The 55,776-nt window shown below is 62.3% G+C and carries 58 protein-coding genes; 29 read left to right on the top strand and 29 right to left on the bottom strand.

All coding sequences use genetic code 11. The annotated features are described in order from the left end of the window. Positions 1–117 precede the first annotated feature (117 nt). The 4 genes from hemJ (at position 118) to hemL (ending at position 3,630) form a co-directional block, all read left to right on the top strand. Complete coding sequence (gene hemJ / locus DKW65_RS15565; RefSeq protein ID WP_111658349.1) at positions 118–537, top strand: protoporphyrinogen oxidase HemJ; 420 nt, start codon at positions 118–120, stop codon at positions 535–537. 9 nt (positions 538–546) lie between these two features. Then, positions 547–1,344, top strand: a complete 798-nt coding sequence (thiD, locus tag DKW65_RS15560) for a bifunctional hydroxymethylpyrimidine kinase/phosphomethylpyrimidine kinase (protein ID WP_111658348.1) — start codon at positions 547–549, stop codon at positions 1,342–1,344. After that, positions 1,331–1,957: a thiamine phosphate synthase gene (gene thiE / locus DKW65_RS15555; RefSeq protein WP_111658347.1), complete on the top strand. Its 627-nt coding sequence runs from the start codon at positions 1,331–1,333 to the stop codon at positions 1,955–1,957. Before thiD ends, thiE begins: the two co-directional genes overlap by 14 nt. Before the next feature lie 386 nt (positions 1,958–2,343). Then, positions 2,344–3,630, top strand: a complete 1,287-nt coding sequence (gene hemL / locus DKW65_RS15550; RefSeq protein WP_111658346.1) for a glutamate-1-semialdehyde 2,1-aminomutase — start codon at positions 2,344–2,346, stop codon at positions 3,628–3,630. Here hemL and DKW65_RS15545 read toward each other — a convergent pair. The 4 genes from DKW65_RS15545 to DKW65_RS15530 all read right to left on the bottom strand — a co-directional run bounded on the left by DKW65_RS15545 (position 3,627) and on the right by DKW65_RS15530 (position 7,418). Further along, positions 3,627–4,313 (bottom strand): response regulator, encoded by a 687-nt coding sequence (locus tag DKW65_RS15545; protein WP_111658345.1) that lies wholly within the window; start codon positions 4,311–4,313, stop codon positions 3,627–3,629. The genes hemL and DKW65_RS15545 overlap by 4 nt on opposite strands. 15 nt (positions 4,314–4,328) lie before the next feature. Beyond that, positions 4,329–4,886, bottom strand: a complete 558-nt coding sequence (locus tag DKW65_RS15995) for an Lcl C-terminal domain-containing protein (protein ID WP_281271674.1) — start codon at positions 4,884–4,886, stop codon at positions 4,329–4,331. A 49-nt stretch (positions 4,887–4,935) separates the two neighbouring features. Then, positions 4,936–6,492, bottom strand: a complete 1,557-nt coding sequence (locus DKW65_RS15535; protein ID WP_162925915.1) for an Ig-like domain-containing protein — start codon at positions 6,490–6,492, stop codon at positions 4,936–4,938. A gap of 230 nt (positions 6,493–6,722) precedes the next feature. Next, complete coding sequence (locus tag DKW65_RS15530) at positions 6,723–7,418, bottom strand: Lcl C-terminal domain-containing protein (RefSeq protein ID WP_162925914.1); 696 nt, start codon at positions 7,416–7,418, stop codon at positions 6,723–6,725. Between the two features lie 220 nt (positions 7,419–7,638). On the opposite strand from DKW65_RS15530, the gene DKW65_RS15525 reads away from it, so the two are divergent. After that, complete coding sequence (locus tag DKW65_RS15525) at positions 7,639–9,354, top strand: hybrid sensor histidine kinase/response regulator (RefSeq protein ID WP_111658342.1); 1,716 nt, start codon at positions 7,639–7,641, stop codon at positions 9,352–9,354. A gap of 27 nt (positions 9,355–9,381) precedes the next feature. On the opposite strand, the gene DKW65_RS15520 is transcribed toward DKW65_RS15525, so the two are convergent. Genes DKW65_RS15520 through mrcB form a run of 3 tightly spaced genes read right to left on the bottom strand, consistent with a single transcriptional unit; the run spans position 9,382 to position 12,508 of the window. Next, a complete protein-coding gene (locus DKW65_RS15520; protein ID WP_211315821.1) occupies positions 9,382–9,780 on the bottom strand; it encodes a RidA family protein in 399 nt (132 codons plus the stop codon). Beyond that, on the bottom strand, positions 9,780–10,244 hold the full coding sequence (locus DKW65_RS15515) for a hypothetical protein (RefSeq protein ID WP_111658340.1): 465 nt from the start codon (positions 10,242–10,244) through the stop codon (positions 9,780–9,782). Before DKW65_RS15515 ends, DKW65_RS15520 begins: the two co-directional genes overlap by 1 nt. Continuing rightward, positions 10,220–12,508: a penicillin-binding protein 1B gene (mrcB, locus tag DKW65_RS15510; RefSeq protein ID WP_111658339.1), complete on the bottom strand. Its 2,289-nt coding sequence runs from the start codon at positions 12,506–12,508 to the stop codon at positions 10,220–10,222. Before mrcB ends, DKW65_RS15515 begins: the two co-directional genes overlap by 25 nt. 93 nt (positions 12,509–12,601) lie before the next feature. Between mrcB and DKW65_RS15505 the strand changes: the two genes are divergently transcribed. From DKW65_RS15505 to DKW65_RS15490, 4 genes are all read left to right on the top strand, one after another. Beyond that, complete coding sequence (locus DKW65_RS15505) at positions 12,602–13,606, top strand: adenosine kinase (RefSeq protein WP_111658338.1); 1,005 nt, start codon at positions 12,602–12,604, stop codon at positions 13,604–13,606. An 11-nt stretch (positions 13,607–13,617) separates the two neighbouring features. Beyond that, positions 13,618–13,950, top strand: coding sequence for a Rieske (2Fe-2S) protein (locus DKW65_RS15500; RefSeq protein ID WP_111658337.1), 333 nt, complete (start codon positions 13,618–13,620; stop codon positions 13,948–13,950). Positions 13,951–13,960: 10 nt separating this feature from the next. Continuing rightward, positions 13,961–14,941, top strand: a complete 981-nt coding sequence (locus DKW65_RS15495; protein WP_111658336.1) for a serine/threonine protein kinase — start codon at positions 13,961–13,963, stop codon at positions 14,939–14,941. Positions 14,942–15,156: 215 nt separating this feature from the next. Then, the gene (locus tag DKW65_RS15490; protein WP_111658335.1) at positions 15,157–15,684 is read left to right on the top strand and encodes a JAB domain-containing protein; all 528 of its coding nucleotides are present in this window, start codon (positions 15,157–15,159) and stop codon (positions 15,682–15,684) included. A 15-nt stretch (positions 15,685–15,699) separates the two neighbouring features. Here the strand turns inward: DKW65_RS15490 and sfsA are convergent, their stop codons facing one another. Further along, a complete protein-coding gene (sfsA, locus tag DKW65_RS15485) occupies positions 15,700–16,410 on the bottom strand; it encodes a DNA/RNA nuclease SfsA (protein ID WP_111658334.1) in 711 nt (236 codons plus the stop codon). A 1-nt stretch (position 16,411) separates the two neighbouring features. Next, positions 16,412–17,590, bottom strand: coding sequence for an aminotransferase class I/II-fold pyridoxal phosphate-dependent enzyme (locus tag DKW65_RS15480; protein WP_111658333.1), 1,179 nt, complete (start codon positions 17,588–17,590; stop codon positions 16,412–16,414). A 1,023-nt stretch (positions 17,591–18,613) separates the two neighbouring features. Here DKW65_RS15480 and dksA point away from each other — a divergent pair. From dksA to acs, 12 genes are all read left to right on the top strand, one after another. Further along, on the top strand, positions 18,614–19,054 hold the full coding sequence (dksA, locus tag DKW65_RS15470) for an RNA polymerase-binding protein DksA (RefSeq protein ID WP_111658332.1): 441 nt from the start codon (positions 18,614–18,616) through the stop codon (positions 19,052–19,054). Between the two features lie 50 nt (positions 19,055–19,104). Next, a complete protein-coding gene (gene gluQRS, locus DKW65_RS15465) occupies positions 19,105–19,971 on the top strand; it encodes a tRNA glutamyl-Q(34) synthetase GluQRS (protein ID WP_111658331.1) in 867 nt (288 codons plus the stop codon). A 47-nt stretch (positions 19,972–20,018) separates the two neighbouring features. Next, a complete protein-coding gene (locus DKW65_RS15460) occupies positions 20,019–20,207 on the top strand; it encodes a hypothetical protein (protein WP_111658330.1) in 189 nt (62 codons plus the stop codon). A 1-nt stretch (position 20,208) separates the two neighbouring features. Continuing rightward, positions 20,209–23,133 (top strand): sensor histidine kinase, encoded by a 2,925-nt coding sequence (locus tag DKW65_RS15455; protein WP_111658329.1) that lies wholly within the window; start codon positions 20,209–20,211, stop codon positions 23,131–23,133. Between the two features lie 5 nt (positions 23,134–23,138). Next, a complete protein-coding gene (locus DKW65_RS15450; RefSeq protein WP_111658363.1) occupies positions 23,139–24,509 on the top strand; it encodes a sigma-54-dependent transcriptional regulator in 1,371 nt (456 codons plus the stop codon). A 549-nt stretch (positions 24,510–25,058) separates the two neighbouring features. Continuing rightward, positions 25,059–26,384: a polynucleotide adenylyltransferase PcnB gene (pcnB, locus tag DKW65_RS15445; RefSeq protein WP_111658362.1), complete on the top strand. Its 1,326-nt coding sequence runs from the start codon at positions 25,059–25,061 to the stop codon at positions 26,382–26,384. Then, positions 26,381–26,890: a 2-amino-4-hydroxy-6-hydroxymethyldihydropteridine diphosphokinase gene (gene folK, locus DKW65_RS15440; protein WP_111658328.1), complete on the top strand. Its 510-nt coding sequence runs from the start codon at positions 26,381–26,383 to the stop codon at positions 26,888–26,890. The genes pcnB and folK overlap by 4 nt, the downstream gene beginning before the upstream one ends. Positions 26,891–26,893: 3 nt before the next feature. Next, the gene (locus DKW65_RS15435; protein ID WP_111658327.1) at positions 26,894–27,574 is read left to right on the top strand and encodes a deoxynucleoside kinase; all 681 of its coding nucleotides are present in this window, start codon (positions 26,894–26,896) and stop codon (positions 27,572–27,574) included. Between the two features lie 27 nt (positions 27,575–27,601). Continuing rightward, the gene (gene panB / locus DKW65_RS15430) at positions 27,602–28,390 is read left to right on the top strand and encodes a 3-methyl-2-oxobutanoate hydroxymethyltransferase (protein WP_111658326.1); all 789 of its coding nucleotides are present in this window, start codon (positions 27,602–27,604) and stop codon (positions 28,388–28,390) included. Continuing rightward, the gene (gene panC, locus DKW65_RS15425) at positions 28,390–29,241 is read left to right on the top strand and encodes a pantoate--beta-alanine ligase (RefSeq protein WP_111658325.1); all 852 of its coding nucleotides are present in this window, start codon (positions 28,390–28,392) and stop codon (positions 29,239–29,241) included. The genes panB and panC overlap by 1 nt, the downstream gene beginning before the upstream one ends. 182 nt (positions 29,242–29,423) lie before the next feature. Next, positions 29,424–29,804, top strand: coding sequence for an aspartate 1-decarboxylase (gene panD / locus DKW65_RS15420; protein WP_111658324.1), 381 nt, complete (start codon positions 29,424–29,426; stop codon positions 29,802–29,804). 161 nt (positions 29,805–29,965) lie between these two features. Then, positions 29,966–31,903, top strand: coding sequence for an acetate--CoA ligase (acs, locus tag DKW65_RS15415; protein ID WP_111658323.1), 1,938 nt, complete (start codon positions 29,966–29,968; stop codon positions 31,901–31,903). A gap of 54 nt (positions 31,904–31,957) precedes the next feature. On the opposite strand, the gene DKW65_RS15410 is transcribed toward acs, so the two are convergent. Next, positions 31,958–33,160: a trypsin-like serine peptidase gene (locus DKW65_RS15410; protein WP_111658322.1), complete on the bottom strand. Its 1,203-nt coding sequence runs from the start codon at positions 33,158–33,160 to the stop codon at positions 31,958–31,960. Positions 33,161–33,358: 198 nt separating this feature from the next. Here DKW65_RS15410 and DKW65_RS15405 point away from each other — a divergent pair, with 198 nt between their 5' ends. Both DKW65_RS15405 and DKW65_RS15400 read left to right on the top strand, forming a co-directional pair. Continuing rightward, positions 33,359–34,270 (top strand): cation diffusion facilitator family transporter, encoded by a 912-nt coding sequence (locus DKW65_RS15405; RefSeq protein WP_245932538.1) that lies wholly within the window; start codon positions 33,359–33,361, stop codon positions 34,268–34,270. After that, positions 34,270–35,205, top strand: coding sequence for a sodium-dependent bicarbonate transport family permease (locus tag DKW65_RS15400; protein WP_111658320.1), 936 nt, complete (start codon positions 34,270–34,272; stop codon positions 35,203–35,205). Before DKW65_RS15405 ends, DKW65_RS15400 begins: the two co-directional genes overlap by 1 nt. A 21-nt stretch (positions 35,206–35,226) precedes the next feature. Here DKW65_RS15400 and DKW65_RS15395 read toward each other — a convergent pair whose 3' ends face one another. Next, the gene (locus DKW65_RS15395; RefSeq protein ID WP_111658319.1) at positions 35,227–35,850 is read right to left on the bottom strand and encodes a LysE family translocator; all 624 of its coding nucleotides are present in this window, start codon (positions 35,848–35,850) and stop codon (positions 35,227–35,229) included. Positions 35,851–35,930: 80 nt separating this feature from the next. Further along, positions 35,931–38,384, bottom strand: coding sequence for a hypothetical protein (locus tag DKW65_RS15990; RefSeq protein WP_162925913.1), 2,454 nt, complete (start codon positions 38,382–38,384; stop codon positions 35,931–35,933). 236 nt (positions 38,385–38,620) lie between these two features. Here DKW65_RS15990 and DKW65_RS15385 point away from each other — a divergent pair, with 236 nt between their 5' ends. Further along, positions 38,621–39,358 carry a class II aldolase/adducin family protein gene (locus tag DKW65_RS15385; RefSeq protein WP_111658318.1) on the top strand — a complete coding sequence of 246 codons (738 nt, stop codon included), beginning with the start codon at positions 38,621–38,623 and terminating at the stop codon, positions 39,356–39,358. 12 nt (positions 39,359–39,370) lie between these two features. On the opposite strand, the gene DKW65_RS15380 is transcribed toward DKW65_RS15385, so the two are convergent. Next, positions 39,371–40,114 carry an extensin-like domain-containing protein gene (locus DKW65_RS15380; protein WP_245932537.1) on the bottom strand — a complete coding sequence of 248 codons (744 nt, stop codon included), beginning with the start codon at positions 40,112–40,114 and terminating at the stop codon, positions 39,371–39,373. 141 nt (positions 40,115–40,255) lie between these two features. Between DKW65_RS15380 and DKW65_RS15375 the strand changes: the two genes are divergently transcribed. Beyond that, on the top strand, positions 40,256–40,978 hold the full coding sequence (locus DKW65_RS15375) for a YebC/PmpR family DNA-binding transcriptional regulator (protein ID WP_111658317.1): 723 nt from the start codon (positions 40,256–40,258) through the stop codon (positions 40,976–40,978). Here the strand turns inward: DKW65_RS15375 and DKW65_RS15370 are convergent. Next, positions 40,975–41,868: a fatty acid desaturase family protein gene (locus tag DKW65_RS15370; RefSeq protein ID WP_111658316.1), complete on the bottom strand. Its 894-nt coding sequence runs from the start codon at positions 41,866–41,868 to the stop codon at positions 40,975–40,977. The two genes, DKW65_RS15375 and DKW65_RS15370, sit on opposite strands and share 4 nt — an antisense overlap. Before the next feature lie 169 nt (positions 41,869–42,037). Between DKW65_RS15370 and DKW65_RS15365 the strand changes: the two genes are divergently transcribed. Continuing rightward, entirely contained in the window at positions 42,038–43,060 is a 1,023-nt protein-coding gene (locus tag DKW65_RS15365) for an AraC family transcriptional regulator (protein ID WP_111658315.1), read from the top strand. Between the two features lie 26 nt (positions 43,061–43,086). On the opposite strand, the gene DKW65_RS15360 is transcribed toward DKW65_RS15365, so the two are convergent. From DKW65_RS15360 to DKW65_RS15325, 8 genes are all read right to left on the bottom strand, one after another. Beyond that, entirely contained in the window at positions 43,087–44,025 is a 939-nt protein-coding gene (locus tag DKW65_RS15360; protein WP_111658314.1) for a hypothetical protein, read from the bottom strand. 132 nt (positions 44,026–44,157) lie between these two features. Beyond that, a complete protein-coding gene (gene blaOXA / locus DKW65_RS15355; RefSeq protein ID WP_111658360.1) occupies positions 44,158–44,940 on the bottom strand; it encodes a class D beta-lactamase in 783 nt (260 codons plus the stop codon). 88 nt (positions 44,941–45,028) lie between these two features. Further along, on the bottom strand, positions 45,029–45,319 hold the full coding sequence (locus DKW65_RS15350) for a type II toxin-antitoxin system RelE/ParE family toxin (RefSeq protein WP_111658313.1): 291 nt from the start codon (positions 45,317–45,319) through the stop codon (positions 45,029–45,031). Next, on the bottom strand, positions 45,319–45,543 hold the full coding sequence (locus tag DKW65_RS15345) for an addiction module protein (RefSeq protein WP_111658312.1): 225 nt from the start codon (positions 45,541–45,543) through the stop codon (positions 45,319–45,321). The genes DKW65_RS15350 and DKW65_RS15345 overlap by 1 nt, the downstream gene beginning before the upstream one ends. A gap of 205 nt (positions 45,544–45,748) precedes the next feature. Beyond that, on the bottom strand, positions 45,749–46,030 hold the full coding sequence (locus DKW65_RS15340) for a DUF167 domain-containing protein (protein ID WP_111658311.1): 282 nt from the start codon (positions 46,028–46,030) through the stop codon (positions 45,749–45,751). A gap of 9 nt (positions 46,031–46,039) precedes the next feature. Next, positions 46,040–46,381: a zinc ribbon domain-containing protein YjdM gene (locus DKW65_RS15335; protein WP_111658310.1), complete on the bottom strand. Its 342-nt coding sequence runs from the start codon at positions 46,379–46,381 to the stop codon at positions 46,040–46,042. A 160-nt stretch (positions 46,382–46,541) separates the two neighbouring features. After that, complete coding sequence (locus tag DKW65_RS15330) at positions 46,542–46,802, bottom strand: DUF2442 domain-containing protein (protein WP_111658309.1); 261 nt, start codon at positions 46,800–46,802, stop codon at positions 46,542–46,544. Then, positions 46,783–47,019: a DUF4160 domain-containing protein gene (locus DKW65_RS15325; RefSeq protein WP_111658308.1), complete on the bottom strand. Its 237-nt coding sequence runs from the start codon at positions 47,017–47,019 to the stop codon at positions 46,783–46,785. The genes DKW65_RS15330 and DKW65_RS15325 overlap by 20 nt, the downstream gene beginning before the upstream one ends. A 186-nt stretch (positions 47,020–47,205) precedes the next feature. On the opposite strand from DKW65_RS15325, the gene DKW65_RS15320 reads away from it, so the two are divergent. The 3 genes from DKW65_RS15320 to DKW65_RS15310 are packed head-to-tail and all read left to right on the top strand — an operon-like array spanning position 47,206 to position 50,749. Beyond that, the gene (locus DKW65_RS15320; RefSeq protein ID WP_162925912.1) at positions 47,206–49,395 is read left to right on the top strand and encodes a TonB-dependent receptor; all 2,190 of its coding nucleotides are present in this window, start codon (positions 47,206–47,208) and stop codon (positions 49,393–49,395) included. Between the two features lie 23 nt (positions 49,396–49,418). Then, a complete protein-coding gene (locus tag DKW65_RS15315) occupies positions 49,419–50,534 on the top strand; it encodes a PepSY-associated TM helix domain-containing protein (RefSeq protein WP_111658307.1) in 1,116 nt (371 codons plus the stop codon). Continuing rightward, positions 50,531–50,749, top strand: a complete 219-nt coding sequence (locus DKW65_RS15310) for a hypothetical protein (protein ID WP_111658306.1) — start codon at positions 50,531–50,533, stop codon at positions 50,747–50,749. Before DKW65_RS15315 ends, DKW65_RS15310 begins: the two co-directional genes overlap by 4 nt. Positions 50,750–50,782: 33 nt before the next feature. On the opposite strand, the gene DKW65_RS15305 is transcribed toward DKW65_RS15310, so the two are convergent. The 7 genes from DKW65_RS15305 to DKW65_RS15280 form a co-directional block, all read right to left on the bottom strand. Next, positions 50,783–51,328 (bottom strand): hypothetical protein, encoded by a 546-nt coding sequence (locus tag DKW65_RS15305; protein WP_111658305.1) that lies wholly within the window; start codon positions 51,326–51,328, stop codon positions 50,783–50,785. A 282-nt stretch (positions 51,329–51,610) separates the two neighbouring features. Next, a complete protein-coding gene (locus DKW65_RS15295) occupies positions 51,611–52,186 on the bottom strand; it encodes a hypothetical protein (protein ID WP_111658303.1) in 576 nt (191 codons plus the stop codon). Between the two features lie 428 nt (positions 52,187–52,614). Further along, positions 52,615–53,340: a hypothetical protein gene (locus DKW65_RS15985; RefSeq protein WP_162925911.1), complete on the bottom strand. Its 726-nt coding sequence runs from the start codon at positions 53,338–53,340 to the stop codon at positions 52,615–52,617. A gap of 122 nt (positions 53,341–53,462) precedes the next feature. Continuing rightward, positions 53,463–54,356, bottom strand: a complete 894-nt coding sequence (locus DKW65_RS15980; protein ID WP_162925910.1) for a hypothetical protein — start codon at positions 54,354–54,356, stop codon at positions 53,463–53,465. Positions 54,357–54,522: 166 nt separating this feature from the next. After that, positions 54,523–54,897, bottom strand: a complete 375-nt coding sequence (locus DKW65_RS15290; protein ID WP_111658302.1) for a transposase — start codon at positions 54,895–54,897, stop codon at positions 54,523–54,525. 114 nt (positions 54,898–55,011) lie between these two features. After that, positions 55,012–55,344: a hypothetical protein gene (locus DKW65_RS15285; RefSeq protein WP_111658301.1), complete on the bottom strand. Its 333-nt coding sequence runs from the start codon at positions 55,342–55,344 to the stop codon at positions 55,012–55,014. 50 nt (positions 55,345–55,394) lie between these two features. Continuing rightward, positions 55,395–55,776: integrase core domain-containing protein (locus DKW65_RS15280; protein WP_162925909.1), on the bottom strand; the 382-nt coding region annotated here is incomplete at its 5' end.

Below are 55,776 nucleotides of genomic sequence, written 5' to 3'. Positions count from 1 at the left end.
GGGGAAACGGTGCATGATAGAAAGGCAGGCCGCCGCCAGCAACCGGCGATCGCTGCCCAAGGCTGTTATCATGCCCCCATCACGTCATTCATACACTCTTGTCTGCAGGATATCCCGATGCTCTGGGTCAAAGCCTTTCATCTCATCGCCGTCATCACCTGGTTCGCTGCGCTGTTCTATCTGCCACGGCTGTTCGTCTATCACGCCATGGCCGAGGACAGCATCAGCCGCGAGCGCTTCAAGATCATGGAACGCAAGCTGTACCGGGGCATCATGACCCCCTCGATGATCGCCACGCTGGTGCTGGGCTTCTGGCTGCTGTGGCTGAACCCCGCCTGGATGAAGATGGGCTGGATGCACGTCAAGCTGTTGCTGGTCTTTCTGCTGGTGGGCTACCACCATGTCTGCCTGGCCTACATGAAGAAGTTCGCCGCCGATGCCAATACCAGAAGCCATGTGTTCTATCGCTGGTTCAACGAAGTGCCGGTGGTCTTCCTGATCGCCATCGTCATTCTGGCGGTGGTGAAACCCTTCTGAGGCAGCCCCATGAAACCGAACATTCTGGTGATCGCCGGCCATGACCCCTCCGGCGGCGCCGGCATCCACGCCGACATCGAGGCCATCCACAGCCTGGGCGGCTTCGCCGCCACCCTGATTACCGGGCTGACGGTGCAGAACAGCCAGAACGTGCTCGGTTTCGAGCTGGTCAGCATCGACCTGCTGCAACGCCAGGCCGATGCCCTGTTGGCGGACATGCGCTTTGATGCGATCAAGATCGGCATGACCGGCAGCCCTGATGTCATCGCCTTTATTGCCCGCCTGCTCGATCGGTTACCCGGCGTGCCCGTGGTGCTGGACCCGGTACTGGCCGCCGAAGCCGGCGGCAGCCTGTCAGGCGAGACCGTACCCACCGCCATGCTGCGCGAACTGATGCCGCGCGCCACCCTGACCACCCCCAACCTGCCCGAAGCGCAGAAACTGGCGGGCACGGACACGCTGGATGACTGCGGCGCCCGATTGCTGGAGGCAGGCTGCCCCGCCGTCCTGATCACCGGCACCCACGACGACACCCCGGAAGTGCGCAACCACCTGTACACCGCCGACGGCGTGCAGCACTGGGCCTGGCCACGCCTGCCCGGCACCTACCACGGCTCCGGCTGCACCCTGGCCTCCGCCTGCGCCGCCCACCTGGGTGCAGGCCTGCCCCTGCCCACCGCTCTGGCTCAGGCCCAGGACTATGTGCACGGCGCCCTGCGCCACGCCTGGCAAGCCGGTCAGGGCCAACTGATCCCCGATCGCCGCACCACTCGCCTCACCACTGGCCAGCCCCATGAGCGCCGTTGACATCGTTCGCGGCCTGTATGCCATCACCGACCCGGCACTGACCCCGGGCGACACCCTGCTGCCCGCCTGCGAAACCGCCCTGTCCGCCGGTCTGCGTCTGCTGCAATACCGCAACAAGACCGCCCCGGCCGCCACGCGCCTGCACGAAGCCCGCACCCTGGTTGCCTTGTGCGCCCGCTTCAACGCCACCCTGCTGATCAACGATGACCCGCAGCTGGCCCGCGACAGCGGCGCCGCAGGCGTACACATCGGCCAGCAGGACGGCGGCGTGCCCCGCGCCCGCGCCCTGCTCGGCCCGGATGCCCTGATCGGCGTGACCTGCCATGGCGATATCAACCTGGCCCAACACGCCATCGCCGAAGGCGCCGACTACGTCGCCTTTGGCCGCTTCTTCCCGTCCCACACCAAACCCCAGGCCCCCGCCGCCCCGCTGTCCGTTCTGGAGCAGGCCCGCACCCTCGGCGTGCCGGTGGTGGCCATCGGCGGTGTGAACCCGGATAATGCGCCGGAATTGCTGGCCGCCGGGGCCGATGCCGTCGCGGTCATCCATGGTGTGTTCGGGCAGCCGGATATTGCCGCCGCCGTGAGGCGCTTTCTTTCCCTGCCTTGCTGACAGTGGGTGACCCTCTCCAGCCAGAGGGTCACCCTCCAGCAGGGAGGCGTCGAGGCGGGGTACGCCCTTCCGGGACCGCTCAAGCCGTCCATGGGCGCTCTTTCTTTGCCCATCCCTGGGCAAAGATGTCCCTACAGGGCGTACCCCGCCCCAACGCCGGAGCGAGATTCGAAGTCCGGTGGGCCATCTACCAGCTTGAAGAGCGGGCTGGGCGTGACGGCCCTCGGGGGGCGGGTAAAGGGTTTCAGGACTGTCGAGAGGCATGGATGCCGAACGCAAGCCTACAGGGACGTATTCACGGCGTGTCCTGAAACCCTTTACCCGCCCCCCGAGGGCCACAACCACCCAAACCAGACAGAAATGGAACAAACCCGGAGTTAACAGCCATGAGCCGTAGTCATTCAGAGCAGTTGTTCAAGGACGCCCGCCAGTACATCCCCGGCGGCGTTAATTCCCCGGTGCGGGCCTTCAACGGCGTCGGCGGCACCCCCGTGTTCTTCCATCGCGGCGAAGGCCCCTACCTGTTTGACGAAGACGACAACCGCTACATCGACTACATCGGCTCCTGGGGCCCCCTGATTCTCGGCCACTGCGACGCCGACGTACGCGCCCGCGTCCACGAGGCCATCGACGCCGGCATGAGCTTCGGTGCCCCCACCGCCGTCGAAGTGGCGATGGCAAAGAAAGTCTGCGAACTCGTCCCCTCCATGGAGCAAGTGCGCATGGTCAGCTCCGGCACCGAAGCCGTAATGAGCGCCATCCGCCTGGCACGCGGCCATACCGGCCGCGACCTCATCGTCAAGTTCGAAGGCTGCTACCACGGCCACGTGGACAGCCTGCTGGTGAAGGCCGGCTCCGGCGCCCTGACCCTCGGCGTGCCCAGCTCACCTGGCGTGCCCAAAGCCGTGACGGAACATACCCTGACCCTGACCTACAACGACATGGCCAGCGTTGAAGCCTGCTTTGCTGAACACGGTGACCGTATCGCCTGTGTCATCGTCGAACCGGTGGCGGGCAATATGAATCTGGTACCGCCGGTGAAAGGCTTTCTGGAATGCCTGCGTACCCAGTGCGACCAGTACGGCAGTATCCTGATTTTTGATGAAGTGATGACCGGCTTCCGCGTCGCCCTGGGCGGTGCCCAGGCGCTCTACGGCGTCACGCCGGACATGACCACACTGGGCAAGATTATTGGCGGTGGCATGCCGGTGGGCGCCTTTGGTGGCAAACGCGAGATCATGCAGTCTCTCGCCCCGGCGGGTCCGGTGTATCAGGCGGGCACCCTGTCCGGTAATCCGGTGGCCATGGCGGCGGGCCTGGCGACGCTGGAAAAAATCAGCCAGCCGGGCTTCCACGAGGCGCTGGATGCCAAGGCAGCACGACTGGTGAACGGCCTGGCCGCCATCGCCCGGGAGCAAGGTGTGGCCCTGAGCACGCATCAGGTGGGCGGCATGTTCGGGTTCTATTTTACCGACCAGACCCTGATCACCCGCTTCGAGCAAGTCATGGCCTGCGACCAGGAACGCTTCAAGCGCTTCTTCCACGGCATGCTGGATCGCGGCGTTTACCTGGCACCGTCAGCGTTCGAGGCCGGTTTCGTGTCCATCGCCCACAGCGATGCCGATATCGACTTCACGCTGGAGCAAGCCCGATCTGCACTGGCGCTGGGTTAGATAAGCCCCGTCCGCTCGGCTTCCCGGACGCACTCAAGGCGATTGTTCACGCCCAGCGTCTGGAACAGGACCCGCGCGTGGGATTTGACCGTGTGCTCGCTGATGCACAGGATATCGGCGATCTCGCGGTTACCATAACCCTGCCGCATCAGCGCCAGCACATCGAGTTGGCGCTTGCCGAGCCCGAGCCCCTTTGCCACGCGCTGCGCCTCCGGCGGCTCCTCATCCGGCAACTGCTGCAACCGTTCAGCGAGCCGATGGGGCAAATAGACCTCACCGGCCAGCACGCGCTCCAGCGCGGCAATAATCTCATCCTTGCCAAACACCTTGGGAACAAATCCCATGGCACCGGCACGCAGGCAGTCGCGGATTAACCAGGGATCTTCGACCGCGGACATCACAACAACAGGCAAGGCCATATCGCGCTCGCCCAGGGCATCAATCAGCGCTCGCCCATCGATGCCCGGCATGTTCAGGTCCACGATGGCCAGATCAATGTCCACATTCGCTTCGAGCAGGTGCAAGGCCTGTGCGGCATCCAACCCGTACAGCACATGCGCCTCGGGCAAATGAGCCTCAAGCGCCATCGCCAAGCCCTGGGCGAAAATTTCGTGATCATCAACGTGAAGAATTTTCATAGCGTCAGTATAGGCTCGGAGCCCCGATTGCCCAAAGCGATGCATTCAGCGCACAGCGTATCAGTCCGCCGTACGCACCAGGCGCAGCCTGTATTCATCCGTCTTGTTGTAGTTCTCGCTGAAGCCAGAACCGGCAAGGGCGCGCATCGGATCATGGTGGGAAGGCGACGCAGACCAGAATCGGCCGGTGCCAGTGTCCGGGAAAACCTCCGCATTGATGCTCGGCGTGGAGCCAGTATTGCTGGCACAGCGCTCGACAATGCTCATCAATGCCCTGATATTCGGCACCCGCCAGTCGTTATGCCCGGCAAAGCCGGGAGATGCATCCGCATGTTGCAGCGCCTGCTGCCAGGTAAAGCTGTCTGCCTCCCCATCACAGCGCTCGCTGACAGCATTCCAGCTCTGCCCTTCGGCGCAGCGCTTCCACATCAGGCCCGTCGGGATATGCGTTGCGGTACCGTCATCGTGAAGCTCAAAATCCGCAGTCGGCGTTGTGACCACCAAGGTGGGATCGGGTGTACCCGCCGCACACGACGACCAGGCGGCACCTGAGAACAGACTTACCCCGCTGGCCACGGCCAGCCACCCTATGGTTATCTTCAATCTGTTTGCGAGCATAGCCTTACCCCCTTCAATGCAACAAATCTGGCCAGATGAGAAGCCACTTTCACGGGGCATCGCGCACCAGCCGCACCCTGCCTACCACCGCTCCAGTCGGGTTCTTCCAGGCCCAGCTGACGGTGCCTCGGAAAAAGACAACCACATTTGCATGACTCCAGTTCACAGCCGTCGATGACCAGAAGCTCTGGCTGTCGGTGTTCGGGAAGTAATCCTGATCAATACTCGGATTCGAAACACCAAAATGAACGATGGAGTGCAATTCGCCAACTGTTGGCAAACGCCAATCAGTAGCACCACACAAGCGATCCTCACCGGAAAGGCTATTGACGGCCTCAACCAGAGCCAGGGTATTGCACTTCTCCAGCGTATGGTTGCAACTATCGCCGTTACCTTCACCGCCGACATTGCTGCCATTGCTGGTCCCATCAGGGTTGTACCACCTGTAAGTGTGTGCCCGGTGACGCAGGTGCTCGACATCATCCACCTTCACTTCCCAGATCAGGCCGGTGACGTTGTCGCGCACACAGCCCCATTCGGTGGCACTGGCGTCCAGTGGCTCGCCGCTGCTGTCCAGTTTGGTGAAATCGAAGCCGGCATCCCCGTCGCCCAGCTTCACCAGCGTTGGGTCAGCGTCTCTACCTTGCATGCCGTCCTGGCCAGGAAACGATTCCACTCCCGGGTCGTCGCAATCGACCAGATGCGTGTGGATCGCATGGCCAGATTCGAATGCCACGCCGCCGGAACACCAGTCGATACCGGTGTCGTTCAGGCCGCCCACCGGGTTAAACATCGCAACGCCATCGCTGCCGTCACTCTCCCCGAGCACATTGGTCGCCGCCACACGGAAATGCCAGACGCCGGGCGGCAGTGTCAGCGTGTGCGTAGTATCGGACACAGCAATAAGTTGGGAGCCATCATAGCTGCCCCAGTTAGCGAGCTCGTCCAACGGCTCTGCGGCGAGATAAAGGTTGTAGCCGCTGGCGTACACAGACGGGCTCCAACTGATATCGACTGCACCCGGTGCAAGCCCCGACGCGGCAGCCAGGTCTCCCGGCGTATCCGGGAAAACCGCATTAACGGTAATGGTCACGCTGGCAGCGGCTGAACTTGCCATGCCGTCATCCACCGTGAACGCAAAGCTGTCGGTGCCGACAAAACCGGCATTGGGGGTGTAGGTCACAGCCGGTGGTGTGCCTGTCAGGCTGCCGTTTGCTGGCGAGGTTTCAATTTCATAAGTCAGCGCATCATCGTCAGCATCACTGCCAGTCAGGGTAATGAGCAGCGGCGCCTGTTGATCTGTTTCCACGCTTTGCGGATTCGCGACAGGAATAGCATTAACGGTAATGGCCACCGTCGCGGGGGCGGAACTGACCGTGCCATCGTTAACGGTAAAGGTGAAGCTGTCGGCGCCGGAGAAATCCGTATTCGGGGTATACGTCACGTTCGGAGCAGTACCACTCAGGCTGCCGTTGGCCGGCGCAGAGGCTATCGCGTAGGTCAACAGATCACCATCTGCATCGCTGCCGCTCAGCGTGATAAGCAACGCGGTATCCTGGTTGGTGACCACACTCTGGCTGTCCGCGACGGGGGCGATATTTGACACTGGGTCACCCCCTGAACCTCCACTGCTGGAACTGCCACCACATGCGCTCACGGTGAGTGCAAGCAGTAGCGAAAAGCCTCGATAAACGCCTCGGTAGATGTGCATGATTCCCCGCCCCCGACCTGTTGATTGCTTCTACTGCATTTGATACTGGCACCAACGGCGGAAAGAAGGATCATCCTGAAGGATGATTCCGGCCCCGCACTCACGAAGAACGCCGTGCAAACAACTCACGGCGCGGGATGGTTCGGGAGGCCTGCCCCGCATTCTCCTTTGATCCGGAACAGCCCCCCGCGCACCAGCAGGACACGTTTCAGGGTGCTCGGTTCAGGCGATGACACCGAACCCTGAAGGGAAAAGTGCGCAGGGTAAAACCGGACACACCATGCCGGGGTAGCGTGGCCGGCCTCCAGTGACGTCGACCACCACTGCCCCGGATTGACAGCCATATTCCGGAAATAGAGCGCGTCATCGCCCTGACCGTCATCATCTGCCGCCAGATCAATAATCGAGTGCAACTCTCCGGCACTGGGCAAACGCCAGTCGCGGGCACCACACAGAGGCTCCTCCAGCGCATTGACGGCCTGAACATAGGCATGCGTGTCACAGCGACTCAGGGTACCGTTGCATGAGCCGCTGTTCCCCGACTCCCCTGCTGCCCCTGCCTCGCCAGCATCAGCACTGCTGCCAGGGCTGTACCAGGTATAGGTATGCTCGCGGTGGCGCAAGTCGCCCGCGTCGTTCACCTTGACCTCCCAGACCAGGCCGGTGATGTTGTCGCGCGCGCAATCCCACGCGGCAGCACTGTCCTCCAGTGCTTCGCCGTCGCGGTCCAGCTTGGTGAAGATCCGGACATCGGGCGCGCCGAGACTCCAGGCGCTGGCGGTGAGCGCAAGCAGCAGCGCAACGCCTCCATAGATATGCATGCTTCCCCCGGGGACGGTCGTGATGCCAACCTGATACTGGCACCGACCGGCGGGAATTTGATCATCCTGAAGGATGATTCCGATACCCGCATGCGCGAAACACCGGGCGCCGATAGCAGGCTTGGGAAAATTGGCATTCCTTTCCACCGAATTCATAATCGACAGCGACCTATGATCGACGGCGGAAAGACCCGGCATCACCAAAGGATGTGACATCACGATGGACAGACAACATCCCCTGAGCGACCAGGTGAACAAGGAACGGCTGGACTGGATGGTGCGCGAAATCCTCCCCCATTTTGCCGGGGGCATTTTCGGTGCCGCGCTGATCGGTGTGGTGTTCGCGCCGGTGGCCCGGGAAGGCGGGCTGATGGTCTGGGCATTGCTGAACCTTGCTATTGGCGTGGCGGGTGCAGTCCTGCTGCTGGGTCTTCGTCGTCACTACCAACGGCTGCCGATCGCGATGTGGGTGAGGCTCAGCGGGGTGATGCTCCTGCTGTGGGGCATGGTGCTCGCCACTGCCCCCTGGCTGTTCGACACCGCCAGTGATCCGGCCTACTTCGTCACCCTGATCGTGCTGCTGATCGGCATCTGTGCCAGCCCTTCGGCAACGCTGGCACTGTATCCACTGATCTACGCGGCCTTCGTGACACCGGTCATGGCCTCCCTGGGCTGGTCGATTCTGGTCAGCGACTTTATCGACAACCCGCTGATGAAGTGGCTGACCCCCATCTTCTGGGCCTTTCTTGTTGGCTATACCTGGCGGCTGCACGGTGTACTGATCAATGCCATCACTTCTCGTCTGGAGAAGGACGATGCGCTGCGCAAGCTCGAGCGCAGCAATCAGCTGCGCAGCCGTTTTCTTGCCGCGGCGACCCACGACATCCGCCAACCGCTGCAGGCCATCAGCCTGCATCTGAGCGTGCTCGGTGAACGCTTTTCGGATCACGCCGAAGCGGACTTGCTGAAGCGCCTGCATGACAGCACTGCCAGCATGTCGACCCTGATGGACACCCTGCTGGACGTGTCCCGGCTGGACAATCAGGACATTCGACCAAGCATCCGCACCGTGGCGCTCAAGCCATTGCTGGAGCAATGGGTGGGCCAGTACGCCCTGATGGCCCGTGACAAGGGGCTGGCCCTGCACATGGCACTGGCGGATGTGGTAGTGCGCACAGATCCGCTCTTGCTGGAACGCATCGTGCTCAACCTGTTCAGCAATGCCGTGCGTTACACCGAGGCTGGCGCCATCACCGTGCGACTGCGTGAGGACAAGGGAGAAGCCACTCTGTCAGTCTCCGATACCGGTCACGGCATCGCAGAAGAAGAACAGGAGCATATTTTCGAGGCCTTCCACCAGATTGATACCCCCCTGCACGAGCAACAGCGGGGCATGGGCCTCGGGCTGGCCATTGTGGACCGATTGGCGGCGCTGCTGGCGCACCCGATACAACTCCAGTCTGAACCCGGTATCGGCTCGACTTTCTCCCTGACCCTGCCGACAGGACGCCGCAAGGACCTGCTGCAACACTGCCCGCCCCCAGCCCCGGAATGGGAGATGAACGGGCTGAACGTCCTGATCCTCGATGATAACCCGGAGGTGCTGGACGCCCTGCGCGCCCTGTTGTCGAACTGGCAGTGCCAGGTACGGGCGCAGGCCAGCGCCACGCCGGAGGAAACCTGGCAACCGGACTTCATTCTCTCGGATTATCACCTCACATCCGGCGACACGGGGCTTGATACCGTAAAGCGCTTCCGCGACTACACCGGGCGCTGTATTCCCGCCGCCATCCTCACCGGCGACCAGAACCTGACCCTGCCGGAAACGCTTCCCCGGACAGCCCTGTTACGCAAGCCGGTGCGGCCGGCGCAATTGCGCTCGGTCATGCAGAAAATGCTGCGACGGGAGGGCATAGCCTCGCGTCGCTCCCCGTGACCGGCATCGAACCGGCTCTGCCTGCCCTCAGGGCAACAAAGCCTCGGCCTCGATCTCGATCAGCCATTCGGGCAGGGACAGGCCCTTGACGATGACCCAGGAGCTGGGGGGCGGGTTGTCGGGGAAGTAATCCAGCAGCGCCTCGGCAATGGCGTCCTGTTCCTCGCTGGCTTCCTCGGCAATATAAATGCGCAGCATGATGACATGCGCCAATGTGCCTTCTGCAGCCGCAAGCACCCGCGCGACATTATCGAGTGCGGCGCGCGTCTGTGCTGCCAGGCCGCCCGTTACGGTCTGCTCTTCGGCGTCCACGCCCACCTGGCCGGAGAGCAGCACACGCCGCCCGACAGACGGCACGACCATCGCCTGACTGAAACCGTATTGCAGGCTGTTGAAAACGCTATCGGGGTTGAGTGTCTGGCGCATCAGGGGTCCTCACGCAGTCGTTCGGCGTTATCGCGCGCGGCATCGCGGCCGGTGTCATTGCCCTGCCGGTCACGGGCCTCGGCCACGAGCTCCCACAGGTCGGCTTGCCACAGGGGGTGGTCGGGCGCCTCGCGCAGGGCCCGCAGAGCCAGGCCTTCGGCGGCGCGCGGCTGCTCCTCGGCCAGCCGCAGTTCGGCCAGTTCGCGGTACAACACCGTCGCCTCACCGCTCCGGCTCACAGACAGGGCGCGTTCCAGATAGCGGCCTGCGGCACTGAAATCATTGCGCGCCCGGGCCGTGTCGGCCGCCGCCAGCAAGCTGGCCGCGGGCGAATCCTGAGCCACCTCCACCGGCGGCAGGGGCTCCGGCGGCATCACCGGTTGCACGCTGCACGCGCCGAGCAAGAGCAGCAGCCCGGCCAGCGCCGCACGCGGCAACATCAGTTGAACATGCGCCTGAACCATCCTCGCACTCCTCCATCATTGTCACGACGTTCGCCGCAAGACGTACTCTGTTGCGGAATCGACGCCGTCATCATCGGATAAAGGCGTGCGTCGCGGCAGCCCTCGCCGCTGGTGCGCGCGCCATCTTCATCCATCCAGACCCACTCCACGCCCGGCGGCGCGGTTTCCCGCAGGCTGCGCTGCGGCACGGCGGCCATCACCTGGCCCCATACCGGCAAGGCGGCGCTGCTGCCCGCCACGCCAGCAGGCTGGTTGTCGTCGCGGCCCACCCAGACTACGGCCAGATGATTACCGCTGAACCCGGCAAACCAGGCATCGCGATAACCGTCGCTGGTACCGGTCTTGCCCGCCACGGTGATGTCCGGTGGCAACACGCCAAGCAACCCGCGCCCGGTGCCTTCGCGCATCACCTGGATCATCGCCCATTGGGTCAGGAAGGTCGCCTCCTGATCCAGCACCGCTTCGGCCGACACCGGGTAACGCGCTACCGGCTCGCCGCTCAGATCCAGCACGTCCGTGATACTGCGTAGCGGCGTGCGGAAACCGCCCGTGGCCAGCGGCTGATACATCACCGCCACCTCGAAGGGGCTCAGTTCCAGACTGCCCAGCAGAATACTCGGGAAGGCGGGAATGTTGCGCTGCACGCCCATCCGCCGCAGGGTCATGATCACCTTGTCCAGACCCAGTTCCATGCCCAGGCTGGCCGTGGCCTGGTTGCGCGACAACGACAGCGCATCCAGCATCGGGATCTCGCCCATGGATTCGTTATCGAAATTCTTCGGTGCCCAGACCTGACCGCGCGTCAGCGGGACCTCGAAGGGCTCGTCCTTCACCAGCGATGCCAGATGGTAACGGCGAGGCTGCTCCAGTGCGGTAAGCACCACCGCCGGCTTGGCCAGCGAACCGATCGGTCGCACCGCATCCAGGGCGCGATTGAAACCTGTGCTGCGTGCACGCCGGTCACCGACCACCGCCAGCACGTCGCCCTGATCCGGCGCGGTCATCACCACGGCGCCGGTCAGTTGATGGGCCGCACCGGGGTCGCGCTGTTCCAGCGTCCGGGCCAGGGCATCCTCGGCGGCCAACTGCGCCAGCACGTCGAGGGTCGAGTGAATGTTGAGGCCATCACTGGCCAGCACGGCCGGGGGATAATCCCGCGCCAGCTGGCGACGCACCAGATCGATAAACGCCGGGAAGGCATACAGCGCACCGCCGCCCCGTGGCACCACTTCCAGATCGCGGGCCAGCGCGCGTTGCAGCGCGGTGTCGCTGATCACGCCTTCCGCCTGCGCCACGCGCAACACCAGGTCACGACGCTCACGGGCGCGCTCGGGACGCCGTCGCGGATCATACAGACCGGGCCCCTTGAGCATCCCGACCAGCAGCGCCAGATGATGCGGCTCCAGTTCCTGCAAGGGTCGGCCAAAATAGAACTGCGCCGCCAGCCCCATACCGTGGATAGCGCGGGCGCCGTCCTGACCCAGATAGACCTCGTTGAGGTAGGTTTCCAGAATCTGGTTTTTCTCGTAATGCAGCTCCAGCAATAGCGCCATCGGCAGCTCGAGCAGCTTGCGGCTCAGGGTGCGGTCCCGGCTGAGCCAGAAATTCTTGACCAACTGCTGGGTCAGGGTGCTGCCGCCCTGACGCACACCGCCAGCCCGCAGGTTGGCCAGGGCGGCACGACTCAGGCCACGCAGGGAAATGCCGTGATGTTCATAGAAGGCCCGATCTTCCACCGCCAGCAGCATGGCCACCAGCGCGGGGGGCGTCTCGTTGAGCCGCACCAGAATACGGTCCTGGCTGTGTCCGGGATGAATACTGCCGATCTGCAGGGGCTCCAGCCGGGCCACTGGCAAGGCGCCGCCGTCCGCCCGCGCCAGACCGGCCACACGACCATCACTGATGCGCAGACGCAAGCGCCGGGCGGGCTCGCCGCCATCGCTGTCACGGAATCCTCGCGTGTGCAGCAGCAGACTCTGTCCGTCCCGGCTCCAGGACCCGGGCGTCGGCGCGCCAGCCTCCTCGCGGTAACGCATCAGGCTGAGCAGACGCTCCATCTGGCTGCTGTCGAGCACCTGGCCGTTGTACAGCTCCACAGGCCGGGCAAAGACCCGGGCAGGCAACTGCCACTGATGGCTATCGAAACGGCTGCGCACAAAGGCATCGAGCCAGGCCAGACCGACCAGCATCAGGACCAGACAGACTGCAGACGCCTTGAGTAACAGGCTGCGGGAGATAAAACGTGCAGGAGCTTTTTTTGGCATGGCGCGCAGTATAGAGCAATTCAGCGGACGATTTGGCAACAGACAGCCCCAACCCCATAATGGTTCGCTTTTCAGGTCACCGGAGTGCCCAGAATGAGTCATCAGTACGATGTGTACGCCATCGGCAACGCCCTGGTGGATACCGAAATCGAGGTCAGCGATGCCTTCCTGGCCCGCATGGAGATCGGCAAGGGCATGATGACCCTGGTGGACAAGCCCCGGCAGCAGACGCTGCTTGAAGCATTGCAAGGCGAGGCCGAACCGCACAAGCAGACCTGCGGTGGCTCTGCCGCCAACACCATCATTGCCACCCGCTACTTTGGCGGGCGCACCTTCTACACCTGCCGGGTCGCCAATGACAACACCGGCGCGCTGTTCGTGGAGGCCCTGACGGCGGCCGGCGTCGACACCAACATGCGCGGCCCACGCCGCGACGGCATCAGCGGCACCTGCCTGGTCATGATTACCGACGATGCCGAACGCACCATGAACACCTTTCTCGGCATTTCCGAAACCGTGGATGAGACGGACCTGGACATCGAGGCGCTGCGTGCCTCGCGCTACGCGTACATCGAAGGCTATCTGGTCACGTCGCCCTCGGCGCGCGCCGCCAGCATTCGCCTGCGCGAGCTGGCCCGCGAGCACGGTGTCCAGGTGGCCCTGACCTTTTCAGACCCGGCCATGGTGCGCTTCTTCCGCGACGGCCTGCTCGAGATGATCGGTGACGGCGTGGATCTGTTGTTCTGCAATGAAGACGAAGCCCGCGACTTTACCGGCACCGACAGCGCCGAAGCCGCGCTGGAGGCCCTCAAGGCCCATGCCCGTCAGGTGGTCATGACCCGCGGCGCGCGCGGCGCCATGGCCTGGGACGGCGAGCAGCTGCATCATATCGATGGCGTCCCGGTCAAGGCCGTGGACACCAACGGCGCTGGCGACATGTTCGCAGGTGCCTTTCTGTACGGCATTACCCACGACCATGACTTCGCCACCGCCGGTCGCCTGGCCAGCGCCGCAGCCGCCCGGGTAGTCAGCGATTTCGGCCCGCGCCTGTCACCCGAAGCACATCTGGCCGTGCGCCAGGACGTGCTGGGCGCATAAAGGAGCACACCATGCATTACCTGTGTACCCAACAGGAGGTGCCGGAGGGCGAAGCCCGCGGCTTCGAGTTCGGCCCGAAATCCGTGGTCGCGGTGCGTCGTGACGGCCAGCTTTACACCTATCTGAACTGGTGCCCGCATCTGGGCATCGAACTGAACTTCATGCCCGATGAATTTCTCGACATGGACAAGCAGTTCCTGACCTGCGTCAACCATGGCGCCCTGTTCGAGATCGAGACCGGCCAGTGTCTGTCCGGTCCCTGCGAGGGCCAACCCCTGACCGCCCTGCGGCATGAAGTGCGCGGCGAGGAAGTTTGGGTCGAATTGAAGGACCCGCCTGTATGAGCCAGCCAACATGATCTCAACACACCCGTTCGACGCGCTGAGTCCGGATCTGTTGCTGGATGCCGTGGAAAGCGTGGGCTACCAGTGCGATGGCCGGGTGCTGGCCCTCAACAGCTATGAAAACCGTGTTTTCCAGATTGGTCTGGAAGACGACACGCCGGTGATTGCCAAGTTCTATCGACCGGCCCGCTGGACCGACGAGCAGATTCTCGAAGAACACGCCTTCTGCTTCGATGCCGTGGAACATGAATTGCCCGTGGTGCCACCGCTCCGTGATGCACAGGGCGACAGCCTGCACCAGCATGCGGGCTTCCGCTTCGCCCTGTATCCACGCCGGGGCGGGCATGCTCCGGAGCTGGACAATCTGGACAACCTGCTGGTGATGGGCCGCTTCCTCGGCCGTCTGCACAATGTGGGCGCCATCCGCCCCTTCGCGCATCGCCCTACCCTCAGCAGCCAGGAATTCGGCCATGAGGCCGTCGCCACCTGCACCCCTTTCGTCACCGCCGACCTGCGCCCGGCCTGGGACAGCCTGACCCGCGACCTGCTGCAGGTCGTGGACGAGCGCATCAGCGCCGTACCGAACGTGACGCTGTTGCGCGTGCATGGCGATTGCCATAGCGGCAACCTGTTGTGGCGCGACAATGCACCCCATTTTATCGATCTGGACGACGCCCGTATGGCCCCCGCCATCCAGGATATCTGGATGCTCCTGTCCGGTGACCGTCATCGCCAGAGCCAGCAGCTCACGGACATCATTGAGGGCTATCGCGAGTTCCGCGATTTCAGCCCGGTCGAACTACATCTGGTGGAACCCCTGCGCACCCTGCGCATGCTGCACTTCAGTGCCTGGATCGCACGGCGCTGGGATGACCCCGCCTTCCCGCGCGCCTTCCCCTGGTTCGACAGCCCGCGTTACTGGGGCGAACGCATCCTCGACCTGCGCAACCAGCTGGCGGAACTGAACGAGGCGCCCCTGCAGTTGCTTTGAGCCGGGGAAATGCCTTTTCGCACAGGATATTGGAATATGGTTGCGAATTGCGCAAAATAGAGGCGTCGGGCATCGCACGCCTTCCAGGCTCAGACCAAACCACCCGCGCCCTGCCGCGCCAGAGAAGTGTGGTATGTCTGCTGCGATTCATCAGGGACGCCCGGCGCGCCCGCGCGGGCTGGCCGTTGCGGGGGGACTGACCATGGAGCCTGACTATGCAACGCAACCCTCAGCGCACATCCACCCTGTGTGCCGAACACAACTTCCAGCGTGACCCCCAAGGGCGTCATCTGACCCTGCGACCTGTTACCCGGCAGGAGTTGATCGACTACGCCGCCACCCTGCTCTGCAGTGATCTGCTTGACCGCCCCGCCGTGAAAAGCTCACAGGACGCCATGAGCTTTCTGCGCATGCGCCTGTGCCACGAGGAGCGCGAACTGTTTGGCACCCTGTTCCTGGACCACAAGCATCGGGCAATCACCTTCGAGGTGCTGTTCATGGGCACGCTGGATTTCACTGCCGTCCACCCGCGCGAGATCGCCCGGCGCGCACTGGTGCTGAATGCGGCGTCAGTCATCCTGGCGCACAACCATCCCTCCGGTGACCCGGAGCCGAGTGACAGCGATCTGAAGATGACCCGTCGTATCCGCGATGCCCTGGCACTGGTGGACGTGCATGTGCTGGACCATGTCGTGCTGGGCCATCTCGGCAACGTCAGCATGGCGGACCGTGGATTGCTGTAACGGCTCAGAGCACCCTCAAAGCAATACTGGCACCGGCGCCGCCAGGCGAAAGGCCTGCGGACTGATGTCCGTGCGCCAGGCCAGGATCTCGACACCGACTGACGCCGCCTCACGCAACAGGCGGCCATAGGCCGGATCGATCTCATCGGCCGGGGCCACCTCGCGGGCGCCGGTATGCTGCACACAGAAAAGAAGCACCGCGCGCCGCCCAGTGGTCACCACCTCCATCAGGGTGCGCAGATGCTTCTGGCCGCGCAGTGTCACGGCGTCGGGAAAGGTTATCAGGCCGTGGTCCGGATCATCCGGACCCGGCCCCAGGGTGACATTCTTGACCTCGACAAAGGTGTGCGGCGTGGCGCCGCCCAGCGCCAGATCAAAGCGGCTGTCGGCAAAACGCACCTCACGGCGCAGCCCTTCCGGGCGCAGCTCCGGCACCTGGCCAGCGAGAACGGCCTCAGCCACCAGCGCATTGGTGCGGCTGGTGTTCACCCCGGCCCAGTGACCATGCGCCACCTGCACCGCCTCCAGGGTGTGACGATACTTCCGTTTCGGATTGCCGCTGTCGGAATACAGCACCGCCGCCCCCTCTGGCGTGCAGTGCTTCATTGAGCCGGTATTCGGACAATGCAGCGTCAGCGGCTCGCCCTCGGCCGTCAGGATATCGGCCATGAAGCGCTTGTAACGGCGCAGCAGGCGACCCTGCTGCAACGGGGGATCGAAGTGCATGTCAGGCCACCCCGACAAACCGGGCGATGCGCGCCAGCGCCTCGTCAAGGCGCGCCTCATCGCAGGTGTACGCCACACGCAGGAAGTGGCGCGGCCCGTGGGCGCTGCCAAAATCGAGCCCCGGCGTCAGCGCCACATGCGCCTCGGCCAGCAGCCGCTCGCAAAAGGCAAAACTGTCGTCGGTCAGTGCCGAGGCATCCAGGTAAAGGTAAAAGGCACCTCGCGGCGCCCCGGCGATACGGAAGCCCAGCGACGGCAGACGCGCCAGCAGCAAGCGGCGGCGGCCATCGAGCACCTCGCGACGGCGCACCAGCTCAGCCTGGGTTTCCGGTAAAAATGCGGCCAGCGCAGCATGTTGTGCCAGTGTTGGCGGTGCCAGAAAGAAATTCTGCGCCATGCGTTCGATATCCGCGACGCGGTCCTGCGGCGCCACCAGCCACCCCAGCCGCCAACCGGTCATACCGAAATACTTGCTGAAGCTGTTGATCACCCAGGCCTCCGGCGCCACCGACAGCGCACTGAAACAGGGCGCGTCATAGACCAGCCCCTGGTAGATCTCGTCCATGATCAGCGCACCCTGGCGTGCGGCCACTTCCCCGGCCAGGGCCGCCACCGTCTCCTGTGACAGCACATTGCCCGTGGGATTGTCCGGGGAAGCCAGCAGCGCCGCCCGCGTGGACGCTTGCCAGGCCGCCGCCAGTTGGCCGGGGACCAACTGCCAGTTTTGTGCCGGGTCCAGCAGTACCGGCTGCGGCACACCGTTCACCAGTTCCACGAAATGGCGGTTGCAGGGGTATCCGGGATCGGTGACCAGCACGCCATCGCCGGGATCGATCAACGCCGCCAGCACCAGTTGCAGCGCCCCGGAGGCGCCGGGCGTCAGCACGATACGGCCGGGGTCCACACGAACCTGAAAACGCGCCAGATAAAAGGCGGCGATGGCCTCCCGTAACGCGGGCAGGCCCGCCGCCGGGGTGTAATGTGTGAGGCCTGCCGCCAGCGCACGCTGACCCGCCTCGATCACCGGGGCGGGCGAAGGAAAGTCCGGCTCGCCCACCCCCAGGTGAATCACATCCTTGCCCGCACGCCCCAGCGCTTCAGCCTGAGCCACCAGGCTCATGACATGGAAGGGGGCGATGCGGTCGCAGCGCGCAGCGCGTGGCAGCTTTGTTTGGGTCATTGATGTTCCCATTCATGGAAGTAAGGCTATAATCGCGCCCGCGTCGGGGGTGACAAGCCCCCCGGCGCAGGGTTATCGTCGGGGATTGTTCCCAGCGCCAGTGCCAGAGGATGCGGCGCACCGGGGTGCCAGACCGACGGCGAGCCTTGCGACAGGCAATGCGGCAGTATAGCAGAGACCTTCGCAGCAGCCGCCTGACCGCCCCCACACTTACAGTGAGCAGCGAGTATGTTAAGGGAGTTAATCAGGATGGCCACGCGCAAGAAGAAAGCCCCGGCGAAGCCTGCAGCAAAGAAAGCCACCAGCAAGAAGCCGGTGGCCGCCAGCAAACCGGCTGACAAGACCGCCGCGAAAAATACGGCCAAGACGCCTGATAAAAAGACGCCAGCTAAAAAGACGCCCGCTAAAAAGGCTCCGGCCAAAAAGGCGCCTGCCAAAAAAGCCGCTGTGAAAAAAGCAGCCGCCCCCGCCAAGGCGACGACAAAGAAAAAAGCACCGGCCAAAAAAGCTGCCGCACCCAAGGCTGCCGTCAAGAAAACGCCCGCCACGAAGACGCCCGCCAAAAAAGCCGCTGCAAAAAAGGCCCCGGTGAAAAAAGCGCCCGCGAAAAAAACGTCTGTCAGCAAGGCAGCCACCAGCAAGCCGGCTGCCCGGAAACAACCCGCCGCAACCGTGAAAACCGCCAGCAAGCCCAAGGCCGCCGCCAGCAAGGCGCCTGCCAGCAAGGCTGCGGTCAAGCGCACAGTGGCACGCAAGGTCGAGGCTGCCACCCAGCCGAAACCTGCCAGCAAGCCTGCCGCAAAAAAAGCCGCCGCGAAGAAGGCCAGCACGGCCCGTCGCGCGACGTCTCCGGCCACGCCTGCTGCGAAGAAACCGTTACCGCCCAAGCGTCCGGCGCAATCTGCCGCCGCTCAGGCAGGCATGAATGCAAACGACCACGCCAGGAAGGCTCGCGCGGCTCAGGGAAGCGCCCACAAGGCCCCGTCAACCCCTTCTCAGGTGTCGCAGAACGTGAAAGACCCGATGGATATCGCACCACCGAAACCCGGCCACCTTATTTTCGGCTTCGCCCCTTATGTGCCCGCCAAAGGCGAGGAGTACATGAGCGAAGCCCAGTACGAACACTTCCGCAAGATCCTGCTCGCCTGGCGTCAGGAACTCATGGAAGAAGCCGACCGCACCATGCACCACCTGCAGGATGAAGCGTCCAACCTGCCTGATCCTGCTGACCGCGCCACCCAGGAAGAAGAGTTCGCCCTGGAGCTGCGCACCCGTGATCGCGAGCGCAAGCTGCTGAAGAAAATCGAGAAGGCCCTCGACAAGATCGACACCGGCGACTACGGCTACTGCGAGGCCTGCGGTGTAGAGGTCGGCATCCGCCGACTGGAAGCACGGCCGACCGCCGAGATGTGCATCGATTGCAAGGAACTGGCGGAAATCAAGGAAAAGCAGATGGCAGGCTAACGCCGGGTAGCCCCGGCGTCTTGCGTTGCGGCAACCGGAGCGCATGACCCATGGCGCCAGACTACCGCGGCCGTTTTGCCCCCACCCCGTCCGGGCCGCTGCACAGCGGCTCGCTGCTGACAGCCGTGGCCAGTTATCTGGACGCCCGGCAGGCCGGGGGCACCTGGCTGCTGCGCATCGAAGACCTCGATCCGCCGCGGGAAATTCCCGGCGCGGCGGACATCATTCTGCGCCAGCTCGAAGACCATGGCCTGGCCTGGGACGGCCCCGTGCAGTATCAGAGCCAGCGCCAGGCCGCTTACGCTGCCGCCCTGGATCAACTGCATGCGCAAGGCATGGCCTTCTATTGCACGCTGTCGCGACGCCAGCTTGCCGAACGCGGCGGCCACCACCCCGGCCCCGCTGTCGCCACCTCACCGGGCCCGAACCGGGCTGTGCGTCTGGCGGTGCCGGAAACCACCCTGCACTTTGACGATCTGCTGCAGGGACCACAGCAATCCCGCCTGTCGACGGAAGACGGCGCCTTCGTTATTCGCCGCCGCGATGGCTTCTATGCGTATCAACTGGCCTGCGCGCTGGATGATGCCGACAGCGGCATCACCCATGTCCTGCGCGGCATCGACCTGCTGGAGTCCACCTTCCGCCAGCTCTGGGTGCTGGATTGCCTGAGTCGCCCACGACCGCAGTACGGTCACCTGCCCGTGCTGGTGGACGCCAGCGGCGAGAAGCTGTCCAAATCTGCGGGCGCGGCGGCGCTGGGTAACGACCACCGGGACAATCTGTTCCGCCTCCTCAGCCTGCTTGGCCTGGCGCCGCCTCCGCCCCTGCGCCACGAGCGCTGCGACGCGCAACTGGCCTGGGCCACCACGCACTGGCAACGCAACGCCCTGGCCGGACACCGTGCGTTGCGCGATTGAGCGCACAACCTGCTACCATCAGCAGACCCGACCAGACCCCGGATACCATGTACGCTGACCGTCTGCTGATCATATTCATTGTCGGCGCTTATCTGCTCTCTCCCGCCATCATCGAATGGTGGAGTGATGGCGGGCGCGCCTGGTACCGGCCCTACATGATGTGGCTGCTGCTCATCGCGCTGTGCTACTGGATCAGCCGAGGCCGCGACGACGGCCGCGGCCGGGACCGCTCCTGACATGTTCAGTTTTACCCAGGTCTTTCTGGTTGCCGCGGGCTATCTGCTGTTCCTGTTTCTGGTGGCCTGGATCACCGACCGGGGCAAGCTGCCCGCACGACTGGTGCGACACCCTGCCGTCTATGTCTTCTCGCTTGGCGTCTATGCCAGCGCCTGGGCCATTTATGGCAGCGTCGGTTACGCCTACCACTACGGCTATAACTTCCTCGCCTACTTTCTCGGCATCTCCGGCGTCTTCATGCTGGCGCCGATCCTGCTCGCGCCCATCCTGCGGCTGACCAGCGCCCACCAGCTCAGCTCGCTCGCCGACCTGTTCGCATTCCGCTACCGCAGCCGCACGGCGGGGGCCATGACCACACTGATGATGCTGGCCGGGATGCTGCCGCTGCTGGCCCTGCAGATCAAAGCGGTGGCCGAATCGATCCAGATTCTTACCGGCGAGAGCGATCCCGGCGGGCTCGCCTTCTGGTTCTGCCTGCTGATCACGCTGTTTGCCATTCTGTTCGGCGCCCGCCACGCCACGGCCCGCGAAAAGCACGAAGGGCTGGTGGTGGCCATCGCCATGGAATCGCTGATCAAGGTCGTCGCCTTTGCGCTGCTGGCCATACTGGCGCTGTACAACGTGTTCGACGGCCCGGCCGGGCTGAACACCTGGCTGACTGACAACCCGGACGCGCTGGCGCGCCTCTACTACCCCCTGCAGGACGGCACCTGGCACTCGATGATCCTGGCGTTTTTCGTCTCGGCCGTGGTCATGCCGCACATGTTTCATATGGCGTTCAGCGAGAACCTGAACCCGCGCGCCCTGATGACCGCCAGCTGGGGCCTGCCGCTGTTGCTGCTGGTGATGGCCCTGTGCATCCCGATCATCCTGTGGGCCGCGGCCGCCGCCCGGGTCGATGGCCTGCCGGATTACTACGCCCTCACTGTGGGCAGCCTCAGCGGCGGCCACGGGGCCATGCTGGCCTATATCGCCGGCCTGGCGGGCGCCAGCGGCATGCTGATTGTTGCCACCCTGGCGCTGTCTTCCATGACCCTGAACCATCTGGTGCTGCCCGCGCGTACCCGGCCGCTCGACGAACGCCTGTACCGCTGGTTGCTGTGGGCACGGCGCCTGCTGATCGCGGGCATCCTGACCCTGGCCTATGTGTTCTACGCCATCGCCGGCGACCACCACACACTGACCGAACTGGCCGTGCTGTCGTTTGTCGCCACCTTGCAATTCGTCCCCGGGCTGATCGGCGCCCTGTTCTGGCCGGGCGGCAACCGTATCGGCCTGTTTGCCGGGCTGCTCACCGGTTTCAGCCTGTGGGTGCTGGCGCTGCTGGTGCCCATGGTGGTACCGCACTGGCAGCCCGGCCTGCTGTTCGATCTGCTGGGCATCAGCCATCAGTCCACCGCGCACCAGTGGCACCACGTGGCCATCGCGTCCGTGGTCGCCAACGGCCTGATCTTCGCTCTGTTCTCGCTGCTCACACCGACCAGTCAGGCGGAACGCAGCGCCGCCGACACCTGCACCGTGGACAGCCTGCGGCGGCCGTTCCGCTGGGAGCTGGAAACCGAAACGGCCGACGACTTCATCGAGGCGCTGGGCGGCCCCCTCGGCCCGGTCACCGCCGAGCGCGAGGTGCAACTGGCACTGCGCGACCTCAATCTGACCCGCAGTGAAAGCCGCCCCTATGCCCTGCGGCGGCTGCGCGACCAGCTGGAAACCAACCTGTCCGGGCTGCTCGGCCCGTCCGTGGCACAACGTATTATTGATGAACATCTGCCCTACAAGCCGCAGGCCGAGCACGAATCCAGCGAAGATATCCAGTTCATCGAATCGCGTCTGGAGCTGTACCGCGACCGCATGTCCGGGTTGGCTGCCGAACTGGACAGCCTGCGACGGTTCCACCGCCAGACACTGCTGGAGCTGCCCATGGGCGTGGTCTCCCTGGGCGCCGACGGCGAAATCATCGGCTGGAATCTGGCCATGGAACAGCTCACCGGCATCAATGCCCAGCGCACCATCGGCGCCCGCGTCAAGACACTGCCACGCCCCTGGAGCACCGTGTTCAGCGATTTCGCCCAGGGCGAGGCCGCGCGCCAGCCCCAGGTCGAAGCCTCCTGGCGTGGCGAAACCCGCTGGCTGAGCCTGCACAAGTCGGAAGTCGCCGGCACCTTGCCGGGCGAACGCGCCGGTGGCCAGGTTATCGTCGTGGAGGACATCACCGACCTGCGTGCGCTCGAAGCCCAGCTCACCCACAGCGAACGCCTCGCCTCCATCGGTCGTCTGGCCGCAGGTGTAGCGCATGAAATCGGCAACCCGGTCACCGCCATTGCCTGCCTGGCGCAGAACCTCGAGCACCCGGCCAGCGAGGACGAGATCACTCAGGCCGCCCGTCAGATCATGGAGCAGACCCGGCGCATCAACCGTATCGTGGAGTCGCTGGTGACCTTCAGCCACAGCGGCGGCGTCGCGGCCGTGGTGCAGGGGCCGGTGTCCTTGCGTGACACGGTGGCCGAGGCGATCAGCCTGTTACAGATGGACCCGGACCACCGCCAGCAACGCTTTATCAACGACTGCGATGGCGATCATCTGGTACGCGGTGACAGCCAGCGGCTGTTGCAGGTGTTCGTCAATCTGCTGTCCAATGCTGCAGACGCTACCGACGACAACGACCCGATCACGGTGCGCAGTGAGGCGCAGGAAGAACGCCTGGAAGTTACCGTTGAAGATCACGGGCACGGCATTGCCGCAGAGTTGATGCATTCTCTGTTTGAACCATTCGTCACCAGCAAGCCCGCCGGGCGCGGCACAGGCCTTGGCCTGGCGCTGGTGTACAGTATTATTGAGGATCATTTCGGCAGCATTCGCGCCGAAAGCCCGGTCAGCGACGGGCGCGGTACCCGCTTTGTCATCACATTGCCTGGTTATTGGTGAACACCATGAGTCATATCCTGATCGTCGAGGATGAACCGGTCATCCGTGGTGCCCTGCGCAAGCTGCTGGAGCGCCACGAGCACAAGGTGGTGGAAGCCGCCTCGGCAGAGGATGCCTTCGAGCACCCGTTGCAGCAGTTCGACCTGATCATCAGCGACCTGCGCCTGCCCGGGGCCAGCGGCACCGAGGTCATCAGCCGCGCCGCCGGGACACCGGTACTGATCATGACCAGCTACGCCAGCCTGCGCTCCGCCGTGGACGCCATGCGGCTGGGTGCCGTGGACTACATCGCCAAGCCCTTCGATCACGATGAAATGGTGCTGGCCGTCAACCGGGTACTCAAGGAAAGCAAGCTGCAGCGTCACAACCGGGCCCTGCGCGCCGATGTCGCGCGCAGCTACCCGACCAGCGAGATGCTTGGCGAATGCGCCCCCATGCGCGAACTGTTCCGGCGCCTGGACAAGGTCGCCCCCACCGACACCAGCGTGCTGATTCTCGGTGAGGCCGGCACCGGCAAGGAACAACTCGCACGGCAACTGCACGAGCGCAGCCTGCGCAGCGACGGCCCGCTGGTCACCCTCAATTGCGCCGCCATCCCCGGACCGCAACTGGAAGCCGAACTGTTCGGCCATGAAGACGACGCCCTGCCCGGCGCCGGCCCCGCCCAACCGGGGCTGATCGAGAACGCCCACGGCGGCAGCCTGTTTCTGGACGATATCAACGAACTGCCCATGGATGTTCAGGCACGCCTGCTGCGGCTGTTGCAGGACGGCGAGACCACCCGCGTCGGCGGCGTCGGCAGCCGCCCTGTGGACGTGCGCGTGATCGCTGCGGCCCCGCGCCCCCTGGACAACGAGGTGGCCGCCGGTCGTTTCCGCAAGGATCTTTATTACCGTCTGAACGTCCTGCAACTGGAGCTGCCGCCGCTGCGCCAGCGCGGCGACGATATCAGTCTGCTGGCCCACGCCCTGCTGTCGAAGCTGTGCGAGCGGCACAACAGCCCGCCGCTGCAGTTCACCCCGGACGCCCTGGTGGCCATGGTCCGGCACAACTGGCCGGGCAACGTGCGCGAACTGGAAAACGCCATCGAGCGTGCGGTGATTCTGGTGGACGGCCCCGAGATCACCCCGGAATTGCTGGCCATCAGCCACAGCGCCATACCGGCGGAAGCCGCCGCCAATGTGGTGCGGCGCCCCTTTGAGGACCCGCAGGAGGACCTGTCGCTGGAGGACTACTTCACCCGTTTCGTGCTGGAGAACCAGGACGCCATGACCGAAACCGAACTGGCGCAGAAGCTGGGCATCAGCCGCAAGTGTCTGTGGGAGCGTCGCCAGCGGCTCGGCATACCCCGCCGACGGAGCAGTGCAGGCGGCTGAAAAAAGGCTTTACTCGAGCCTCGCAGAGTGATGTCACTTTGGAATCATGTGAATCTGTTACCGTCCTACACACTGTCGTAACACCACAACGACACACTTTTCCGGTGAACAAACTGTTCACCGGAAAAAATATCGCAACACGCTGATTTTTAAGGATTTATCAAAGTCTTGCAAAGGAAGGGGCGTGAATGCAGGATGAACTCACGCCAGCAAACAACAATAACAGCGGCGTCAGAGGCTCAAATAAAGAATAACAATTCCAAGAGCCAATGCAGTGCTTGTCATGACCGGACTGTCGTGACTACAAGGCAGAAAACAAAACAAACAATAACAATAACAGAATCAGCGCAATTACGAGGGACCACAGGACACTGTGGTCCCTTTTTCATTTGTATACCTGCCCTGTTTGAGCCGCTCCGGTTGGGCAGCGCCGCCAATCCGGGTTAAGATTGCGCGCTTCGTAAACTGCAACTCACAGGCCTGTCTATAGTGCTGCGCAAGATCCCGGCTTTCCTGAACCGCCTCATCGGGCGCGACAACGGTGCAACCATGCGCCTGCCGGAGCCCGTGATCATCCCCCGTGACCAGCATCCGATCTCGCGCAAGCAGATCAGCCGTGCTGCGCTGAACGTGCTCTACGGCCTGCATGACGCCGGTTTCGAGGCCTTCCTGGTGGGCGGCTGCCTGCGTGACCTGCTCACCGGCATCCAGCCCAAGGACTTCGACGTGGTCACCAATGCCACGCCGGAGGAAATCGAACGCACCTTCCGCCGCGCCCGCATCATTGGCCGCCGCTTCCGCCTGGTGCATGTGCGCTTCGGGCCCGAGGTCATTGAAGTGGCGACCTTCCGCGCCCTGGGCGAGGCCGACGAGAGCGACGACGACCGGCGCCACAGCCATGACGGCCAGATCCTGCGCGACAACGTCTATGGCAGCATCGAGGAAGATGCCCTGCGGCGCGACTTCACCGTCAATGCGCTCTACTACAACATTGCCGACTTCGCCCTGTACGACTTCGCTGGCAGCATGGACGACATCAAGGCGCGCCGCCTGCGCCTGATGGGCGACCCGGCGACCCGCTACCGCGAAGACCCGGTGCGCATGATCCGCGCTGTGCGCTTTGCCGCCAAGCTGGATTTCGATATCGATCCGGCGACAGAAGCCCCGCTCTACGAACTGGCGCCGCTGATGGGGCAGGTGCCCCCCGCACGCCTGTTCGACGAGATGCTCAAGCTGTTTCTCAGTGGCCAGGCCCAGGACACGCTGAAGCTGCTGCAGGAATACGGACTGTTCGACGCCCTGTTCCCGGCCACCGCCGAGGTGATGACCGACAGCGACCAGCGTCTGCTGGAAGCCGCCATGCGCAATACCGACCGGCGCCTGGCCCAGGACAAGCCCGTCACCCCGGCGTTCCTGTTTGCCGTGCTGCTGTGGCCGGCATTGCGCGCCCGCCAGGCCATGCACCTGGACAACGGCATGGCCCCCGCCGTGGCCCTGAACAAGGCCGCCGGGCAGGTGATTGCCGAGCAGGTCAGCCAGATTGCCATCCCGCGGCGTTTCTCGTCCGTGGTGCGCGAAATCTGGGATCTGCAACCACGCCTGCCACGCCGCCATGGCAACCGCGCCGGTCAACTGGTCACGCATCCGCGCTTCCGTGCCGCCTACGACTTCCTGCTGCTGCGCGAAGAAGCGGGCGAGATCGCCCCCGGCGTTGGCCAGTGGTGGACCGATTACCAGGAGGCCGACGAAGACGCCCGCGAGGACATGGTTCGCGCCCTGGGCAAGGCGGCGCCGAGCAGCGGCGGCGAAGGCAGTGGCCGCAAGCGCCGCCGTCGGCGGCGGCGAGGCGGGGGCGGCAGCGGCGGCGCCGGATGATCCGCACCTGCATTGGTCTGGGCAGCAATCTGGACCAGCCCGCCGCGCAGCTGCATCAGGCCATAGGCGCCCTGGCACACCTGCCGCACAGCCACCTGGTGGCCTGCTCCCCGCTGTACCTGACCACCCCGGTGGGCCCCCAGGACCAGCCTGACTTCATCAATGCGGTCGCCCTGCTCGACACCACGCTGGCGCCGCTGGACCTGCTGGGCGCCCTCCAGGCGCTGGAGCAACAGGCCGGGCGGGTGCGCCACCGCCACTGGGGCGAACGCACGCTGGACCTGGACCTGCTGCTCTACGGCGACCAGCATATCGATCTGCCACGCCTGCGCGTACCACACCCGGAAATGACCCGCCGCGCCTTTGTACTGGTGCCTCTGCACGCGGTGTGGCCGGATCTGGTGCTGCCGGACGGCACCCCGCTGGCGAGCCTGCGCGCGCAATGCGATGATGCCGGAGTCTGGTTGTACGAGCCGGGTAGCAAGACAGACACCTCAGGGGGCTGAAGTATGCTGAACGAACGGGTACAGACCCTGCGCGATGCCGGGCGCCTGCCACGGTTCATCGCGGTGGAAGGCCCCATCGGGGTGGGCAAGACCACCCTGGCGCGGCGTCTGGCAGAGACCTTCAACTACGAAGTGCTGCTGGAACAGGCCGACGACAACCCGTTCCTGGAGCGTTTCTATCGCGAGCCGCGCCGCTACGCCCTGCAGACCGAGCTGTTCTTCCTGTTCCAGCGGGCCGAGCAGTTGCGTGACCTGAAGCAGAACAGCCTGTTCGAACAGGTGCGGGTCAGCGACTTCCTGATCGACAAGAACGAGCTGTTTGCCGAAGTCACGCTGGACGACGATGAGTTCGGTCTGTACCGCAATGTGCATCGCCACCTGACCCTGGATGCCCCGCGCCCGGATCTGGTGATCTACCTGCAAGCCCCCACGCCGGTGCTGCTGCAACGCATCGGCAAACGCGGGCTGGCCCACGAACGCACCATTGATGCCGACTACCTGGACCGCCTCAACAACGCCTACGCGCGCTTCTTTCACTTCTACGATGATGCCCCGCTGCTGATCATCAATGCGGCGGACATCGACTTTGCCGGTGACGACAACGACTACCAGCAACTGGTCTCCTATCTGCTGGACATCGGCAAGGGCCGCCACTACTTTAACCCCCGCCCGCTGGCGGGCTGATCCCTCACCGACACGCAGGATGACACCATGAGCGTCACGATCCGCACTGTGCAGCAATGCAAGGCCGAGGGCCGCAAGTTTTCCGTGCTGACCGCCTACGACGCCTGCTTCGCGCGACTGATCAGCGAAGCCGGTATTGATGTGATGCTGGTGGGCGATTCGCTGGGCATGGTGCTGCAGGGGCATGACAGCACCCTGCCGGTCACCGTCGCTGACATCGCCTACCACACCCGCTGCGTGGCCAGCGGCAACCAGGGCAGCCTGCTGATGGCCGATATGCCGTTCATGGGTGCCGCCTCACTGCAGGACGCCCTGGATAACGCCCGCACCCTGATGCAGGCCGGGGCCCAGATCATCAAGCTGGAAGGTGCAGGCTGGCTGGCCGAAACGATCACCGTGCTCAAGCGCAACGGCGTGCCCGTGTGCGCGCATCTGGGCCTGACCCCGCAAGCGGTGAATGCCTTTGGCGGCTACCGGGTACAGGGCCGGGGCGATGCAGCACAGCAACTGATCGACGATGCGGTGGCATTGGAAGCCGCTGGCGCCGACATGTTGCTGCTGGAGTGCGTGCCCCGCGCCACCACCCTGAAGCTGCTGGAGGCAGTCAGCGTGCCGGTGATCGGCATCGGCGCCGCTCCGGAGTGCGATGGCCAGGTACTGGTGGTGCACGACATGCTCGGCATCACCCACGGCAAGACCGCCCGCTTCGTAAAAAACTTCATGGCCGGGGCCGACAGCATCCAGGCGGCCCTGCGCGCCTACGACGCGGCCATCAAGGATGGCAGCTTCCCTGCCCCGGAGCACTGTTTCAGCTGATGCAGACACTCAATACCATTGCCGATACCCGCCAGCAGGTGCGCACCTGGCAGGCACAGGGCCTGACCGTGGGCTTCGTGCCGACCATGGGCAACCTGCACGCCGGGCATATTCGCCTGATCACCGAAGCCCGCCAGCACGCCGACCGGGTGGTGGCCAGCGTGTTCGTCAATCCGACCCAGTTCGGCCCCAACGAAGACTTCGACGCCTACCCGCGCACCCTGGCCGCCGATCAGGCCAAACTGGCCGCCGCAGGCACCGACCTGCTGTTTGCGCCGCCGGTAGACGAGATGTATCCCGAGACCACCCTGACCTGGGTAGACGTTGATCACCTGGGCGATCACCTGTGCGGCGCCAGCCGCCCCGGGCATTTTCGCGGCGTCAGCACGGTGGTCAGCAAGCTGTTCAATATCGTCACCCCGGATATCGCCTGCTTCGGCGAGAAGGACTTCCAGCAACTGGCGGTGATCCGACGAATGGTACGCGACCTGTGCTTCGGCGTGCGCATCATCGGCGTGCCCACCGAGCGGGAAGCCGACGGCCTGGCGATGAGCTCACGCAATGGTTATCTGAGCCAGGAGGAGCGCGCCCTGGCGCCGCAAGTGTATGCTCACTTGCAGCAGGCCCGGCAGGCCATCGAGGCGGGCGAAAGCGACTACCCGGCGCTGCAACAACGGCTCTCCGCCAGCCTGGGCAGCCTCGGCTTCCGGGTGGATTACCTGACCGTGGTCAACGCGGAAACCGTCTCGCCGGCGACCCCGCAGGACACGGATTTGCGCGTCGCGGTGGCCGCCAGACTGGGCCAGACCCGATTGATAGACAATATCCCGGTCACAATTGTGCGTGACTGACCGTTCAGGCATACTGGCGCGCCATTTTCGGCACTGACCCCCGATCGGACACACTGGCACGGGATCTGCGCACAGATCCGGTACTGTACTGTCCAACGGTTGTGCCTGACGGTAACGGGTGCTAAAAAGGGCCCGCATTACAGCGCAGGCACCCCGTCGGGGTAGCGCAGAGAGGTAGAGTCATGCAGTGCACTATGCTGAAAGCCAAGCTGCACCAGGCGCGCGTAACACACGCGGAACTGGAGTATGAAGGTTCCTGTGCCATTGATGGCACCCTGCTCGATATGGCAGGCATTCTGGAGTACGAACAGATCCAGATCTACAACGTGGACAATGGCGAACGTTTCACTACCTACGCCATTCGCGCCGAGGAAGGCTCGAAAATGATTTCCGTCAACGGCGCCGCTGCCCACAAGGCGCAGCCCGGTGACCGCGTGATTATCTGCGCCTATGCGAATTACAGCAGCGCAGAACTGATCAACTTCAAGCCCCGGCTGATCTACCTGGCCGACGGCAATGATGTCAAAGGCAGCAGCGACGCGATTCCGGTTCAGGTCGCCTGATCCCGCCGCCCTCACGCTGTTTGCAAGGCCCCTCCCCGGAGGGGCTTTTTTGTGGCCTCCTGATGGCCGCTTCGACCAAAGTGGGCTTTACCCTGCCTGCCAATTCGTCAATAGTGACTCCCATACTGAATTCGAACAAAACAGATTCGAGGAGACCACTGATGTCGGAAGTGAAGCGCTATCCGGTACCCGAGGATTTCAAGCGCGATGCGTTGATGGACAAGGCGAAATATGACGCCTGGTACCAGGCCTCCATCGCCGACCCGGAGACCTTCTGGGCCGAACGCGCTCACGAAACGCTGGACTGGTTCAGCCCCTGGGACAAGGTCAGTGAGTGGGATTTCAATGCCGGCCAGGCCGCCTGGTTTGTCGGCGGCAAGCTCAATGTCTGCCATAACTGTGTTGACCGCCACCTGGACAGCCGGGGCGACCAGACCGCCATCATCTGGGAAGGTGACGAACCCGACCAGAGCCGCCATATCAGCTACCGTGAACTGCACGAAGAAGTCTCGAAGCTGGCCAATGTGCTGAAGCAGCGCGGCGTGAAAAAAGGCGACCGGGTATGCATCTACATGCCGATGATTCCCGAAGCCACCTACGCCATGCTCGCCTGCGCCCGCATCGGCGCCGTGCATTCCGTGGTGTTCGGCGGCTTTTCGCCGGAAGCCCTCAAGGACCGCATTCAGGACGCCGAAGCCAGCGCCGTAATCACCGCCGATGAAGGCGTGCGCGGCGGCCGTGCCGTGCCCCTGAAAGCCAACGCCGACAAGGCGCTGGCCCAGTGCGACAGCGTCCACACCTGCCTGGTGGTCCGCCGCACCGGCAGTGACGTGGCTTGGGACGCGCAGCGCGATGTCTGGTACCACGAGGCCGTGCCCGCCGCCAGCAGCGACTGCCCGGCAGAACCCATGGACGCGGAAGACCCGCTGTTCATCCTCTACACCTCCGGCTCCACCGGCAAACCCAAGGGCGTGATGCACACCACCGCCGGTTATCTGCTCGGCGCCGCCCTGACGCATCGTTATGTGTTCGACTACAAAGACGGTGACATCTACTGGTGCACCGCCGACGTGGGCTGGGTCACCGGCCACAGCTATATCGTCTACGGACCGCTGGCCAACGGCGCCACCACGCTGGTGTTCGAGGGCGTGCCGACCTACCCGGATGCGTCACGGTTCTGGCAGGTGGTGGACAAGCACAAGGTGAACATCTTCTACACCGCCCCCACCGCCATCCGCGCCCTGATGGGCCTGGGCGATGCGCCGGTGAAAAAGACCGACCGCAGCAGCCTGCGTCTGCTCGGCACCGTGGGTGAGCCGATCAACCCGGAAGCCTGGGAGTGGTACCACCGCGTGGTGGGCGACGACCGCTGCCCGATCGTCGACACCTGGTGGCAGACGGAAACCGGCGCCATCATGATTGCTCCGATTCCGGGTGCCATCGACACCAAACCGGGCTCCGCCACCCTGCCGTTCTTCGGTGTCGAACCGGCCCTGGTGGATGCCGACGGCAAGGAACTGGAGGGCGCCGCCTCCGGCAACCTGATTATCAAGTCCTCCTGGCCCAGCCAGATCCGTACCGTGTACGGCGATCACCAGCGCATGGTGGACACCTATTTTTCGGCCTACAAGAACGCCTACTTCACCGGGGATGGCGCACGCCGCGACGAAGACGGTTACTACTGGATCACCGGCCGCGTGGATGACGTGCTGAATATTTCCGGGCACCGCCTGGGCACCGCCGAAATCGAATCGGCACTGGTGCTGCACCCGGCCATCGCCGAGGCCGCCGTGGTGGGCTACCCGCACGATGTCAAAGGTCAGGGGATCTACGCCTATGTGAACCTGATGGCAGGGCATGAAGGCAGTGACGAACTCACGGCAGAACTGCGCCACTTCGTGGCCCAGGAAATCGGAGCCATCGCCAAGCCGGACATGATCCACTTTGCCCCCGGCCTGCCGAAGACCCGTTCCGGCAAGATCATGCGCCGCATCCTGCGCAAGATCGCCACCAACGAGCTGGACAACCTGGGCGATACGTCGACCCTGGCCGACCCCTCCGTGGTCGATCAACTGATCGACACCCGCCTCAACCGCTAGACAGCAAACCGGCACTCCGCAGGCTGGGCCCCGCCCAGCCTGCGGGCCGGCGGGTTAATCGCAGGTCAGGGTGGTGACCTGGCGGCCCATCTGCCCTGTGTAACTGAGACGGTGGTAACCTTCTCCCTGCCGCGCCGCACCCTGACCGGGGTAATGTGCCGGGTCGCTGAACACAATGCGGCCATCGCGGCTGCGCGCATGAAAATAGGCGGCTGACCCCCGCGTGGTAAAGGCGGTGCGCACCGCGCCGGGCGGCACCTCGATCAGGCCATTGCCCTCACTCCAGCCGCCCGCGTCCCGCTCATAAAACACCGCCACCAGCAGCGTTTGATTGCACTGGTTCTCGAACATCTGCTGGACACGCACCAGATCATCCGACAGGGCCACCTGCACGAACATGTCCTCCGGCGGTGCCTGATTGGTGGTAATGGCCAACAGATCCCTGAACACATCCTGGCGCAGGCGCGTCGCGAAATTCACCATCAGACGCTCGCTCTCGGCCGACACCACGCCGTAAATATAGTGACGGTCAAATTCCGGATTGTAGATGAACAAGGGGCTGCCGCTCTGGCCGCGCATGATGTCGCAATCCATGACATAGCGATTCGGCGTTTCTGCCGCCACGCTGCAATCTTCCACGCCCCACATTTCGCCGTAATCCCGGTCGCCGGGGTAGCCATAGGTCGCCGCCCGGTCACTGCGATCCTCCTGGTAATCGGAAAAGAAATGAAAGCCCGACCAGCCAAAGCGATCACCGGCATGCTGCCCGTCAAAAGGCCGCAGGCGCACCAGCGCCACATCATGGTCAATCAGAAACGTTGAAATGCCCGCCCCCGGGCTCCGGTTCCAGAAATAGGTGTTCAGCACGTATACCCGATCTGCCGTGTAGCGCGGTGTGTTGCCGATGGCCATTCCCGTGCGGCGCGGCACGAAGGTGAGCGCATCCACCATGTCGTAGCCGACAAACACGCAATGGGCCGCCGTGAGCACATAATTGCGCGCCACCAGGGCGCCCGAGCAGGTGGTCACACCCTCCTTGCCCTCCACCAGACCTTCGAGGTGCCCGACCACCCGCGCGTCGATCCCGTCAAACCGGGTGATCCGGCGCCGGTCATCCTGACCAATGATGACCCGGTCGCGCACCCCGTCCTCCTCCGCGTGCGGCGCCTGCCAGGGCTCGACCGGCGCGCCATCGTCCAGCAGCCGCTGACCCGATTGGCAGGCCACCAGCAGCGCCGCCAGCACGACCGTTACCATTCCCTTGTATCCCCGTTTCATCGTCCACCTCGTTGTGTCGTTCCCGATATCCAATTCTCCGCCGGAACCTGCGGCAGGTCGAGCGGTCTGTGTGAACCAGCGACGGCCAGACACGGGTTGAGACGGACAGGCCCCCGCCGATGAACAGGCACTGCTATAATGGCCGCCCGCACCCACCCACCGCCTCAGGAGTACCCGGTGAAAAGCCTGGCCCACCAGGAGCAAGCCACCCTCAAACTGTCGATCGGCGCCACGCTGGTGGTCGCCACACTGGGCATCCTGCTGGGGTTGCTCTCCGGTTCGCAGTCGATCCTGTTCGATGGCATGTTCTCCACCATTGATGCCGGTATGTCCGCCGTGGCCTTGCTGGTGACCCGCCTGCTGGCCCGCGAGGGCAGCCGCCGTTTCCAGTACGGTTACTGGCACATGGAGCCGCTGGTCGCCGCACTGAATGGCGCCATCCTGACGCTGTTATGCGTGTATGCCTTTTTCAACGCCGTGCGAGGCCTGCTGGACGGCGGCCGCGTGCTGGATTTCGACATCGCCATCGGCTATGCCGTGATCGTCTGCCTGGTGTGCTTCGTCATGGCGCTCTACGAACACCGGGTGAACCGTCGCGTGGCCTCGGAATTCCTGCGCATCGATACCCAGAGCTGGCTGATGTCCGGCCTGATCACCCTGGCCCTGCTGCTGGCGTTTATCGGCGCGCTGTTCATGCAGGGCACGGATATCGAGCATCTGGTGCCCTATATCGACTCGGCCCTGCTGGTGCTGCTCACGATCTGCTTCCTGCCGGTGCCCATCGGCATTGTTCGTCGCGCCATGAGCGAGGTACTGATTGTGGCGCCGAGTCACCTGGACCTGGAGGTCCGCGCGGCCATGGATGCGGTGATGAAACGCGACGGCCTGATCACCTACTACAGCCATGTGGCCAAGACCGGCCGCGTTTATTTCGTGGACATTCATATCCTGACGCGCGGCGATTTCGGTGTGAACGAGGGCGTGAAAGCCCTGGATGACGTGCGCAGCGAGATCAGCCGCCGCCTGACCGTACCCCATGAACAGCGCTGGTTTACCATCGCCTTTACCGCCAACCCGGAGTGGGCCTGATGCCTGATATTGTCGTCATGTTCTTTGTGCTCGGCCTGGTGGCCGGGCTGTCGCGTTCCGACCTGAGTATCCCCAAGGCCGCCTACGACACCCTGAGCCTGCTGCTGATGCTGACCATCGGCCTCAAGGGCGGCATGGCCCTGCACGGCAACCTGAGCTGGGTGCTGGTGCCGCAACTGCTTGGCGTGGTGGCACTGGGGCTGCTGCTGCCCCTGATCCTGTTTCCGCTACTGCGCCACGTGGTGAAGCTGGACCTGGCCAACGCCGCCAGCCTGACCGCCCATTACGGGTCGGTGAGCGCCGGCACCTTTGCGGTGGCCGTGGCCTTCGCCGAGACGAATGCGCTGACCATGACGGGTGAGGTCACGCTGTATCTGGTGCTGCTGGAGCTGCCCGCCATCATCATGGCCATGATGCTGTATCGCCGCTTCGCCGGGGCAGGCGCCCTGCATCAGGGCCATTCCCTGTGGCGCGAGGCGTTTACCAACCAGAGCGTGATCCTGCTGATCGGCGGTGTGGTGATCGGCTGGATGTACGGGCCGCAGGAAGGGGCCATGGTCACCAACCTGTTCACCAATGCCTTCATGGCGGTGCTGGCGCTGTTTCTGCTGGAGATGGGACTGGTGGCCTCGATGACGCTGTCGCGCTTGTCGAAAGATCACCTGCGGCTGGTGGCGTTCGCCCTGATCGCGCCCCCCTTGCTGGCGATCCCCGGCATCCTGATGGGGCATCTGCTGGGCCTGCCCGAAGGCTCGATCCTGATCCTGGCAGCGCTGACCGCCAGCGCCTCCTATATTGCCGCCCCCACTGCAGTGCGCGGCACCATTCCCCAGGCAGATATCGGCCTGGCCATGCTCGCCGCCCTGGGCGTGACCTTCCCGTTCAATGTGATCGTCGGCATTCCGCTGTATCACCAACTGATCCAGTGGCTGTAGCGATGGTCTGCAAGGCGGGCATCAGGCGAGCAGCAGGGCCAGCGCGACGGTGAGCAGGATCAGGGCCGCGAGGCGATTGAGCCAGCGGCCAGTGGTGGTGCCCAGCAGGCGGCCCGCCTGGGCAGCTGCGGCGGCGTAGAGCAGTTTAACGCCGCCAACGGCCAGCAGCGCGATCAGCGAGACCCACAGGGCATCGGACCAGGACAGGGCGTCCAGATCGAGGAAGGCGGGAAAAAAACCGAAATAGAACAGCAGCGCTTTCTGATCACCCAGGGTAATGAACAGCCCGGCGCTGAAACTCGCCCATCGGGACGCGGGCTCGACCGACACCGGCGCCGAGGTGCTTGCGCCTGCGGCACGCCAGAGCGACCAGGCCAGCCACGACAGGTACAGCGCGCCCGCCAGCCGCACCAGCCACATCCACTCCCCCAGCGCACCGGCCAGGGCAGCCAGGCCGAAGATCGCCAGCAGGATGAACAGGATATCGCCGAGTACAATGCCCAGCGCGGCGGCGGCGCCATGCAGAAACCCATGACTGGCCGCACGCGCTGTGACCGCCAGCACGCTGACGCTGGGCAGCGCCGCCAGCACCAGCATGGCCCCGAACAGGGCCAGCAGCGATGCCAGGGGTAAGGCCTCAGTCATGCTGGGCACTGCTCATGTGGACAAGCCTGTCTCGGCGGCGGAACGCACGAGTATTCCAGCCGCCGGAATAAAACGCCAGATCAGTCCTCGCCGGTCTCGAACAACGGCCCGAACAGGCCTTCCAGGAACAACAGCAGGTTTTCCAGCATATCCATACGGCCCGTGTCTTCGGCGACATAGCTGCGCTGCTCACCGTCGATCAGGTTAATCAGCAGACCGGTATCCAGGGTACCGGGGTGCAGCGTGGCCACCAGCAGATCATCCGCGCCGTAGAGATAGCCCGCCAGGCCGCCCACGGTAACGGTCAACGCCGTCTCCATGCTGTCCGGCTGGCTGATATGCAGGCCTTGCTCATCGCTGGTGAAACGGTATTCCCGGGGGCCTGCATCAGGATCAAGGATGCGCAGCTCGGCCGTGCCCTCACCGGCCAGCAGGGTGGTGTCGATGCTGCCGAACAGGTCTTCCAGGTCAATGTCCGGCCATTCGCCTTCTTCACCATCCAGCATGGCGCTGAGGTAATCGCCCAACGCTTGCAGCAGCGGTGTGTAGCCTTCCAGGCTGGCACCGAGGCGCACTTCCATGGGTGGCAGGCCGAGGCGTTCGGTGCCGTAGTTGATCGCGATGCTGAAGGGGTCGCCGACGATCAGCGAGAAGCCCTGCTCGCCCGACAAGGAGTAAAGCGTTTCTCCCGACGGCGTTTCGCGGCTGCCGCTGTCCAGCGCCAGAATCAGCAGCGGCGCGTCTTCGTTCTGTGTCAGCACGCGGCGGTTGAAGTGCAGCAGGCTGTCCAGACCGGCGAAGCTGTAGCTGCCCACAGCGGCATCGGTGCTGGCGATGCTGCCACTGCCTGACAGGCTGATCTCCACCGACAAATCGGCCGCCAGATCATCCAGCAAGGGGTTGAGCAGGGCTTCGTTACCGAACTGGGTATTGCTCAGCGCCTGGAAGCCACTCAGATCATTATCAGTGATATCCAGATCCAGGCGGATATCCAGCGTAGTAAGCGCCGTACCACTGCTCAGCGTGCCCGCGATGGTGATGGGCATCTGTCCCTGACGGAGCAAGTCGCGGATGTCTTCGGCACTGACCTGCAGATTGACCTCATGGCCATCACGGCTACCTTGAACGCGCAGATAGCCACCGGTCCAGAAGCCCAGCGACGAGCTGGTCCGGATCAGGGTGGCATAGGGCGGATCGACATCGCAGGAGGTGATGCCGTTCTTGCGCTCCGGCACGCAGATGGCCGCGTCGATGGCGAAGCCCAGCACCTCGGCCAGCAGGCCCACCAGGGCGGCCGTGTCATCACGGGAGGCTTCATCACGATAGAGCCAGCCCAGCCCACGCAGCTCGGCATCAATGCCTTCCGCAGCGGCCTGCGCCAGCGCCCGGTAGTGATCGTAATCGTCCAGCGGCGTCCGGGCGCTGGCCAGCGCGGTGCTGTCATGGCGGCCGCTGCCGGTGACGCTGGTCACCAGCGCATTTTCCCAGGGCAGCAGCAGATCCGGGAGCGCATCAGCCACACTGGCAGGCACGACATCGGTGCCCAGCGCCACCGCGAGATCCGAGGCGGCCGCCACCAGGCTTTCAAAACCCGGCAGCGACAAGGTGACGTCATCCAGTTCAGCCAGCCACTCGCTCGGGTCCAGGCCATAGTCGGCCAGCAGATCGGCCAGTTCGTCGATGTCGGGGGCCACAGCCGGCACCAGCATCTGCCCGCCCAGCAGTGCAAACATCTGCCCGGCGCCGTCCAGCACCGCAGGCCGGGGCAAGGCTTCCTCGGCCGCCAACCCGCTCAGGGCCGCCGCAAACAGCGCCTGTCGCAGCGCCTGCGGGCTGGCCCCGCCGGTCTGTTCCGTGTCGCTCAGATCCAGCGGTGTCTGAAACGCAAAATCGCTGTCCAGATCCAGCAACAGCGCCACCCGGGCCAACGCCAGCTCGGCCCCCGCATTGCTGACACCGCGCGGCAGCGCCTGCGCCCAGTGGGCGGCCAGATGCGTCAGCGGGGTAATCGCCAGGGTGGTGTCCTCATTGAGCAGATCCCCCGGCACGATGGCGCTGAGCGTCAGCCCCTCCGGCAACGGCAGATCATCACCGAATACTGTGCTGCCGCACCCGGCCGGCAGTTCACAGCGCAGCGTGGAGCCGCTGTCGCCGCTGACCACAATGCGTACCGGGCCAGTCTGGGCCGGCATATCCAGCGCAAAGTAGCCGTCGTCATCGGTGCTGGTGAGGTCCAGCTGCACCCAGTCAGCACCGTCCCAGCCACTGACCATCACCAGACCATTGCCAATCACGCCACCAGCAGCACGGGCGGCCCCTGCGGGCTCTGGATCATCGCCCGGGTCGCCGTCACCCGGGTCTCCATCGCCTGGATCACCATCGCCCGGGTCTCCATCACCTGGATCGCCGTCACCGGGATCACCATCACCGGGTGGCTCCTCCACCGGCGTGGAACTCCCCCCTCCGGAACCACCGCCGCAGGCAGTCAGAACCAGAGCCAGGGAAAGCAGAAGCAGGCGCAGCAGGGCGGTCATGGGGCACTCCCGTCTTGTTGTTATTGTCGGTTTGGTCAAACAGGCACGCATCATCGGCAGCCGCTGACAAGGCGACAACTCCCCCGCCATGAAATGACAAGGGATTGGCGGGAATCGGCAAAATGACTCAGACAGGTGGCTGACACCCCCTGTGATGCGGCGCACAGCGCCGCGCCGGTTGCAGCCCCTGCGCGCGCACCGGATACTGACCGGGCATTCATCGACCGGGAGATCGCATGCGCATCAGTGAAGAAGAACGGCAGCTCCGTGTGGACCTGGCCGCCGCCTACCGGCTGGTCGCCCTGCACGGCTGGGATGATCTGATCTTTACCCATCTGTCGGCACGCATTCCCGGCAAGGACCACCACTTCCTGATCAATCCCTACGGCATGCTGTTCGAGGAAATCACCGCCTCCAGCCTGGTGCGCGTAGACCAGGACGGCAACAAGCTCAATGACGACGACTTCGATATCAACCCGGCGGGCTTCACCATCCATAGCGCGATTCATGCCGTGCGGGACGACGCCACCTGCGTGATGCACACCCACACGGTGGCAGGCGTGGCCGTGTCCGCGCAGCAGGACGGCCTGCTGCCGCTGTCGCAACAGAGCCTGTTCCCGCTGGCCAGCCTGGCCTACCACGACTATGAAGGCGTGGCCCTGCGCGAAGACGAAAAGGCGCGTCTGCAAGCGGATCTGGGGGACGCGAATTTCATGATACTGCGCAATCACGGCCTGCTGACTGTGGGCAGCACCATTGCCGATGCCTTCCTGGGCATGTTCATTCTGCAACGCGCCTGCGAAATCCAGATCGGCGCCCTGTCCGGCAATCGCCCCCTGACGCCCATCGACGACCGCATTGTCAGCACCATTCGCGAGCAGGCCCAGCAAGTGACCAAAGGCATGGGCGGCATGCTGGCCTGGCCCGGCCTGCTGCGCAAACTGGACCGGCTTGATCCCGGCTTTCGCGATTAAGCGCGCCGCCGCTTAACGGCAGAAACGCATACCCCGCGTGCCGAAATGAAAATGATCGGCATGCGGGGCGTTGTAATCCGGCCCCAGCACCGTACCGAAATAATCACACGCCGCCTCATGTGCCTCGCGCAGAAAACGTGACTCACGCCGATCGCCGTCCCACCCGTCCAGCACGGTAATCCGCCGCCCATCGCGCAACTCGAACGCCGCCACATCCAGCGCCGACGCCGTGGCATGCTCGCTGCGCCGCGCGTTTTCGCGGTGGTAGATATTGCGGCAGGAAAACGCCCCCATATGCGTGACGCCCACCACCGGCTGCCCCAGCCGACGCTGCGCAATCGGCTGCAAGGCCTGCTGCTCGTACATCACCCACGCCACCGCCAGCGGACAGTTCAGCGTAAACGGCGCATTGAAGGCCACACTGGTGTGGTGCAGGCGAATGACATTGGTGAGCGGGCAACTTTCCACGGGCGTGTAGTCCTCCAGCGGCAGGAAGTGCAGCTGACCTTCCGGCACCTGCTCCAGAATCGCATGGCACTGGGCCGCTGGGGCATGCTTCAACCGACGCAGCTTGTTGCGCGTCACCGGCGTCATGGCATGCTCCACCGCCAGTGGCGCCCAGGGGTTCCAGGCCGGTGGCAACATGCGCCAGGGGCGTATGGACAACACGACGATCAGCATCACCAGCAACAGCAGCAGTGCGCCGACGATCAGGCGTTGGGGCCAGGTGAGGTGGTGGCGCGGGAATCTGTGCAAGGGGCATCTCGAAGCGGGTCTCTCTATCCAGAGACCCGCGTCATACGGTTCCGTTCCGGAGCCGGACCGGATTGATCGTAGGCCAGACCGGGATTTTCCCATAAAATGCCCGACGACCATCAGCTCAGGAGCAGGATCCCCATGGGGCGCGCCTACCAGAACCGCAAAGATGCCATGGCCAAGACCTCGGACATGAAAGCCCGGGTCTACAGCCGCTATGGCCGGGAAATCTATGTCTGCGCGAAAAACGGCGGGCCGGACCCTTCTGCCAACCTGGCCCTGCGCGGCCTGATCGAGCGGGCCAAGAAGGACCAGGTGCCGGGGCATGTGATCGACAAGGCGCTCGACAAGGCCAAGGGCGGAGCCGGCGAAGACTACTCACCCGCGCGTTACGAGGGGTATGGCCCCGGCGGCTGTATGGCACTGATCGAATGCCTGACGGATAACCCGAACCGCACCTTCGGTGATGTGCGTAACGCCTTCACCAAGGCCAAGTGCAAGATCGGCACCCAGGGCACCGTCAGTCATATGTTCGACCATGTGGCGATCTTCGTGTTCGCCCATGAGGATGAAGATGCGGTGCTTGAAGCCCTGCTGGATGCCGAAGTCGATGTCACCGATATCGAAAACGAGGACGGCACACTCACCGTCTTCGCGCCCCACACCGCCTATGCCAAAGCGCGCCAGGCACTGGTGAATGCCGTAGGCGATATCGATTTCCAGGTGGACGATGTCCAGTTCATCCCGCAAAGCATGACCACGCTCAGCAACCCGGACGACCAGCAGCTGTTCGATAAATTCATGGCCATGCTGAACGACCTGGACGACGTGCAGAACGTGTACCACAACGTGGCGCTGGATTAGCGGTTTCGGGTTGGCTCAGGCTGCCGGCTGAAGATGCCCACAATCGGCGTGCCGTGGGCGCGCATGACCGGCTCGATCTCCCGGTGCAGAGCGTGGTATCGGTAAAACGGCACCCGGGGAAACAGGTGATGAATGGAGTGCAGGTTCTGCCCCAGCCAGAACCATTCCAGCGGCTTCATCCAGACCGGCATGATGAGGCTGTTGGTATTGCGGTAGCGCGCGGGGTCCTGATAGGGAATATGCGGGCGATAGGCAAACCAGTAGCCGGTAAAAAAGCCACCCAGCAAATAGCCCAGCAGCACCACGAGCCATGCGCCCTGCTGGCCCGCCAGCAGCACAAAGGCCGCCCGCCATCCCAGTGACACCGTCAACTCAAGGCCATAGACAGTGCGCTCTTTCAGCGAGGCCGTGTGCCAGTGGTGCGTGACAAAAAAACTGTTCTGTACCCAGATGAATTTCACGATCGTCACCAGCGCCTGCCACGGCCCCTTGCCCATCCCGCTCACCACATAGTCCGGGTCCTTGTCCGGCTGATTGGTATAACGATGATGGGTGAAGTGCTCATGGCGGTGAGAGGCGTAGGGCACGGCGATAAGCGGCGCCACCAGGAAACCGCACAGGTCATTCAGCCACTTCAGTTTTTCGTTGCTGCCGTGGATATTGCCGTGGGCCGCCTCGTGGAGCGGCGTATAGGAGAAATAGGTCAGCACCCCCACCAGCAGCACCGCCACCCATACCGGTAATACGCCCTGGGCGAACAGCACCAGCGTCGCAACAAAGGCGGCCACCACCCCGACCGCCATGAACGCGGTGGGCCAGCACACCTGCCCCATATGCCGCTTCGCGGCCGCAATGGCCTGTTTGTTCAGTACCGCAAGCTCTTCCGACATGACGCGCCGTCCCGGCTGGAGTGACAGGGTATCAATCTAGTCCCCCCCCCACCCCCCGGACAGGGCTGTTGTGGCCAGCCGCACAGCATTTATGGCCAACCCCCGGGTGCACATCGCTCGCCGTCCTGAGCCATGGTCGCGGCGCAGACTGCGGGGTAGACTGCGATGCATGCCGAACGCCGACACCCTTCTCCATCCTGTCGCCATTGCCCAGGTAATGGTCAACTTTGCTGCCCAACTGGGCGCAGACCGTGACACCTGTCTGCTGGGTACCGGCCTCACCGAATCGGCCCTGCTGGACAGCGACACGCTGGTCACCCGCGCCCAGGAGATGCGGCTGATCGAGAACCTGATACTGGCCCTGCCCGACGAACCCGCCCTGGGTTTCCGGCTCGGGCTGCAATACAGCCTGTCCAACTTCGGCCTCTGGGGGTTTGCCCTGCGCACCAGCCGGACCTTGCGCGAAGCCGCACACCGCGCCCTGCGCTACCTGCCCCTCAGCACCGCCTATTGCCAGATCACCCCGATTGACGAGGCCGGCGGCTTCGGCGTGACCATGGACCCGGACACCATCCCCTCACACCTGCGCCAGTTTCTGCTGGAACGGGATATGGCCACCGGCTTCAACCTGCTCAACGAACTCAGCCTGGCGGGCAAGCTGGTGGTCACGCTGGCCTTCCGGGGGCCGCCGCAGGATTACGCCGACCATATCGCGCAGGCTTGCGCGATCACACCGACCTACCACAGCCCCAACAACGCCATCATGGTGCAAAGCGACGACGCCGACCGCCCCTTGCCCACCTACGACGCGCAACTGGTGCGCATGCTCGACGATCAATGTCGGCTGCGCCTGCAACGCCTGCAAACTGCCAGCCTGGGAGATCAGGTACGTCAGCAACTGCACGGCCCACTGGGTCTGGTCGCCTCCCTGGACGAGATCGCCCGGGCACTGGCGCTGTCGCCCCGCAGCCTGCGCCGCAAACTGGATCAGGAAGGCACCCGCTTTCGGGCGCTGGTAGAGGATGAGCGCCGTCAGATTGCCCTGCAGTTTCTGCGCAGCAGCGAGATGAAGCTGGACGAACTCGCCATTCATCTTGGCTACACCGATACCGCCAGCTTCACCCGCGCCTTCCGGCGCTGGATGGGCTGCTCGCCCGGAGAGTATCGGCAGCGACAGAGCGATGAAGGCTAGCCGATACGCCCCGGGCCTGTGCATGCCTAGAAGAAGGTATCCAGCCAGCCCGCGGCCTCATTGGCCATGGGCGCACCCAGACTGTCTTCACCGTTCACCAGATAATCGACACATTGGGTCGGATCGTTGCTGTTGGCCTCGAAATCAGCGCCATCCGGCGTGCTGATCTGGAACACCGCATTGAAGTGCTCGTCGCACGGCATCGCCCCATGATTCGGCGCCATGCGGAATTTGCCCAGATCCGGGTGGAACGCCTGATAGTCCCAGGCCTGATCGCGGGCCGAATCCGCGTACAGCACGCGCAGCACCTCATCGGCCCCGAACGCCGGATCAATATCCCAGGCCGAAGCCAACAGGTCATCACGGGCGATCATGGCGCCGTCCAGCGTAAACGGCAGCGCGCCGCCATCACCCCAGTCCACACTCAGATCGTCGATAACGGTGTCCCACTCCGTGGGCATCGGCAGCGCCGACGGGGGCCGCGCCGTCCAGGTGACAGTGCCATTGAGCACATAAGGCCCCGGGTGCGACAGCGTGATGTCCTTGATGCAGTAGTCATCAAAGGTCACCGAACCGGATTGCAGCGTGATATCTCCCGGCGGCGGGTCGCCGTCCTGCCCCGTACAGGGCTCACTCTGACTGAAAGCATCCTCGCCTTGCCCAGCACCGATCACGTCATCGCCCGCCACGCGATTGATCTCGGCCATCAGCACCCGCGAGACCTCCGCCATATAGGCCGTGTCCGCCGCTTTCCAGACGTCGCTGTCGCCGACGCCGGCCTGATAATCAATCGTCGCCCAGGCCTCTGGCCCCGTGTAGCTGCCGCTGAATTCGCCCAGCAGCGCTTCCGCATGGCGAATGGGATCACCGCCCCCGCCACCACCGTTCCCGCCGCCAGAGCTGCCGCCGCAGCCCGTGATGGCAATAAGCGCGCCCAGCGCCAAGGCTCCCCGATACGTGTTCATGATGGTCTCCCTGTTGCAGTGCCGGGCCTGTGGCCCGGACATGGGTGTGAAGACCACCGTAAAGGGGGGATGTGGGGAGGGGCTATGACCCGGATGGGGTAGCCCGTTTATGGGAGGGAGTGATTCAAGTGCTCACAGCACACCCAATGCCTTCAGACTTGCCTTGCTTAACTCAATACGTTTTCCTGCGTCAGACACCTGATGAATATCCATGTTCATCGCGAAGGTGAACAGCTTGCCGTCCTTCTCGACCCAGCCCACCCACCAGCCTACTCCTGGCCCAGGAGCGTTCTCCCAGCCCGTCTTGCCGTAGAGGCTCCAGCCATCACCCTGCTCCAGAAGGAGAATATCACGCACAGCAGACTGCACTTCAGTGGGTACGGGAAGCTGGTCCCGAACAAGACGCGACAGGAACCCGGCCTGCTCGATGGCGCTGATTTCAAGGGGGCCGTCCAGCCAGAACCTGTCGACGCGCGAGCCGATCTCATTGTTACCAAAATCCAGGCTGGCGACATGGTCCCGCATTCTTTCCATACCGATACGTCTTGCCAGCCCCTGGTATACAGGAACATTGGAGAGGGTGATGGCCTCCCTCAACGGCATGTCTCGTTCCCACGATTCGAAGGTTTGTGGCTGTCCGCCGTAGGGCAGCACCTCGTCCACACTCTGAACCGCTCCAACCGCAAGCCCGATGACGCTATTGGGAATCTTGAAGGTGGAGGCCGGGACGAAGCGCTTTTCAGCTCTAGATCTGTTGTAGCCTGACAGCTTTCCTGTGCTGGTATCCAGCAGCACAAAGGTGCCTGCAACATCCGCCTCCAGGAACAAACGCTCGACGTCTGCATTGTCTGTCCACGCCGACGAACAACCGGCAAGCACCACGACCACAAGCCATGCAGCGAGCATACCTCGCAAAACGGTTACATTGACTCTCATTACTGGATACCGATAGTTGGCACGCACGAATTTATCGCTTTCTTCAAACAGAAAAGTCTCCGCCACTTCATTGCCTCTGGCGCCAACTACCCGGCCGTCGCCGATGGTGGAAGCAAGACAGAATGATGATTTCATCATCCTGCTGAATATACACCAATGAAAAGGGAAACTTCCTGAGCAAAACATGCCGAAAGCGCTTTGCTATGTATGGATGCGCCGCAGGCATCTCTATAATCGCATCAAGCGCTTGCTCAACGGAAAGACCAAGAACGTCACCGAGACCAGGCAGCCGAACTTCATACCATTCCCTGGCATCCATCATCTCCTGCTCCGCCTCCTTGCGGATGGATATCTTCATCAGCTATCCCTGAATAATTTTTTCCGGACCTCGTCCCAGGAGGCCGCATCTTCAGGTGCCACCTGGTGCGCTTTCCAGCGCCGCTCGAACTCTGCGACATCCACTTCACCGACACCCAGCTGCATTGGCGCGTCCTCGGCAATGGTGTCCCAGATCGCTTCAACCAACTGGATGCGCTCCATCAGTGGCAGCTTACGGATCGTATCTACAATATTGTCGTTCATGTGCCCTCCAAAGGGGATGCACTGCTCATGAGAACAGCATAGCGCCACATTCCGGCTCTGTCAGCCCACATCAGTTGCTCCTCGAGTCCGGGCGACTGTGCCGCCGTTCCCAAAGAATATGCCATGCCTCATAGAAGGCGTATGCCGCCAAGTAGAGCACTGAAGACACTGTGATTCCGGCGCGGCCCCATTTTGATGCGAATCATTATTCGCCTTTATTCCTGTTCACATCACTCAGCCTGTCAATGATCTGGTCCCGGGAAAGCCTCTCCACCTCCACGACCTTCCATTGCGATGCAGCACCGGACGTCACACGGACATCCCCTTCGGGAAGCCCGAGCACTCTTGAAAGAAGCCTTTCCGCCTCGCGATTGGCCTTTCCCTTTTCAGGTGGCGCGGCCACCCGGACCCTGAGGGCGTCGCCCATCCAGCCAGCGATTTCAGTCCTGGATGCGCCAGGAACAACTTTGATATTCAGCTTCGTCAAGGCCCGGCCTTACTGATTTTTCTTTACAAACTCGGATTTGAGCTTCATGGGTCCTATGCCGTCTATCTTGCAATCAATATCGTGATCGCCTTCAACCAGCCGGATATTTTTCACCTTTGTTCCCACCTTGACGACCAGTGAAGTGCCCTTGATCTTCAAATCCCGGATCACCGTAACAGCGTCACCGTCGCTAAGCAGGTTACCGTTTGAATCCTTGACCACGAGCGCATCGTCGTCATGAGCAAGCTCACTCCCATTCCATTCATACCCACATTCGGGACAAACCCACATGCCCCTGTCTTCATAGGCGAAGCCAGAGCTGCATTTCGGGCAATCTGGATGCTCACTCATTAATAGATCCTCTTTTTATTTAATGGCTGACGCAGTGAGTCAGCGAACTGCCGAACCGGCGCAATGGGGAGGGACCGTGGAACAATTGCAGGGGCGAATCTGTCTTTAGCTAGACGCGCACGCTTCAGCCTGCTGCTGATTCATCCTTGACCTCTTAACTTCATAAGGCAGGAGCAGATTTTCCGCGAAGCAAGCCGGCGACGGAAATATCTTCGTCAAGAGAGGGCCAATGAATACCTTGCCCACCACCGATCAGCTGAAACTCGGCTCGCTGAGACGGTGTCGCCGCAGCAAGACGTGGGAACCAGCTCAGCGGCACGGACAATGTGCGGCCGTCGGCAAGTGATACCAGCAAAGCATCATCGGTGCATCGAACGACGGTGGCCTGCGGAGCAGGCACTTCATGCGCCAAAGAATTCATCCCATGCCTCCATGAATAGCTGTCTGTGTTGCTCTACCATCTTACCCAGCTTGTTCAGTTCCGCAGCAGAGAACCCAACACTCGTTGCCATAGTAACCGGATCCAGCCAGAATTTTGCCGCCGAACCCGCTTTCTGAATATGAATATGGCGGGGCTCGTCGTTCTCGTTAGAGTAAAAAAAGAACCGATATCCGCCAATACGCAAAACCGTTGGCATCAAAACCTCCTTGTACACCAGAAACACCTTGGGCCCAAGAACGCATCCATACGCCCTCATCCCCCTCAAAGAAAAATACTGAACATAAAGACAGTTCGCAATGCTCACCCGATAACGATAATGAAAGTGATTCCTATTACATGTATAGTGCGGCCCATTCACACCCACCATCACCCGGGACCCGCCATGCCACGCCACTCCTTCTCAGCCACTGCCCTCCCCCCCACGCTGGCGCTGGCCCTGTTCAGCGCTGCCAGCATCAGCCAGGCGCAGCCCACGGCGCCGCAGGACGACGGGGCGCGGCTGGAGGTGGTGGAGGTGCAATCCAGCGCCGACGCTTCCGCCAGCGGGCTGAGTCGGCCTTTTGCCGGTGGCCAGGTGGCGGAGGGCGGCCAGGTGGGGGTGCTGGGCACCCAGGCGATGATGGATACGCCCTACAGCTTTATCGACTACACCGAGCTGCTGATCCAGGACCAGCAGGCCGCCAGCGTGGGCGAGGTGCTGCTCAACGATCCGGCCGTGCGGGTGGCGCGGGGCTTCGGCAATTACCAGCAGGTGTATCTGGTGCGCGGCTTGCCGGTGTTCTCCGACGACATGACTTATAACGGGCTCTACGGCCTGTTGCCGCGCCAGTATCTGGCCTCTGAATTCATCGAGCGGGTGCAGGTGCTGCGCGGCGCCAATACCTTCCTGAAAGGCGCCGCACCCGGTGGCAGCGGCCTGGGCGGCGCCGTGAACGTGGTGCCCAAGCGCGCCCCCAACGACGACCTGACCCAGCTCACCCTGGGCGCACGCACCGGCGTGCAGGGCCATGCGGCGGCGGATCTGGCGCGGCGTTCTGACGATGGCCGCTACGGCATTCGCGTCAACGCGGCGCGCCGCGATGGCGATACCGCCGTCGATGGGGAATCCTCCGAGCTGTCCATGGCGCATATCGGCGTGGACTTCCGCGACGGCGGCCTGCGCGTGTCCGGCGACCTGGGTTTTCAGGATCATCGTATCGAGGGCGGCCAGCCCAATATCACCATCGATCCCGGCCTGCCGATTCCCCGCACGCCGGACGCCACCACCTCCATCGGCCAGTCCTGGACCTTTTCCGATGCCCGGGATTTGTTTGGCACCCTGCGCGCGGAATACGACCTGCGCGACAACGTGACCGGCTGGGCCGCCTTCGGTGCCCGCACCAGTGAAGAAGCTGGCATCTTCGCCAACCCCACGGTGAACAACGCCAACGGCGACTACACCGCCAGCCGCTTCGATAACACCCGCGAAGACACCGTGCTCACCGGCGAAGCCGGACTGCGCGTGCGCTTCAATACCGGCACCGTCGGCCACCAGCTCAGCGCCTCGGCTGCCAGCTTCGAGCTGCAATCGAAAAACGCCTGGGCGATGTCCGCCGCCAGTATCACCGGCAATCTCTACGCCCCGGCAGACGTGCCGCCGCCCGTGCCCGACGCCTTTGTCGGCGGCGACCTGAACAACCCCCTGACCACCATCAAGACCCGCGTGCACAGCCTGACCCTGGCTGACCAGATGTCGCTGCTGGACGACCGCCTGCTGATCACCCTGGGCGCCCGCTACCAGCAACTGAACGACAACAGCTACGACAACACCACCGGCGACCGCCTGAGCGACGCCAGCTACGACGACAGCGCCATCACTCCCAGCGTGGGCGTGGTTTATAAACTGACGCCCTCACTGTCCGCCTATGCCAACTACATCGAAGGCCTGCAAAAGGGCGAACGTGCCCCGGCCCTGACCCCGGGCGGCGACAATGTCGCCAACGCTGGCGAAGCCCTGGCGCCCTATCGCACCAAACAAAGCGAAATTGGCCTGAAGTTCGAGCGCCACACCCTGGGCGGCAGCGTGTCCCTCTATCGCAGCCGCAAACCCATCGCCGCACTGGACGACAACGATGTGTTCGCCGTGCAGGACCATCAGCACAACAGCGGCCTGGAACTGATGGCCTACGGCCTGCTCACCCCCGACCTGAGCGTGCTCGGCGGCGTCAGCTATCTGGATGCCGATGTGCGCGGCAACACCGCCATCGGCTCACCCCGCACCCAGGCCAATTTCAATATGGAATACCGCCTGCCCCAGTTCACTGATCTGGCGCTGGACGGCCGCGTGATCTACACCAGCACCCAGTTCGCCGACGCCGCCAACCAACAGCAACTGGATTCCTGGACCCGCCTGGATCTGGGCGCCCGCTACACCCTGCCCCTGGGCAACGCCACCCTGCTGACCCTGCGCGGCCGCGTGGAGAACGTTACCGGTGAAGACTACTGGGCGTCTGCCGGTGGCTTCCCCGGTGCGGGCTACCTGACCGTGGGCGCCCCGCGCACCTGGCTGCTGTCCGCCACCCTGAACTTCTGACCCACAGCACCAACGGATGACCGATGACCCGTAACACCCTGCGCCTCTGGTCTGGCGTCCACACCTGGACCAGCCTGATCTGCACCGTGTTCATGCTGATGCTGTGCATCACCGGCCTGCCGCTGATCTTTCATGACGAGATCGACGCGCTGCTGGACACCCACGACTGGCAACCCGCCCACCCGGACGGCCCCCTGCTGTCGCTGGACGCCATGCTCGACGCCGCCCTGGCGAACCGCCCGGGCGACGTGCCGCTGTTCATGAGCTTCGACATCGACCGCCCCGTGGTGAACGTGACCAGCGCCCCCACCCTGGACGCCACCGTGCGCGACATGCACTTCGCCTCGTTTGATCGCACCAGCGGCGACCTGGTGCCCGGCGAAGAAGGCTTCGACCTGATGCACTTTATCCTGGACCTGCACACCGACATGTTCCTGGGCCTGCCCGGCATGCTGTTCCTGGGCGCCATGGGCGTGCTGCTGATCCTGGCGATTATCTCCGGCGTGGTGCTGTATGCGCCCTTCATGCGCAAGCTGGACTTCGGCACCGTGCGCACCCAGCGCTCCCCCCGCGTGAAATGGCTGGACTACCACAACCTGCTCGGCATCGTGACCGTGGCCTGGCTGCTGGTGGTCGGCCTGACCGGCGTGGTGAATACCCTGAAAACCCCCATCGTCGACACCTGGCGCACCCACGCCCTGGCCGACCTCACCGCCGGTTATGGCGACGCCCGCGTGCCCACCCCGCAGGACATGGCCTCCCTCGACGACGCCGTGGCCCAGGCCGAAGCCGCCGCGCCCGACATGACACTGCAGTTTGTGGCCTTTCCCGGCGGCAGCTGGTCCACCAGCTTTCATTACGCCATCTTCCTGCACGGCAATACGCCTCTGACCTCGCACATCATTACCCCCGCGCTGGTGGATGCCCGCACCGGCGCCTTTGCCGACCTGCGCGAGATGCCCTGGTACAACAAGGCGCTGTCGCTGTCTGGCCCGTTGCACTTCGGTGATTACGGCGGGCTGCCGCTGAAGATTCTGTGGGCGGTGCTGGATGTGTTCACCATCGTGGTGCTGGTGACGGGGCTGTATTTGTGGCGGGTGCGGCGCAAGCGTGAGAAACAGGGAGGGAGTGAAGTATGAAGCGAGAAGGACGGGCGGTGCGGCGTAAATCGTTGGGGGGGATTTTTGTGGTGCCGGTGTGTATTGCGGTGGCGAGCCTGGTGGGGTTGGTGGCAGCGTTGTTGGGGGAGGGGTGGATGAATGTTGTGGGGTGGATAGGCGTGGGGGTGCCTGTCGCGGTGGCCGTACTGGCGCGCCTTAATATTCGCGGCGCGCCAATCAACGGCGGTCATTAATTTGTAACATCCCCCAAAAGAAGTCGCGCACTGTCAGGTGCTTGCCTCAAGCCCCTCATCGTCCGGCTTTACCGCGTACTCCAAGGCCACGACCTCCCTGTAGAACACCGATATGGCCGCGATCGTATAGAGCGCTATCAGTAATTCTGCCACTAGCCTTACGGGCACCAGATACCAGATGCCGCTGAGGAAGGATAAGGGAAAAGACAGAGCCCAGGGCAGGACACCAATGATCAAAAAAGCTGGGATCTGATACCGTCTGGTAAGCCGCCAAGACAGGCCGAGGGATACCGCCCGGCCCACTGCGATACCCGGTAACACCAAGGCGATCCGGCTTGCCAGGTATGCTACAGCGAACCACGATATGAAATCACCCGCATGGGGAATCAGCCTCAGCAGGAATAGCGGCGCCATAAGAATAGATATAACAATAAGGTAGCCCGCGAACCATGTCTCTCGTCTTGTCCAGAAGATTATCTTTTCACGCGCTGATTCTCCGCCCAGCAAAATGATTCTATGAACAATTATTGATATGAGGCACCAGGACACAAAAACAAAGACTATGGCTGATATCATCATGATACCTATTGCCCACGAAAGGAACGCTCCACCTGCCCCGCGCTTTGCGCGAAATCCATCCAGTAGAATGCGAAGCCCAAATTGATCATCACAGCTGAAAACGCGAACAAACAAAACGGGAAGATAAGCCGCCGCAGGAGCAGCCCTCTGTAGTGGCACATGCGAACTGCGGCATCCATAAGCACATGTATGACCATATTCATTGGGCTATCTCTTTGTATTAGTTATTTTTGATAGGTGCGCTGCATCAGAGGCTGTGGTCCTGTCTGGAGTATATCGTTTTCACTCCAGTGAAGTGCTAATAATGTAATGAACCTCGTAACCGTTGCCCGTCGGCCAATCATCTCTCTTCACCTGATGTTGGAAGGCCCCAATGGTTTCCAAAGCGGGCTGGCCCGTCAGGAGAGCTGAAAGAATACTGGGCGGCAGATCATTACCGGTTGCTTTAAACGAAAGATTTCGTGATTCTGCCACGAGCTGTTCCGTAGCGGAGGAAGCATTAGCCGGTTGGTTGTAGTTCAAGACCAGCTTTACAGTGTCCGCCACACCTCTCCCGCCCGTGACGTAGTACGCCAAGTTGTTGGCTAGCCGCACATCTCGCCGCCCGATTTCCTTATATGGCGAAGAGCAGTAATATATAGCACCGAAGTCATGCTTGTAGCCGCGCGTTCCAAGATTCGGCAGCAGGAAGGAGCAGGCCTCATTCGGAAGCCAGCCATTTCCAGTATTTACAGGCTGTGGTCCGCCAACCGCTGCATCTTCAGCCACTGACACGCTCGAGGACGGACCAACATCGCCGTCTGAGCAACCGGCGATGAAATACATGCTTACTATGATTGAAATTATTACATTTCTCATGGCGCGAAATTTCTCCTGCGGGGCGTGTGCCAGCCGATAAATAGAAATAGGCCGAGGGGCAGGCCTACCATTTCCCGAAGGAAAAATTTGAGTAGGAAATGGGAGACCCGCCCCCAAAAGGATGTTTTGAGAATAGGCATCTTGGCATGGCAAAAAGCTATAAGCAGAGCCAATTATTAACGGCAAGTCTCTGACGAACTATCCTGCCCACACCGGAAAATCTGCCTCAGCCGCCGCGCTAGAAAACCCTACAGCGCTGGTATCAAACTCTTCGCCACCAATTCCGCCTTCCTCACTTAATTGATACCTTATATAAATAATATGCGAATCCATATTATCCACACAGAAGTGATGCCCTAAGCTTCATCCTGGCGACCTCGCTCGTCAAATGATCATACGTCGGCGACAGATCTACAAAATGCTACTTATCATCCATCCGGCCCGACAGCAAGAGTCTCTTGTAGGTCCTTTTCTTCCTGGTGCGGCCCCGCTTTTTGCCAGTTAAAGCCATGGGGGTGGCGATAAATCCCTCCCAATTGTCGTACATCACCTCCCATTGCTCGGTTTACCTTCCTGCAAAGCTCATCATGTGTCTCAGCGGCGCTATGATACTGCCTAAGCAGGATAAGAAATTCGTTCTTTATACTCTCGTTCTTATACCTTGCTTTTCCGCTCTTAAAATATTCATCACACTCTCGAAGCCATGAATCAAATGACCTAACATATTCAAAAACGTAAACATTTATAGAAAGCAGTCTATACTCACGCGGAATCTCTTGGAATCCGCCCTGAACTATAGATAAGAACTGACTAGCGGAACCAAAGAATCTGGGACGCAAAGGTGTCCATTCGACCTTATCGCCAGACAGAACCACTTCCATCTTCTCCATAACACTTAATCTAAGCACCGCATCGGAGTACTCGGAATATCCCCTAGCTAAAACCATCCTAATTCTTCTTCTCGAAAAATATACTTTTAGAATATTTCTAAGTAGTGACTCCCATATTAACAACGCAATAGAGAGCGACAGCATTGCGCCACAGATATAGAGAAGCCAAGAGAATCCTTGTACGTTTGCACTGGCCACTGCAGATACCGCTGCGCAAGAGGCAATTGCTACATTAGCTGGGTAAGTGGATCTATATTTTTCCATTTCTAACTCACATGATGAGCAAGTGGGATGATAGAGAGACCGGGTTGGTTTCTCAGAAATTTCATCTGATAGCTAATGCGCCCAAAATAATAATTTGGCTTTATACTAATTTGGAAATCATGTCATGTTATGTCCCATGCCATTTCCCAGCGGGCAGATGGTTCCGCTTGGAGATATGGTGTCCGCAATCCGCAAAATGCAGAGATTAGCTTCAAGGCAAAAGCCGGAAGCTCAAGATCCAAGTTCTCAGCGGGAATCGAATAGCCGATGGGTTCTCCATTGAAGCGAGCCTCATGAACAAGCTCATTCCTCAGCTGAGACAAGCGGCATGTCTTGGTTGACTGATTTATCTCCGCCCACTCGGGAACTTTAAGGCCAAAGTACCCTGCAAGGACGCTTGGACGTTCTGCATGACTGACGCGGGCACTCTTAATCTGCGGCCGCACTCTCACTAAGCTCCATATCCCATCTACTACTTTATAAAGCGCATCAAATCTATCCCACAGGTACCTGTAAGTCTGCCCAACGAAGAACCAGTGAAGAAGAGCCGCAATTTTAACTCGTTCATGCATCGTCGAACGATCATAAAGATCAGCGAAGCAGCGGATAGCCCGCATGCTATCCTCGCCTACCGGAATCAGTCCCGTTAGCGCTCCTTGTTTGTATGGCACACCGAATAGATAGGACGGTCCTGGGGGAGCGAGATATAGGCCTTGCACTAGCCCATAGCAGAGAATAAGAAATCGTTCCTTGTCTTGGTCAGGGGGGCTCACCGTCAGTTGGTGTGTCGACGGCAAGGAGTAGAACTCCTGCAAACCTCCTTCTCCGGCGCGCTGAAACAGCCGCGCCTCCTCTTCAGTCACAGGTGCAGGCACTTGTGGAGGGAGAATCCAACCTTTACTTACTTTTGCTGTCTCATAGAACTTATGAATTGTCTCGCCATGATCCTGCAAAGGTGAGACTTCGATGGAGGGGAGCACAATAGATCCGCTATCTAACAGAAAACCAAATTTCAAACCTCACCTCAAGTCATAAAGTGTTTTTCAAGCTGGCTTATCATTCAAGTCAGGCCTCCCATTTCCCAAAGGAAAACCTTGATTGGGAAATGGGAGATCTGACCCCATAGATATTACGTAGTAGCCGCTCCGGGAAACCCCAGCCATTCACACAGGTATCTGACGCCTAGTTCTCGTCCATGGACTTGGATGAATCCAAATCGCTCTGATGTTGTTCCGCCAGATAGCGTTGCCACTTTTTTAGGAGATCGTTCTCCTTCTTGAGTCGCTCATTCTCGCGCTTTAGCCTGGCCGTCTCGTTCAGCTCGGCGGTCCTGGGTGCTTTGGGGTTTTTCATCACTGTTACACGTTTGCGACCGTCAGACCTGATCTTGCCTTCCCGATACTCTTTACGCCGGCGGGATAGCATGAAGGGGTGAATGCCAAGTCCCTCGGCAACCTGCTGGATCTGAATGCCCTCCTGGTAGCTCATCTCGACGGCCCGGACCTTGAAATCGTCCGCATACCGCCAAGTCTTTCTTGGATTGTTGTACTTCGGCATTTCTACACCTCCTCGGTTAGGAGAAGGTGTCCGTCAAAGCGGGGGAACTACAGCGCGTACTGGCGCTGTTTGTTAGATCTCGGTGGCGCCGAGAGCAAGGCGACGCCACTGTATTTAATCGCGGGTTTCAACCTCAACGGTCAATATTGCTATATCAATAAGCATCCTCATTACTTGCTTCCTCACCGCTTGATCAATCTTTTCTGTATGCTCATCAATCCATTCCTGAAGTCTTGCTTGGTCTTCTTCGCTTACACTTAAGGAAAGACTCTCCAGATTTGGAACATCTGGAAATGCAGGATACTTGCGTATCAATTTCTTGAGGACTTCCTTTATCTTTTCCTCGATTTCGGGACTTACGTTGTCGATTGACCCATTGTCAATTTCTTGATCAAGCTGGCGATAGTCTCTGTCCAGCCTTGCAGGGAACTTAATAATTTCAGCCAATCTTAATCTCCTTCCCGAATTGGTATTCCCCACCGAAAGTGGACACTGATTTAGGCGCACATACGCGCATGCCCTTCTTCATAGGCCCTCGGGCTTTTATAGCCCAGAGTGCTGTGTCGTCGGTGGCTGTTATAGAATAGCTCAATATATTCGAAGACGCAGGAGTATGCCTCCTGCTTGCTCCTTACGTCCTCCGCATACAACGCTTCGACCTTGAAGCGCGCGAAGAATGACTCCATAGCGGCATTATCCCAGCAGCTCCCCTTGCGGCTCATGCTGGGTCGTATCCCTGCGCCCAACAGAAGCGCCTGATACTCGCCGGAGCGATACTGGACGCCTCTGTCTGAGTGCAGGATCAGCCCAGGCTCTACTTTTCGGGATGTGACTGCCATCTTGAAGGCATCCATGATGAGCTGATTGGTCATCGTCGTG

The sequence above is a fragment of the Isoalcanivorax indicus genome, assembly GCF_003259185.1.
Classification (GTDB): Bacteria; Pseudomonadota; Gammaproteobacteria; order Pseudomonadales; family Alcanivoracaceae; genus Isoalcanivorax; species Isoalcanivorax indicus.
The sequence above is the reverse complement of the archived record's forward strand: the minus strand, read 5'-3'. Positions and strand labels throughout refer to the sequence as shown.

Coding starts and splice junctions, on each gene's coding strand:
- DKW65_RS15310 (WP_111658306.1), top strand. CDS start 50,531: ATGAAGCGAGAAGGACGGGCGGTGCGGCGTAAATCGTTGGGGGGGATT.
- sfsA (WP_111658334.1), bottom strand. CDS start 16,410: ATGCACTTCGATCCCCCGTTGCAGCAGGGTCGCCTGCTGCGCCGTTAC.
- DKW65_RS15375 (WP_111658317.1), top strand. CDS start 40,256: ATGGGGCGCGCCTACCAGAACCGCAAAGATGCCATGGCCAAGACCTCG.
- panD (WP_111658324.1), top strand. CDS start 29,424: ATGCAGTGCACTATGCTGAAAGCCAAGCTGCACCAGGCGCGCGTAACA.
- DKW65_RS15495 (WP_111658336.1), top strand. CDS start 13,961: ATGATCTCAACACACCCGTTCGACGCGCTGAGTCCGGATCTGTTGCTG.
- DKW65_RS15505 (WP_111658338.1), top strand. CDS start 12,602: ATGAGTCATCAGTACGATGTGTACGCCATCGGCAACGCCCTGGTGGAT.
- DKW65_RS15985 (WP_162925911.1), bottom strand. CDS start 53,340: ATGGAAAAATATAGATCCACTTACCCAGCTAATGTAGCAATTGCCTCT.
- panC (WP_111658325.1), top strand. CDS start 28,390: ATGCAGACACTCAATACCATTGCCGATACCCGCCAGCAGGTGCGCACC.
- DKW65_RS15385 (WP_111658318.1), top strand. CDS start 38,621: ATGCGCATCAGTGAAGAAGAACGGCAGCTCCGTGTGGACCTGGCCGCC.
- DKW65_RS15480 (WP_111658333.1), bottom strand. CDS start 17,590: ATGACCCAAACAAAGCTGCCACGCGCTGCGCGCTGCGACCGCATCGCC.
- acs (WP_111658323.1), top strand. CDS start 29,966: ATGTCGGAAGTGAAGCGCTATCCGGTACCCGAGGATTTCAAGCGCGAT.
- thiD (WP_111658348.1), top strand. CDS start 547: ATGAAACCGAACATTCTGGTGATCGCCGGCCATGACCCCTCCGGCGGC.
- DKW65_RS15520 (WP_211315821.1), bottom strand. CDS start 9,780: ATGCGCCAGACACTCAACCCCGATAGCGTTTTCAACAGCCTGCAATAC.
- DKW65_RS15305 (WP_111658305.1), bottom strand. CDS start 51,328: ATGATGATATCAGCCATAGTCTTTGTTTTTGTGTCCTGGTGCCTCATA.
- DKW65_RS15435 (WP_111658327.1), top strand. CDS start 26,894: ATGCTGAACGAACGGGTACAGACCCTGCGCGATGCCGGGCGCCTGCCA.
- DKW65_RS15350 (WP_111658313.1), bottom strand. CDS start 45,319: ATGAAGATATCCATCCGCAAGGAGGCGGAGCAGGAGATGATGGATGCC.
- DKW65_RS15365 (WP_111658315.1), top strand. CDS start 42,038: ATGCCGAACGCCGACACCCTTCTCCATCCTGTCGCCATTGCCCAGGTA.
- panB (WP_111658326.1), top strand. CDS start 27,602: ATGAGCGTCACGATCCGCACTGTGCAGCAATGCAAGGCCGAGGGCCGC.
- pcnB (WP_111658362.1), top strand. CDS start 25,059: ATGCGCCTGCCGGAGCCCGTGATCATCCCCCGTGACCAGCATCCGATC.
- DKW65_RS15460 (WP_111658330.1), top strand. CDS start 20,019: ATGTACGCTGACCGTCTGCTGATCATATTCATTGTCGGCGCTTATCTG.
- DKW65_RS15295 (WP_111658303.1), bottom strand. CDS start 52,186: ATGAGAAATGTAATAATTTCAATCATAGTAAGCATGTATTTCATCGCC.
- DKW65_RS15370 (WP_111658316.1), bottom strand. CDS start 41,868: ATGTCGGAAGAGCTTGCGGTACTGAACAAACAGGCCATTGCGGCCGCG.
- DKW65_RS15525 (WP_111658342.1), top strand. CDS start 7,639: ATGGACAGACAACATCCCCTGAGCGACCAGGTGAACAAGGAACGGCTG.
- mrcB (WP_111658339.1), bottom strand. CDS start 12,508: ATGCCAAAAAAAGCTCCTGCACGTTTTATCTCCCGCAGCCTGTTACTC.
- gluQRS (WP_111658331.1), top strand. CDS start 19,105: ATGGCGCCAGACTACCGCGGCCGTTTTGCCCCCACCCCGTCCGGGCCG.
- DKW65_RS15320 (WP_162925912.1), top strand. CDS start 47,206: ATGCCACGCCACTCCTTCTCAGCCACTGCCCTCCCCCCCACGCTGGCG.
- DKW65_RS15500 (WP_111658337.1), top strand. CDS start 13,618: ATGCATTACCTGTGTACCCAACAGGAGGTGCCGGAGGGCGAAGCCCGC.
- DKW65_RS15330 (WP_111658309.1), bottom strand. CDS start 46,802: ATGAATTCTTTGGCGCATGAAGTGCCTGCTCCGCAGGCCACCGTCGTT.
- DKW65_RS15290 (WP_111658302.1), bottom strand. CDS start 54,897: ATGCCGAAGTACAACAATCCAAGAAAGACTTGGCGGTATGCGGACGAT.
- DKW65_RS15315 (WP_111658307.1), top strand. CDS start 49,419: ATGACCCGTAACACCCTGCGCCTCTGGTCTGGCGTCCACACCTGGACC.
- DKW65_RS15490 (WP_111658335.1), top strand. CDS start 15,157: ATGCAACGCAACCCTCAGCGCACATCCACCCTGTGTGCCGAACACAAC.
- DKW65_RS15545 (WP_111658345.1), bottom strand. CDS start 4,313: ATGCATCGCTTTGGGCAATCGGGGCTCCGAGCCTATACTGACGCTATG.
- thiE (WP_111658347.1), top strand. CDS start 1,331: ATGAGCGCCGTTGACATCGTTCGCGGCCTGTATGCCATCACCGACCCG.
- DKW65_RS15325 (WP_111658308.1), bottom strand. CDS start 47,019: ATGCCAACGGTTTTGCGTATTGGCGGATATCGGTTCTTTTTTTACTCT.
- DKW65_RS15530 (WP_162925914.1), bottom strand. CDS start 7,418: ATGCATATCTATGGAGGCGTTGCGCTGCTGCTTGCGCTCACCGCCAGC.
- DKW65_RS15400 (WP_111658320.1), top strand. CDS start 34,270: ATGCCTGATATTGTCGTCATGTTCTTTGTGCTCGGCCTGGTGGCCGGG.
- DKW65_RS15410 (WP_111658322.1), bottom strand. CDS start 33,160: ATGGTAACGGTCGTGCTGGCGGCGCTGCTGGTGGCCTGCCAATCGGGT.
- dksA (WP_111658332.1), top strand. CDS start 18,614: ATGGATATCGCACCACCGAAACCCGGCCACCTTATTTTCGGCTTCGCC.
- DKW65_RS15360 (WP_111658314.1), bottom strand. CDS start 44,025: ATGAACACGTATCGGGGAGCCTTGGCGCTGGGCGCGCTTATTGCCATC.
- DKW65_RS15345 (WP_111658312.1), bottom strand. CDS start 45,543: ATGAACGACAATATTGTAGATACGATCCGTAAGCTGCCACTGATGGAG.
- DKW65_RS15515 (WP_111658340.1), bottom strand. CDS start 10,244: ATGGTTCAGGCGCATGTTCAACTGATGTTGCCGCGTGCGGCGCTGGCC.
- hemJ (WP_111658349.1), top strand. CDS start 118: ATGCTCTGGGTCAAAGCCTTTCATCTCATCGCCGTCATCACCTGGTTC.
- DKW65_RS15395 (WP_111658319.1), bottom strand. CDS start 35,850: ATGACTGAGGCCTTACCCCTGGCATCGCTGCTGGCCCTGTTCGGGGCC.
- DKW65_RS15450 (WP_111658363.1), top strand. CDS start 23,139: ATGAGTCATATCCTGATCGTCGAGGATGAACCGGTCATCCGTGGTGCC.
- DKW65_RS15335 (WP_111658310.1), bottom strand. CDS start 46,381: ATGAGTGAGCATCCAGATTGCCCGAAATGCAGCTCTGGCTTCGCCTAT.
- DKW65_RS15990 (WP_162925913.1), bottom strand. CDS start 38,384: ATGACCGCCCTGCTGCGCCTGCTTCTGCTTTCCCTGGCTCTGGTTCTG.
- DKW65_RS15995 (WP_281271674.1), bottom strand. CDS start 4,886: ATGCTCGCAAACAGATTGAAGATAACCATAGGGTGGCTGGCCGTGGCC.
- DKW65_RS15455 (WP_111658329.1), top strand. CDS start 20,209: ATGTTCAGTTTTACCCAGGTCTTTCTGGTTGCCGCGGGCTATCTGCTG.
- hemL (WP_111658346.1), top strand. CDS start 2,344: ATGAGCCGTAGTCATTCAGAGCAGTTGTTCAAGGACGCCCGCCAGTAC.
- folK (WP_111658328.1), top strand. CDS start 26,381: ATGATCCGCACCTGCATTGGTCTGGGCAGCAATCTGGACCAGCCCGCC.